Annotated in this window: 60 protein-coding genes (2 of these 60 running past the window's edge); 49 read left to right on the top strand and 11 right to left on the bottom strand. The window is 52.4% G+C overall.

What is annotated here, in order from left to right:
- The 9 genes from L1F29_RS21610 to L1F29_RS21570 form a co-directional block, all read left to right on the top strand.
- Window positions 1-424, top strand: partial view of an NUDIX hydrolase gene (locus L1F29_RS21610; RefSeq protein WP_258384113.1) — the 3' portion only. Its footprint begins 59 nt before the window's first position; 424 of the gene's 483 nt are visible here — the last part of the coding sequence; the start codon falls outside the window, past its left edge; the stop codon is at window positions 422-424.
- 131 nt (window positions 425-555) lie between these two features.
- The gene (locus L1F29_RS21605) at window positions 556-1,050 is read left to right on the top strand and encodes an NUDIX hydrolase (protein ID WP_258384112.1); all 495 of its coding nucleotides are present in this window, start codon (window positions 556-558) and stop codon (window positions 1,048-1,050) included.
- 272 nt (window positions 1,051-1,322) lie between these two features.
- Entirely contained in the window at window positions 1,323-1,925 is a 603-nt protein-coding gene (locus L1F29_RS21600) for an HAD-IA family hydrolase (protein WP_258384111.1), read from the top strand.
- A gap of 505 nt (window positions 1,926-2,430) precedes the next feature.
- Window positions 2,431-3,327 (top strand): IolE/MocC family protein, encoded by an 897-nt coding sequence (locus tag L1F29_RS21595; protein ID WP_258384110.1) that lies wholly within the window; start codon window positions 2,431-2,433, stop codon window positions 3,325-3,327.
- A 117-nt stretch (window positions 3,328-3,444) separates the two neighbouring features.
- Window positions 3,445-4,083, top strand: coding sequence for a hypothetical protein (locus tag L1F29_RS21590; protein WP_258384109.1), 639 nt, complete (start codon window positions 3,445-3,447; stop codon window positions 4,081-4,083).
- The gene (locus L1F29_RS21585) at window positions 4,073-4,606 is read left to right on the top strand and encodes a DinB family protein (RefSeq protein ID WP_258384108.1); all 534 of its coding nucleotides are present in this window, start codon (window positions 4,073-4,075) and stop codon (window positions 4,604-4,606) included. Before L1F29_RS21590 ends, L1F29_RS21585 begins: the two co-directional genes overlap by 11 nt.
- 22 nt (window positions 4,607-4,628) lie before the next feature.
- A complete protein-coding gene (locus L1F29_RS21580) occupies window positions 4,629-5,336 on the top strand; it encodes an HAD family hydrolase (RefSeq protein WP_258384107.1) in 708 nt (235 codons plus the stop codon).
- A 179-nt stretch (window positions 5,337-5,515) separates the two neighbouring features.
- On the top strand, window positions 5,516-5,848 hold the full coding sequence (locus tag L1F29_RS21575; protein WP_258384106.1) for a zinc ribbon domain-containing protein: 333 nt from the start codon (window positions 5,516-5,518) through the stop codon (window positions 5,846-5,848).
- Between the two features lie 72 nt (window positions 5,849-5,920).
- The gene (locus L1F29_RS21570; RefSeq protein WP_258384105.1) at window positions 5,921-6,319 is read left to right on the top strand and encodes a GNAT family N-acetyltransferase; all 399 of its coding nucleotides are present in this window, start codon (window positions 5,921-5,923) and stop codon (window positions 6,317-6,319) included.
- A gap of 104 nt (window positions 6,320-6,423) precedes the next feature.
- Here the strand turns inward: L1F29_RS21570 and L1F29_RS21565 are convergent, their stop codons facing one another.
- A complete protein-coding gene (locus L1F29_RS21565) occupies window positions 6,424-7,467 on the bottom strand; it encodes an SIS domain-containing protein (protein ID WP_258384104.1) in 1,044 nt (347 codons plus the stop codon).
- Window positions 7,468-7,669: 202 nt separating this feature from the next.
- Between L1F29_RS21565 and fba the strand changes: the two genes are divergently transcribed.
- Both fba and L1F29_RS21555 read left to right on the top strand, forming a co-directional pair.
- On the top strand, window positions 7,670-8,539 hold the full coding sequence (fba, locus tag L1F29_RS21560; RefSeq protein WP_258384103.1) for a class II fructose-1,6-bisphosphate aldolase: 870 nt from the start codon (window positions 7,670-7,672) through the stop codon (window positions 8,537-8,539).
- A gap of 272 nt (window positions 8,540-8,811) precedes the next feature.
- A complete protein-coding gene (locus L1F29_RS21555; RefSeq protein ID WP_258384102.1) occupies window positions 8,812-9,753 on the top strand; it encodes a carbohydrate kinase family protein in 942 nt (313 codons plus the stop codon).
- A 116-nt stretch (window positions 9,754-9,869) separates the two neighbouring features.
- Here the strand turns inward: L1F29_RS21555 and L1F29_RS21550 are convergent, their stop codons facing one another.
- Window positions 9,870-10,664: an IclR family transcriptional regulator gene (locus L1F29_RS21550; RefSeq protein ID WP_258384101.1), complete on the bottom strand. Its 795-nt coding sequence runs from the start codon at window positions 10,662-10,664 to the stop codon at window positions 9,870-9,872.
- Between the two features lie 400 nt (window positions 10,665-11,064).
- Here L1F29_RS21550 and L1F29_RS21545 point away from each other — a divergent pair, with 400 nt between their 5' ends.
- The 5 genes from L1F29_RS21545 to L1F29_RS21525 all read left to right on the top strand — a co-directional run bounded on the left by L1F29_RS21545 (window position 11,065) and on the right by L1F29_RS21525 (window position 17,801).
- Window positions 11,065-11,655 carry a glycerol-3-phosphate responsive antiterminator gene (locus L1F29_RS21545; RefSeq protein WP_258384100.1) on the top strand — a complete coding sequence of 197 codons (591 nt, stop codon included), beginning with the start codon at window positions 11,065-11,067 and terminating at the stop codon, window positions 11,653-11,655.
- A gap of 206 nt (window positions 11,656-11,861) precedes the next feature.
- Entirely contained in the window at window positions 11,862-12,647 is a 786-nt protein-coding gene (locus L1F29_RS21540) for an HAD-IIA family hydrolase (protein ID WP_258384099.1), read from the top strand.
- A complete protein-coding gene (locus tag L1F29_RS21535; RefSeq protein ID WP_258384098.1) occupies window positions 12,647-13,519 on the top strand; it encodes a metallophosphoesterase family protein in 873 nt (290 codons plus the stop codon). The genes L1F29_RS21540 and L1F29_RS21535 overlap by 1 nt, the downstream gene beginning before the upstream one ends.
- A gap of 125 nt (window positions 13,520-13,644) precedes the next feature.
- A complete protein-coding gene (locus L1F29_RS21530) occupies window positions 13,645-15,309 on the top strand; it encodes a beta-L-arabinofuranosidase domain-containing protein (RefSeq protein WP_258389766.1) in 1,665 nt (554 codons plus the stop codon).
- 509 nt (window positions 15,310-15,818) lie between these two features.
- On the top strand, window positions 15,819-17,801 hold the full coding sequence (locus tag L1F29_RS21525) for a heavy metal translocating P-type ATPase (RefSeq protein WP_258384097.1): 1,983 nt from the start codon (window positions 15,819-15,821) through the stop codon (window positions 17,799-17,801).
- Window positions 17,802-17,839: 38 nt separating this feature from the next.
- Here the strand turns inward: L1F29_RS21525 and L1F29_RS21520 are convergent, their stop codons facing one another.
- On the bottom strand, window positions 17,840-18,013 hold the full coding sequence (locus tag L1F29_RS21520; RefSeq protein ID WP_258384096.1) for a hypothetical protein: 174 nt from the start codon (window positions 18,011-18,013) through the stop codon (window positions 17,840-17,842).
- Between the two features lie 332 nt (window positions 18,014-18,345).
- Here L1F29_RS21520 and L1F29_RS21515 point away from each other — a divergent pair, with 332 nt between their 5' ends.
- From L1F29_RS21515 to L1F29_RS21475, 9 genes are all read left to right on the top strand, one after another.
- A complete protein-coding gene (locus L1F29_RS21515) occupies window positions 18,346-18,807 on the top strand; it encodes a DUF2663 family protein (RefSeq protein WP_258384095.1) in 462 nt (153 codons plus the stop codon).
- Window positions 18,808-19,114: 307 nt separating this feature from the next.
- Window positions 19,115-21,184, top strand: a complete 2,070-nt coding sequence (locus L1F29_RS21510; RefSeq protein ID WP_258384094.1) for a bifunctional aldolase/short-chain dehydrogenase — start codon at window positions 19,115-19,117, stop codon at window positions 21,182-21,184.
- 18 nt (window positions 21,185-21,202) lie between these two features.
- Window positions 21,203-21,577 (top strand): sensory rhodopsin transducer, encoded by a 375-nt coding sequence (locus L1F29_RS21505; protein ID WP_258384093.1) that lies wholly within the window; start codon window positions 21,203-21,205, stop codon window positions 21,575-21,577.
- 16 nt (window positions 21,578-21,593) lie between these two features.
- A complete protein-coding gene (gene rhaA / locus L1F29_RS21500; RefSeq protein ID WP_258384092.1) occupies window positions 21,594-22,874 on the top strand; it encodes an L-rhamnose isomerase in 1,281 nt (426 codons plus the stop codon).
- A 50-nt stretch (window positions 22,875-22,924) separates the two neighbouring features.
- Complete coding sequence (locus L1F29_RS21495; protein WP_258384091.1) at window positions 22,925-24,394, top strand: rhamnulokinase; 1,470 nt, start codon at window positions 22,925-22,927, stop codon at window positions 24,392-24,394.
- 39 nt (window positions 24,395-24,433) lie between these two features.
- Window positions 24,434-25,195 (top strand): DeoR/GlpR family DNA-binding transcription regulator, encoded by a 762-nt coding sequence (locus L1F29_RS21490; protein ID WP_258384090.1) that lies wholly within the window; start codon window positions 24,434-24,436, stop codon window positions 25,193-25,195.
- A 154-nt stretch (window positions 25,196-25,349) separates the two neighbouring features.
- Window positions 25,350-26,072 carry a (Fe-S)-binding protein gene (locus L1F29_RS21485; protein ID WP_258384089.1) on the top strand — a complete coding sequence of 241 codons (723 nt, stop codon included), beginning with the start codon at window positions 25,350-25,352 and terminating at the stop codon, window positions 26,070-26,072.
- Window positions 26,073-26,074: 2 nt separating this feature from the next.
- A complete protein-coding gene (locus L1F29_RS21480) occupies window positions 26,075-27,586 on the top strand; it encodes a LutB/LldF family L-lactate oxidation iron-sulfur protein (protein ID WP_258384088.1) in 1,512 nt (503 codons plus the stop codon).
- A complete protein-coding gene (locus L1F29_RS21475; RefSeq protein ID WP_258384087.1) occupies window positions 27,579-28,310 on the top strand; it encodes a LutC/YkgG family protein in 732 nt (243 codons plus the stop codon). The genes L1F29_RS21480 and L1F29_RS21475 overlap by 8 nt, the downstream gene beginning before the upstream one ends.
- A gap of 94 nt (window positions 28,311-28,404) precedes the next feature.
- On the opposite strand, the gene dgoD is transcribed toward L1F29_RS21475, so the two are convergent.
- Together dgoD and L1F29_RS21465 are read right to left on the bottom strand one after the other, a co-directional pair.
- Complete coding sequence (gene dgoD, locus L1F29_RS21470) at window positions 28,405-29,553, bottom strand: galactonate dehydratase (RefSeq protein ID WP_258384086.1); 1,149 nt, start codon at window positions 29,551-29,553, stop codon at window positions 28,405-28,407.
- A gap of 18 nt (window positions 29,554-29,571) precedes the next feature.
- Entirely contained in the window at window positions 29,572-30,249 is a 678-nt protein-coding gene (locus L1F29_RS21465) for a FadR/GntR family transcriptional regulator (protein ID WP_258384085.1), read from the bottom strand.
- 322 nt (window positions 30,250-30,571) lie between these two features.
- Between L1F29_RS21465 and L1F29_RS21460 the strand changes: the two genes are divergently transcribed.
- From L1F29_RS21460 to L1F29_RS21435, 6 genes are all read left to right on the top strand, one after another.
- Window positions 30,572-31,117: a nucleotidyltransferase family protein gene (locus tag L1F29_RS21460; RefSeq protein ID WP_258384084.1), complete on the top strand. Its 546-nt coding sequence runs from the start codon at window positions 30,572-30,574 to the stop codon at window positions 31,115-31,117.
- 39 nt (window positions 31,118-31,156) lie between these two features.
- Entirely contained in the window at window positions 31,157-31,792 is a 636-nt protein-coding gene (locus tag L1F29_RS21455; RefSeq protein ID WP_258384083.1) for a pyridoxamine 5'-phosphate oxidase family protein, read from the top strand.
- 225 nt (window positions 31,793-32,017) lie between these two features.
- A complete protein-coding gene (locus tag L1F29_RS21450) occupies window positions 32,018-32,755 on the top strand; it encodes an IMP cyclohydrolase (RefSeq protein WP_258384082.1) in 738 nt (245 codons plus the stop codon).
- Window positions 32,756-32,781: 26 nt separating this feature from the next.
- Entirely contained in the window at window positions 32,782-34,734 is a 1,953-nt protein-coding gene (locus tag L1F29_RS21445; protein ID WP_258384081.1) for a dihydroorotate dehydrogenase, read from the top strand.
- Window positions 34,735-34,909: 175 nt separating this feature from the next.
- Window positions 34,910-35,623, top strand: a complete 714-nt coding sequence (locus L1F29_RS21440; RefSeq protein WP_258384080.1) for a gamma-glutamyl-gamma-aminobutyrate hydrolase family protein — start codon at window positions 34,910-34,912, stop codon at window positions 35,621-35,623.
- Window positions 35,624-35,678: 55 nt separating this feature from the next.
- Window positions 35,679-36,191 carry an NUDIX domain-containing protein gene (locus tag L1F29_RS21435; protein ID WP_258384079.1) on the top strand — a complete coding sequence of 171 codons (513 nt, stop codon included), beginning with the start codon at window positions 35,679-35,681 and terminating at the stop codon, window positions 36,189-36,191.
- 16 nt (window positions 36,192-36,207) lie between these two features.
- Here the strand turns inward: L1F29_RS21435 and L1F29_RS21430 are convergent, their stop codons facing one another.
- Window positions 36,208-37,962, bottom strand: a complete 1,755-nt coding sequence (locus tag L1F29_RS21430; protein WP_258384078.1) for a methyl-accepting chemotaxis protein — start codon at window positions 37,960-37,962, stop codon at window positions 36,208-36,210.
- A 269-nt stretch (window positions 37,963-38,231) separates the two neighbouring features.
- On the opposite strand from L1F29_RS21430, the gene L1F29_RS21425 reads away from it, so the two are divergent.
- From L1F29_RS21425 to L1F29_RS21375, 11 genes are all read left to right on the top strand, one after another.
- Complete coding sequence (locus L1F29_RS21425) at window positions 38,232-38,729, top strand: GNAT family N-acetyltransferase (RefSeq protein ID WP_258384077.1); 498 nt, start codon at window positions 38,232-38,234, stop codon at window positions 38,727-38,729.
- 75 nt (window positions 38,730-38,804) lie between these two features.
- Complete coding sequence (locus L1F29_RS21420) at window positions 38,805-39,563, top strand: GNAT family N-acetyltransferase (protein ID WP_258384076.1); 759 nt, start codon at window positions 38,805-38,807, stop codon at window positions 39,561-39,563.
- A 60-nt stretch (window positions 39,564-39,623) separates the two neighbouring features.
- Window positions 39,624-40,013, top strand: a complete 390-nt coding sequence (locus L1F29_RS21415; RefSeq protein ID WP_258384075.1) for a VanZ family protein — start codon at window positions 39,624-39,626, stop codon at window positions 40,011-40,013.
- Window positions 40,014-40,047: 34 nt separating this feature from the next.
- Window positions 40,048-40,755: an HAD family hydrolase gene (locus L1F29_RS21410; protein WP_258384074.1), complete on the top strand. Its 708-nt coding sequence runs from the start codon at window positions 40,048-40,050 to the stop codon at window positions 40,753-40,755.
- 26 nt (window positions 40,756-40,781) lie between these two features.
- Entirely contained in the window at window positions 40,782-41,612 is an 831-nt protein-coding gene (locus L1F29_RS21405; RefSeq protein WP_258384073.1) for an HAD-IIB family hydrolase, read from the top strand.
- A gap of 111 nt (window positions 41,613-41,723) precedes the next feature.
- Entirely contained in the window at window positions 41,724-42,494 is a 771-nt protein-coding gene (hisA, locus tag L1F29_RS21400) for a phosphoribosylformimino-5-aminoimidazole carboxamide ribotide isomerase (protein WP_258384072.1), read from the top strand.
- 379 nt (window positions 42,495-42,873) lie between these two features.
- The gene (locus tag L1F29_RS21395) at window positions 42,874-43,356 is read left to right on the top strand and encodes a hypothetical protein (RefSeq protein WP_258384071.1); all 483 of its coding nucleotides are present in this window, start codon (window positions 42,874-42,876) and stop codon (window positions 43,354-43,356) included.
- A 291-nt stretch (window positions 43,357-43,647) separates the two neighbouring features.
- Entirely contained in the window at window positions 43,648-44,451 is an 804-nt protein-coding gene (locus L1F29_RS21390; RefSeq protein ID WP_258384070.1) for a GNAT family protein, read from the top strand.
- A gap of 67 nt (window positions 44,452-44,518) precedes the next feature.
- Entirely contained in the window at window positions 44,519-44,761 is a 243-nt protein-coding gene (locus tag L1F29_RS21385) for a DUF2164 domain-containing protein (protein ID WP_258384069.1), read from the top strand.
- Window positions 44,762-44,838: 77 nt separating this feature from the next.
- A complete protein-coding gene (locus tag L1F29_RS21380) occupies window positions 44,839-45,552 on the top strand; it encodes a class I SAM-dependent methyltransferase (RefSeq protein WP_258384068.1) in 714 nt (237 codons plus the stop codon).
- 30 nt (window positions 45,553-45,582) lie between these two features.
- Window positions 45,583-45,876 carry an antibiotic biosynthesis monooxygenase family protein gene (locus tag L1F29_RS21375; protein WP_258384067.1) on the top strand — a complete coding sequence of 98 codons (294 nt, stop codon included), beginning with the start codon at window positions 45,583-45,585 and terminating at the stop codon, window positions 45,874-45,876.
- Window positions 45,877-46,077: 201 nt separating this feature from the next.
- On the opposite strand, the gene L1F29_RS21370 is transcribed toward L1F29_RS21375, so the two are convergent.
- Together L1F29_RS21370 and L1F29_RS21365 are read right to left on the bottom strand one after the other, a co-directional pair.
- The gene (locus L1F29_RS21370) at window positions 46,078-47,004 is read right to left on the bottom strand and encodes an AraC family transcriptional regulator (protein WP_258384066.1); all 927 of its coding nucleotides are present in this window, start codon (window positions 47,002-47,004) and stop codon (window positions 46,078-46,080) included.
- A 92-nt stretch (window positions 47,005-47,096) separates the two neighbouring features.
- The gene (locus tag L1F29_RS21365; protein WP_258384065.1) at window positions 47,097-48,077 is read right to left on the bottom strand and encodes a phytanoyl-CoA dioxygenase family protein; all 981 of its coding nucleotides are present in this window, start codon (window positions 48,075-48,077) and stop codon (window positions 47,097-47,099) included.
- A gap of 342 nt (window positions 48,078-48,419) precedes the next feature.
- On the opposite strand from L1F29_RS21365, the gene L1F29_RS21360 reads away from it, so the two are divergent.
- Genes L1F29_RS21360 through L1F29_RS21340 form a run of 5 tightly spaced genes read left to right on the top strand, consistent with a single transcriptional unit; the run spans window position 48,420 to window position 51,853 of the window.
- Window positions 48,420-48,875, top strand: a complete 456-nt coding sequence (locus L1F29_RS21360) for a GyrI-like domain-containing protein (RefSeq protein WP_258384064.1) — start codon at window positions 48,420-48,422, stop codon at window positions 48,873-48,875.
- 13 nt (window positions 48,876-48,888) lie between these two features.
- Window positions 48,889-49,836 carry a DMT family transporter gene (locus L1F29_RS21355; protein ID WP_258384063.1) on the top strand — a complete coding sequence of 316 codons (948 nt, stop codon included), beginning with the start codon at window positions 48,889-48,891 and terminating at the stop codon, window positions 49,834-49,836.
- Window positions 49,823-50,296 carry a hypothetical protein gene (locus L1F29_RS21350; protein WP_258384062.1) on the top strand — a complete coding sequence of 158 codons (474 nt, stop codon included), beginning with the start codon at window positions 49,823-49,825 and terminating at the stop codon, window positions 50,294-50,296. The genes L1F29_RS21355 and L1F29_RS21350 overlap by 14 nt, the downstream gene beginning before the upstream one ends.
- On the top strand, window positions 50,293-51,096 hold the full coding sequence (locus tag L1F29_RS21345; protein WP_258384061.1) for a PhzF family phenazine biosynthesis protein: 804 nt from the start codon (window positions 50,293-50,295) through the stop codon (window positions 51,094-51,096). The genes L1F29_RS21350 and L1F29_RS21345 overlap by 4 nt, the downstream gene beginning before the upstream one ends.
- Before the next feature lie 28 nt (window positions 51,097-51,124).
- On the top strand, window positions 51,125-51,853 hold the full coding sequence (locus L1F29_RS21340) for a metallophosphoesterase family protein (protein ID WP_258384060.1): 729 nt from the start codon (window positions 51,125-51,127) through the stop codon (window positions 51,851-51,853).
- A gap of 68 nt (window positions 51,854-51,921) precedes the next feature.
- Here the strand turns inward: L1F29_RS21340 and L1F29_RS21335 are convergent, their stop codons facing one another.
- The 3 genes from L1F29_RS21335 to L1F29_RS21325 all read right to left on the bottom strand — a co-directional run bounded on the left by L1F29_RS21335 (window position 51,922) and on the right by L1F29_RS21325 (window position 54,586).
- Window positions 51,922-53,172: a stalk domain-containing protein gene (locus L1F29_RS21335; RefSeq protein ID WP_258384059.1), complete on the bottom strand. Its 1,251-nt coding sequence runs from the start codon at window positions 53,170-53,172 to the stop codon at window positions 51,922-51,924.
- 137 nt (window positions 53,173-53,309) lie between these two features.
- Entirely contained in the window at window positions 53,310-54,188 is an 879-nt protein-coding gene (locus tag L1F29_RS21330) for an AraC family transcriptional regulator (RefSeq protein WP_258384058.1), read from the bottom strand.
- Window positions 54,189-54,298: 110 nt separating this feature from the next.
- Window positions 54,299-54,586: a hypothetical protein gene (locus tag L1F29_RS21325; protein WP_258384057.1), complete on the bottom strand. Its 288-nt coding sequence runs from the start codon at window positions 54,584-54,586 to the stop codon at window positions 54,299-54,301.
- 148 nt (window positions 54,587-54,734) lie between these two features.
- Between L1F29_RS21325 and L1F29_RS21320 the strand changes: the two genes are divergently transcribed.
- Entirely contained in the window at window positions 54,735-55,217 is a 483-nt protein-coding gene (locus L1F29_RS21320; protein WP_258384056.1) for a hypothetical protein, read from the top strand.
- Window positions 55,218-55,263: 46 nt separating this feature from the next.
- Window positions 55,264-57,203 carry the 5' portion of a hypothetical protein gene (locus L1F29_RS21315; protein WP_258384055.1) on the top strand. Its footprint extends 733 nt past the window's final position, so 1,940 of the gene's 2,673 nt are visible here — the first part of the coding sequence; its start codon is at window positions 55,264-55,266; its stop codon lies off the right edge, out of view.

Below are 57,203 nucleotides of genomic sequence, written 5' to 3'. Positions count from 1 at the left end.
GGTCGTTCAAACTCGGAACAAGCCGGGCGGGCTTGAGCGGATTGAACTCCCCGGAGGGCGGATCGAACCGTATGAATCGTTCTTGCATGCGTTAATCAGGGAAGTCAAGGAAGAAACGGGTCTTGATGTCGTAGAAATCGAAGGCCAGGATGCGAGGATCGATACGGTCGGCATGAATCCGGAATTTGAAGTGGAATGTGTCCAGCCGTTCGGAGCTTATCAGACGACCAAGGGCCCATTCGATTCTGTAGGGTTATATTTTCGCTGCAAGGCAGAGGGCGAGCTATTGGAAATCGGCGACGATACGAAAAATATTCGTTGGGTTTCAGTAGAAGAAGTACAACGGTTAATGAATGAGGATCCCCTGCAATTTTCCGATGTGGACCGGGCGGGAATTCTATTCTATCTCAACAATAGAGGGTGAACCCTCTGCCGCGGAGTATAGTTGATGGAGGGAGAATGATACATATGAAAATATCGGTCATTCTAGGTCATCCGAACAAGGGAAGCTTGAATAAGCATTTTCCCATATTGAGCGAAGGGGGATAATCATTCATGATGATCTCTTATGCGAGTCAGTCGGGATTATTTCAATTCAGGGCGGCCAGTATCGTACTGTACCATAATAAGATTCTTCTGCAGCGTGCATCCGCGAATGAACGTTGGTTCATACCAGGAGGGCGAGTCGAATTCGGCGAAACCGCCGAGCAAACTATCGACCGCGAAATGCTCGAAGAATTCGGGGTGCCGATTCTCGAGAAGAAGCTTGTTTGGATAATAGAGAATTTAATTGAATTTCAGAATAAGAAGGTCCATGAAATCGCGATGTACTTTGCCGTCAGGCTGCAAGAGGATCATCCGATCCTGCAGCATGAGGGTGAATTTCTGGGTTTCGAAGAGGAATATGTCAATCGATGGGTAGATCTGAGCGATTTGGATGAACTGGAGATTGTGCCGGAATTTGTGGTGCCCGAGCTTAAGGCGTTGGATCTCGCTCAGGGAGTCAAGCATATCGTTAATCGAGGCGTTAGGAACTATTCGATCTCTTAGTTTTCACCACTGCATCTGTGGTGAGAACACCACGAATGGAGGGATATATAATTGGAAGCTATTGTTATGTTCGGATTAAGTTTATTGGTCGGGGCACTCATTATAAAAATTGGTATCGATAATTCGAAGAGCACACAATATTCGAGAGAGATTTTACAAGAATTACGGGACATAAAAGAAATGATGCAAAGTAACTCAAGGATTTGAATGTGCTTCATGGTCGGATCTATCGAAGCATTCATTAAAGCAGGGTAGCTGAAAAGAGGGAATCGATGAAACCGCAGCTTATATTGGATATTGCAGGCGTTCTTGTATCGAATCTCTCATCGGACTATTGGGGGGAGCTAGCCCATGCTGCCGGCATCCGAGTGGAGAACTTCAAACAGAGATTCAATGAGGAAATAAAGGCGGATCTCTGGACCGGGCGAATCGATGAGGGCGAGTTCTGGGCGTGGGTTAAGAAGCATTGGCCTGCTGTAGACATTCATCAAGCGCAGCTGTCATTAAGCAAACATCTCGTGCGCTTGCCTGCATATGAATATTTACCCCAGTGGAGTGAGGCTGCCGAGATTCATCTATTGAGCAATCATCGACATGAATGGTTGGCCCCACATCTTGAAGGAATTGAGCGCTATTTAACGAGCATGACGATTTCCAGTGTAGCGGGCTGCCGCAAGCCTGATCCCGTCATCTATGAGCGGGTTCAAGCCAAGTTGAATCCGCATGCTCCTGCGCTGTTTGTCGACGACCAGGAGCGAAATTTGGAGCCGGCGCGCAGCATAGGCTGGCGTACGTTGGCTGCCGACGAATCCGGGGAGTGGATTGCTCAAGTCGAAGCGTATTTGCAAGGCACTCTCTCGATTCCAACTGAATAATAGCAATAAGCATTTTTGCGAAACCGCCCCTTGGAGCCATTCAATCTGTTCGTGACAGGTGGATGGATCTACTGGGGTTCTTTATTATTGAAGCAACAATGAATCCAGTTGGAGGAGAAGAACTTCTTTGCCGGTAAGCTGGCATAAATATTGAATAGCTTACGATCATCGCGAACGATACGGGTTATACGGAATATGTGATCGATATGTCGACTGTTCCCGGGTGGACCGGTTCCCTCTATCAGCTGCGCGTCGACCCGGCCACGCTAAGATGCGTTCAGTAGTAGCTCTATTTAAAACAAGGCGCTGTGGAGTGTGGAAAGCATGATTTTGTACACAGCCTACCAGGCGGTATGGTAAAATATCCTAAAAAAGCGATCAGATGTGATGGAGATGGAATTGTTCATTTCATAGGTGAAGCCGGATGGTACAAGGTAGTCACATAATGCGCGGGTTAACGTTGACAGCATGATCGACAGCCCGATAAGGGAGCAGGAAGATGGGGATGAACCGTTTTTTAATCGGTCAGTACGGGATGTTCGATGACAAGAAGTATAAACGGGATTTCAAGCGTGCGTTCTATGGTATCGAAGCGTGTCTGTTCGAGCGGGAAGAGGATTTCAACAAGCTAATCAGGGAGTCGGAGGCGCATTCGTTTCAAATCGGCATTCATTTTCCGCTTCGGGCAGGGCGGGCTCCGCTGAGGGATGCGCTCTTCTTATCCCAGGATGAGGCTGTCAGAGAAGCCGCCTTCGAATTAGTCCATCAAGAATTGGCTTATTTGGCCGCAGCCAAGCCTGCCTATATCTTATTTCACTATCCCAAGCCTGTCCTGTTGGATCATCGGGTAGATTGGAGCGCCTGGCGGTTCGCCGATCCGGCTGAGTATGTGTATGACACGGATTACACATATGCGGAATTTACCGAGAAGAGCGACCGTCTCTTTCAATGGCTATCCGACCGAAGCCAAGAGTATGATTTTGTACCCGTATTGGAGTTCGACGCTCTTCACGAATACGTGTATCGAACGAACCTCCTGGAAGAGCTTCTGGCCAAATACCCCCGTATCAAACTGTGTTTGGATACAGGGCGATTGTTTCTGCAGGACAAGTGCGACCCTTTCTTCGACGCTCGGCACGTAATCAGGAAATTTGCGCGTTATGCGGAGGTCATTCACTTATGGAATCTCCAGTTTACGGACAGAATCGAGCACTATCATTACCCGGTCTTGCCCGAACAGTCTCCCGAGGAGGGCTGGGCTCCGATTGAAGCGTACTTGACGATCATACGAGAAGAAAACAATCACGTGAAGATTCAATTCGAGCATCGGTCCGATCTCATTCGTGATGATGATCTGGAGCGATGCTACGCCTGGGTAGATCAATTATTGAGCCGTTCATGAGCAGACGTTTGCATTTGGTAAATTTAGAAGCTAAACTTCCGTAACGGATTCGTCGTCTATGAAGTAGAATGCTATTTATTGGTTCATTTTATTACATGGGTACAAAGGAGCTTGACGATGGGATCACGCATCATGCATTATGCGATCACCGCTATTCTGGCCGATCGGCTGAAGATCGCCGACAGTCTGTTTCTACTGGGCGGCATTGCCCCAGATGTACATAAGCATATGAATGAAGCAAAGGAAAAATCGCATTTTCTCAAATGCGATTCGGAAGGGATCGGCTACGCGGATTACGGGAGCTTTTATGACAAATACCTTCGGGAGAGCGGCAGCGGCTCCGCGTCTGTGTTTCATCTGGGCTATTTTTTTCATTTGATCTCGGATGATATATGGTTAAAGGACATTTATTACAAGAAGATCAAGTGGCTGCCGCAGCCGGAGAAGAAAGAAGCTCAAGCCCAGTGTTACCGTGATTTTCGGCGTCTCAACGGCAAACTGATCGATCATTATCGACTGCAGCTGCGGACGTTGGACGTGCAGCCTGTTGCGATCGATGAGATCCACTATACGTTTCTTCCCGGTCTGATTCAGGATTTAACGGATGATTTCGACAGGATGGACATTCATAAGCATGAAGATCTTGAACTTCTTCAGTGGGAAGAGGTTATCGATTGTATCGAGCATTCAGCTGCGGCTTCGCTAACGGAGGCAGCTAATCGAATCCGTTTGGAGGGCATCCATAATGACAGATAAAGACAGGATTTATTTAATAGCCGATATAACGGGATATCCCCCGCAGATTAGCCGGCTGCTCTCCATGATGAATTACGCTCGCCATACTACCCTTCAAGCCGTTCACGGGTTGAAGGCCGAACAATTGGACGCCTTGATTGACGAGGACAGCAATTCGATAGGAGCCTTATTGCTGCATATGGCTGCCGTTGAGACGGCGTATCAAGCGCAGACCTTCGAAGACCGAGAATTGACTGAAGACGAGATGGCGGAGTGGGGACCTGCCCTGCAATTGGGTGAAGAAGGCCGGCGAGCAATCCGCGGTCATGATCTGGATTATTACCTGCAGCGGTTAAGTGATGTCCGCAACCGAACCTTGGATTTATTCAGAACGGTACCGGACGAATGGCTTGAACAGGAAGAAGACTTCTGGTATAACAAGCCGGCCAACTATTATTTCATGTGGTACCATGTGTTTGAGGATGAGATTAATCATAGAGGGCAAATACGCTTCATACGCAAAAGGATTCATTCGGCGGAGTAAGTCTCGAGCAGAAGGTTTAGTTGTGTTGAAACTTGAAGCCAAATTAGAAGGGGCCGATCAGATGAAGATTCGAGCCGTTCTCTTTGATTTATTTGAAACCTTGATAACCGAATTTGCATCTGGAAAGCGAAAGTCCAACCGCAGCTATGATTACCAGGCTCTGCTCGGATTGTCGAATGAAGATTATAAGAAGGAGTGGCGGGCAAGGCAGGAGCAGCGAATGTCCGGATTTTTCCCGGATTACAGAGCCGTCCTTAAAGACATATTGCTCGCGCGTTCGTTACCTTATCATGATTCCGTTGTGAATACGTTGTATGAAGAGCGGGTCCGCGAGAAGCAGCTCCCGTTTCAGTCGGTAGAGCCCGATATTAAGCGGTTACTGGACAGTTTGAAGAACCGGAAGCTGAAGCTTGCTCTAGTTAGCAATTGCACCGAAGAAGAAGTGAAATACTGGCAGGATAGCGGGCTTGCCGCGTATTTCGATACGGTTATTTTCTCCTATGAAGCCGGTTGTGCCAAACCGGATCAACGCATCTATGAGCTGGCTTGTTCCAGACTTGCCGTGCGGGCGGATGAATGCTTCTTTGTTGGCGATGGCGGCTCGAATGAGCTCGAAGGAGCCGAACGCGCAGGGTTGAATCCGCTTCATGCAACCTGGTTTAATACCTTCATCGAATCCAAGTACAAGAAGCTGACGCATCCGAATGAATTGCTTCAGGAGTTGGATTGAAGCGCGGCGGAACAGCAAGGGAAGAAAGAACATTCTGCCGTCGAAGGCGGGCTAGGTGCAAATCATCGCTTCATTATAAAGATGGGATGTGAATTGCCGTGATCGAATGTCCGTGGTGTCAACATAACATCGAAATTGAGAATGGGCGATGCCCGAAATGCCGCAGGAAGCTATATGAAGTGTCTGACGATGATTTTCCAAATGCGGATTCGGCGCAAGAGGAGCAGGGCTTTGAGACGATTACGGCGGATGACGGCGGGAACAGCTCTCTCGGCGTGGAGGAACTTCTGGCTGAGAACTTCAAATGCTCCAAATGCGGCGGTGAAGAGTGCAGCGTCCAAGAAGTCGCGATGACGGGTACGGGCTTGAGCAAGCTGCTTGATATTCAGCATCATCACTATTTGTATGTATCCTGCGAGAACTGCGGATTTGTTGAAATATACAATCCTGACGTGCTTCGGCGTATGAAGTCGGGAACCATGGGAACGGTCTTGGACACGTTCTTCGGATAGCGGAATGGAACCCGGACAGACGAGACATAATGGCTGAAATAAAACTCGCGCTAAAAAGAGAGGGTGTAAGCGATGATTACCTATAGCGAGGATAAGCAGCTTCGCGCGATCGATGTTGCACAAGTGTTCCGAAGCTCCGGCATTAAGCGGCCCTATGAGGATCTGGAGCGGATTCAGCGGATGATCGATCATTCGGACATCATGATTAGCGCATGGGCGGGGAACAACAGGCTGATTGGTCTTGCAAGGGCGGTTACGGATTATTCGTACTGCTGTTATCTGTCAGATTTGGCGGTCGATAAGGAATATAAGAATCAAGGGATCGGCCGGGAGCTTGTCCGAAGGCTGCAGGCCGTATCGGGTGACGAATGCTCGCTCGTGCTGCTCTCCGCACCCGGTGCCGTAGACTATTACCCGCGTCTCGGATTCGAGCATACCGATAAAGCTTTTGTCATGGCAAGGAAGAGATAAGATAAGATTCATGAAGTACCACGCACGCTTCAGATTATAAAAGAGGCTCCGCCTAGGTTGACTTAGGCGGAGCCTCTTTTGCTATTTGTTTCATGCAAGCGCGATTACAGCTTCACCCAAGCGGTCAGGCCGTCCGGCTGATCAGGATTGATGCCTTGACGCTCAGCGCTGCTTAATGCCGCGATTTGCGGAATGAAGATGAACGGAATGCCTTGTGCGGCGATATCCAGCTCCGTATCGGAAATGATCGCGAGGTCGACGAGATCCGCCGGTACGACACTTGCGTGATCGCCGAATGCGATAATTTTGGCACCGCGATTCTTGATATCCTGCATCAGCTTGTGTTGATGCTCCGAGCCGTCCTTCGTTAACGCTGCGATGACGAGCGTATCAGGGCCGACGGTGACCATCGGTCCGTGGCGAACATCAAGCAGATGGTGCGATTGCGCCTGTACTTTAGCGATCTCGGTCAGGGCAATGGCGCCTTCGGATGCCAGGCCTTGGAGTTCTCCGTCCGCAAGGACAACGGCATTCGTCCATTCGAAATCAGCCGTCTCGCGGATGGCGTTCTCCACGCGTGCCATATAAGACTCGCCTTGGCTGATGGCGGTGCCGATGCTCTCGATCAGGCTCTCGTCGTTGCCGAGGAAAGCGGCAATCATGAGATTCGCGACATATAGATTCGTAATGTTGCGGGTTTGGCAGACGCTGTGATCGAATGCCCAAGGAAGCTCAAGCGCAAAGTCCGCTTTCTGCGACAGCGGCGAGTTCGTCACGCTGGAAATCGCAAGAACGGGAACGGGCTTCACCGCTTGGATGAGCTTTACCGCTTCAACGACTTCGCTTGTGCTTCCGGAACGCGATGGGGCAACAAGCAGCGTTTTCTCAAGCAGAGCTTCATAGCGCTTCGTATTCAGCATGAGATCTCCGCCGGCAAGTGCCATAGAAGGCAGACCTGCACGCAAGCGGTTGGAGAATGCAGCCGATTTGCTAAGGCAGTAGCTGGAGCCGCAGCCTACATATGTGATGGAAGTAATGCCGTGTTTTGCGATGAAGCTTACGATATCCTCACGATTGGACTTCATGTAATCATAGGTCTGCTTAAGCGCGGTGTACTGCTGCTTGACTTCGTTATAAGTTAAACTCATGAGAAAAGGGCCCTCCTTGAATTGTGGTTTTCCGTGTATAAGAATGGCATGAACCTAGTGACAGTTTAATTCATATTCCTGATTATTTCAATCAAATGAAAAATAAATTCAAAAAAAGATTGAAAAAATCAGAATTGAAATTTATGATTATGCTATAGATTACGCAAGCAAGTCTGTGAGACCCACGAGGAGGAACTCAATTATGCCACTTATTTCGTCGACTCAAATGCTTCAAACCGCAAGAAAGAACAACTATGCGGTAGCTGCATTCAATGTGCATACGCTGGAAATGCTTCAGGCTGTCGTTGAAGCCGCTCAAGAGACGCAATCGCCGTTGATCATTCAATCCACCGTCGGTACGGTTAAACATCTGGGGCCCGATTATATCGCGGCGGCTGCAACGGTTGCGGCCAACCGGACAGGCCTGCCGATTGCGCTGCATTTGGACCATTGTACGGACTTTCCGCTGCTTGTTCAATGTATCCGTGCTGGCTATACATCCGTAATGATCGATGCTTCCATGCATACGTTCGAAGAGAATGTCGCCCGTACATCGAAAGTAATGGAAATTGCGGCAGCGGCCGGCGTTAACGTCGAAGCTGAGCTTGGCAAGGTAGGCGGCGTCGAGGATGACATCGTTGTCGATGAACGCGATGCGCTGCTTGCAGATCCGGATGAATGCGTGCAATTCGTTGAACGTACGGGCGTGAATACGCTGGCGCCGGCAATCGGCACGGCACATGGCATTTATAAAGGCGATCCGAATATCGACTTTGCTCGTATCGGCGAAATCGCCTCCCGTATCGAGACACCGCTCGTGCTTCATGGCGGATCCGGTATTCCAGCGGATCAAGTGAAGCGCGCCGTCTCCCTGGGGATGGCGAAGATGAACATTGCGACGGAGCTTCGCATCGCATTCTCGGATGCAATTAAAGCTATATTTGCTCAGTATCCGGACGAGAATGATCCGCGCAAATATATGGTCCCGGCCAAGGAAGCCGTGAAACGGCTTGCTATTGAAAAGATGGAGCTTTGCGGATGCATCGGCAAAGCCGGCGAAGTGAAATCATAAATAGAAGCGTTAATAATACGAAAGACACTTGAATAAGCTGCGCTGGCCGAAGGCCAGCGCTAACGCTTCTTCAGAAGCATTCATCCTGCAATGACTTGTTAAATCATTTTTTTGGATTCATAAAAATGAAACCTTTCCTGGTTTGAGCAAGCAATCTTCCTCTAACTCAAGGAAAGGTTTTTTCTGTGCAGCTGCCGAATAAGATTTGTGGCACTTCGTCTCTGAAACGAGCGGCCGCTCGGAGATCGGGCAATGATATGGGAGGGCTAGAAGTGAAGACGATTTATGTGCTCGGTGAATTGAATGTCGATATGATCGTTACCGGATCGGACGTCATGCCGGAGTGGAACCGGGAGAAGCTTGTGGATTCATTCGATCTCGTGCTTGGTTCCTCATCCGCCATTACTGCTTGCGCGCTGGTAGGGCTGGGAATGGATGTCCGTTTTGTCAGTGTGGTGGGCGAAGATGACTTCGGACGCTTCTGCATCGAACAGCTGCAGGGCAAAGGTGTGAATACGGAGCATGTCAAACGGGACGCGAGCAGGAAAACGGGCGTAACGATCTCGTTATCCACGCAGAAGGACCGGGGATTGCTCACATATATGGGGAGCATAGCGGCGCTAACTCCGTCCGATATTCCGGCGGCGGTGTATGGGGAGGCGGCACATGTCCACTTCGGCTCCTACTTTCTGCAGGATGGCATGCGGCCGCATTGGCAGCAGCTGTTTCAACAGGCAAGACAGAAGGGCATCACGACCTCCTTCGATACGGGCTGGGATGTGCACCAGATCTGGTATCGGGATCAGATTCACCAATTGCTTCGCGAGACGGACCTCTTTATTCCGAGCGAAGATGAGCTGCTGCATATTTACGGCGTGTCCAAGCTGGATGAGATATGGGGGCTTCTGCCTGACGATCGTCACATGGTCGCGGTGAAACGCGGGTCGGCAGGCGCTGTACTTATGACGCGAGACGGACAGCGCGAATCGGTCAATGCCTATCGGATTACGCCGGTCGATACGACAGGGGCGGGCGATTCGTTTAACGCGGGCTTGATTGCGGGGTATTTGAACGGGAAACGCGGCAAGGAGCTCTTACTGTTTGCAAGTGCTTGCGGAGCGCTCGCAACCCAGGCTGTCGGCGGCGTCGGGCGGGTATCGTCGCTGCAGGATGTCGAGTCTTTTCAACGCACTCATTCATTAAGGGACGAATAACAATGATTCGAAGGGGCTGTTCTTAAACGTCATTGAACATGACGGAAGAGCAGCCCCTTCTTATTGTTAAGCCCGAATCGTTTGTTCCGATTCGCTATGTTCTCATGATGGCGTAACTACGCCTGATTCGACTCGTGAGGCTGGTAGAACAGGCTTAGGCTCAGCTCCTTGGCGCCCTGGGTTACCCATGCCTTAGCCTTCTCCCAGATTTCCGGCGTGAAGCGGGCCGCCGGTATGGAGATACTCATTGCGGCTGCAGCATCGCCCTTCGCATTGCATATTGGAGCTGCGACACACTGGACGCCTTGTATCGCTTCGCCATAGCTGTATGCTAGTCCTTCCTGGCGTATTTCTTCCATCTGCTTCAGCAATTGTTCGCGCTCTTGAATGGTTCCATCCGTTAATTTCCCCAGCTGATTGCTCGGGAACAGCCCGTAAATTTCCTGATCCGTCAGCTTGCTCAGCATGGCCTTGCCCATTGCGGTCGAGTGGATCGGCAGCTTCATTCCCATGTGGGAGACGAAGCGGACGGGATGGCTGCTCTGCTTCTCCGATACATATAGAATCATATCCTTCTCTCGAATCGACAGGAAAGCCGCTTCATTGATATCTTGGACGATTTTTTGCGCGAAGTTTTGGAATTGGGAGATGAGATCGGTATTCTGGGAATACTTGGTAGCGATTTCGAGCACCTTGTAGCCAAGCTTGAACATCTTCTCGCTGACGTCCGTCTCCAGATAACCGCGGGCAAGCATGTTCTGCAAAATCTTGTATGTGCTGCTTGTCGGCATATCCAGCTTTCTTGCGATTTCCACCAAATTTATGGAATGCTGCTCCACGGCCAGCAGCTCTAATATATCAAGGACGCGGTCGGCAGACTTAACGACAGAAGTTTGCTTAGGGGTTGTCAATCATTTACCTCCTCGTAAAAAGCATTTCTTTATTGAAAATAGCGATTTTTATTAATGTACTATGTTTATATTCAATTGTCCACTGATGACTGTGGCGCGGATCTCCTGGTTCACAAGTCGCTTCTGCAGGTGCGTTCGAATGCCGGTCACGATATTATGTCTGGGATCAGTAACCTGCCAGCAGCCTTTTATCAAATGCATGACTTATCTGAACGGAACAGCATCCCGGAATAACGGGGTGCTTATTTGTTCGCAGCGGATTAGAGTTTTCCGAGTCCCTACATACATTTTCATGTATAATAGCATGGGAATGGACCGGTCATCGCCTGTTCATCGGATGTATTCTTCATGACTATAGCGTTCTTGTCATGCCAAGTCATTCAAGAGGGGAGCTGCGGAAATGCCATTATTGCATCGAATTGGACAAAAACCGATCATAGCCGCCGTTAGAAGCAGGGGCGATACCGAAGCAGCACTTAACAGCGGCGTCGATAATTTGTTCTTCATGGGCGGCAGCGTGTCGGACGTCATTCAATCGGCAAGGGAATGTGCGGAAGCGGGGAAGGGCGCCTTCCTCCATATCGACTTGATCCGCGGCTTATCCAGTACGGACAAAGAGACGCTTCAGTTCGTGAAGGAGTACATAGGGGCGGACGGCATCATCACGCCTAAGAGTCATCTCATCAAGGAGGCCGCGAAGAACGGGCTGTACGCAATCCTGCATTTATTCGTCCTGGATTCGTTGGCGCTTGAGAACGGATTGAAACTGGCTCGTACGACGGAGCCAGACGCCATCGAAATCATGCCCGGCCTGATGAGCAAGGTCATCACCCGGTTCACGGAAGAGCTGCCTGAAATACCGGTCATTGCAAGCGGACTGATTCAGACCAGACAGGAAGCTGCCGAGAGTATACAAGCCGGCGCCACCTCGCTATCAGTCAGTGAGCAAGCGCTATGGCCGCTCACTTTTCGCGATCTAGAGGATTTGTAATTGACTTGCTTAAGATTAACCGATATATTCGTAGTGTCGACTTATACCATAACGAGCAGCGGATAAGAGAAAGCTCCGAAGCGATAAGAGGCGTGTTCACGCGCGCCCATAATCGCCCGGTCTTTCTCTTTTTTTGTTGCCTTGCGTAAGGAAGAGAGAGGAGGAGCATTGTTATTTGGCAGGCTTCGGACGTATATTTCTTTGATTTGGACGGGACGCTCTATTATCGCGACCGGCCCGCTCCGGGTGCACAGGAGCTGTTGAATTACCTTCGCGGGAACGGGAAGAAGGTCGGGTTCATTACGAACAATTCCCGGAATACGGCGGGCGAAATCGCTCGAAAATTATTTGGAATCGGCATTTTCGCTCAACCGGACGAGATCGTAACGGCAACGGATGCGGTTGGATCATACCTTATGGGGCAGTATGGTCCGCTGAAGGTGAAGGCGGCCGGCTCGCAAAGCATGCAGCAGGCGATTGCGGAGAAGGGGCATCGCATCATCCCGCTGCCTTCGGCTGAACAGGCCGATGTCATTGTACTAGGAAGGGATACAGACTTCTCATTCGATAAGCTGCAGCAGATCGTGAATGACGTGGAGCGCGGCGTAAAGCTGGTTGCGACAAATCCGGATTTGTATCATCCCGGGCCCGGAGGCAGCAAAATACCGGAAACGGGAGCTCTGGCGCGGGCGATAGAAGCGATTACCGGTCAGCCGGTACCGTCGATCGGCAAACCTGGTCCATACCTATTCGAGTGCGCCATGAATAAATATGGCGCAGAGGCCCGGCATTGCACGATGGTCGGCGATAATCTGGAAACGGATATCGCAGGCGGCGTACGTGCAGGCATGAGAACGATCTGGCTCCGGTCGGGAGGCATGAATCAAACGTTAACGGGGGGCGATGCTTCCGTGCCGATTCCGGACGTCATTATCGAACGTATCGAGCAATGGTCATATTTCAATAAGAACGATGAGTGGAGGTCCGATTAATGAAGGATATGACGATCGAGACAAGTGCATTGGAAGAAACGGTAATCGGCATTCCGGGACTTCGGCGCGAGATGAAGCTTCTGCATGTGACAGATTCCCATTATTCGGAAGCGGACGACAGGGATGAAGAACGTATCGTCGCCGATGCGGAGCGCTGCCGTCAGGTATATGGGGGACGGGCGATGGAACACTTCCAGCAGGCCATTCGCCACAGCAACGAGTGGCAAGCTGAATGCACCATATTTACAGGCGATATCGTTCAGTTCCCATCTGTCCGGAATATTGAGATACTCGAAGAGCAGTTCGGCCGACTGGATTCGCCGTACTTGTATACGCTCGGGAATCATGACTGGCTGTTTACCCACCATCATCCGCATGATGAGCTGAGGCTGTCGGTATACCCGATGTTCAACAAAGTCACGGCCGGGAACCCCTCTTACGGGGTGATGAATCTTGATGGCGTGAAGCTAATCGTTCTGGACGACAGCAATTATCAAATCAACGGGGAGCAGCTGCAATTCGTCAGGCGGCAGCTGGCTGAAGGCATCCCGACGCTGCTCTTCTTCCACATTCCGATGTATTTGCCTACCCTTGCGGACAAGACGCTTGAGATATGGCGCGATCCGATTATGCTGAATGCGCCCGGATGGGCTGCGGATGCGAGAGAGCGCTGGGGGCTTCGCGAAGCTGAAGAGTCTACGCAACAGTTCCATCGGATGATTACGGAAGTTGAATATCCGAACATCGCCGGCATTTTTTGCGGGCACCTTCATTTTCCGCACCGCGATGCTTTCGCAGAGGGCCGTTACCAGTACGTGACGAAGGCGGGCTTTGACGGGGGTTTCAGACAAATAACGTTACAGCCCTTATGAGTAGGAACGGGGTAGAATGAAGCGAAAAGGAGAGTTCGATTTTCATATGGTAGGAATTTCTAGATTCGATGTCGAACAATGAAAGCAACGACAAGATGAAAGGGAGGCGATTCCTGTTGAAGACAATGGCATGGCAAGATCTGAAGATAGAGGGCACAGCCTATAAACGGGCGATGTTGAGCTTCGACCGGATGGAATCGGAGCCGTACGAGCCGGATGCGGTGTTTAAGGAAGCCTCGTATGATTGGCCTGGCGATTGGGAGGGGCGGTCGATTCTCGCACTGGTACTGCTGGCTCAAGCGACGCATAGGGAGCCGGTACATTTGGCTGAGATCATGAGGCGTTTGCCGTCCAGGTTGAATGAGAAGGGCTTCTTCGGACCCGTGTATGCGGCTGGAACCATAGACGAGCAACAGCTGTCCGGAAACAGCTGGTTTCTACGTTCGATGGCTGAGCATTATTTATGGAAGAAAGACGCCTTCTCCTTATCCGTGGTCGAAAATATGACGGAATATTTGCTTCTCCCGGCTAGGGGCTACTATGCGGATTACCCGGTCTTGCCGGAGCAGCGGGTATTCGAAGGGGAAGCGATCGGAGAGCTGCAGAAGGAGAAGGTCGGAGCATGGCGCTTATCTACCGATATCGGATGCGCGTTCATCATGCTGGATGGCGCTACTCAGGCTTATCAAATATTGAAGCGGCCGGAACTGGGGGAGCTCATTGACGAGATGATCGCCAAATTCATGACAATCGATTTATCAGGCTTGTCGTTCCAAACCCATGCGACGCTGTCCGCGACACGGGGGCTGCTGCGTCATTATGAAACAACCGGGAATGGAGCCTTGCTGCGCAAAGCCGAGGATATCTTCAAGCTCTATATAAAGGAAGGCATGACAGAGACGTACGCCAATTACAACTGGTTCGGCCGGCCGGAATGGACGGAAAGCTGCGCGGTGGTCGATTCATTCATGGTTGCCGTAACCTTATGGAAACATACGGGCAAGCCGGAGCTGCTTGATATGGCCCATCATATTTATTATAACGGCATGGGTTACGGGCAGCGCCCGAACGGCGGATTCGGCTGTGACGTCTGCACGGGCGCCCATGGCGAATTGTCGATTGCGCCCAAGTCGGAAGGCATGTTCGAAGCGTTCTGGTGCTGTACGATGCGCGGCGGCGAAGGTTTATCCAGATCGGTCGAATATTGCTACGAATATGAAGAGGGACGGATTGTCGTCCCATTCTATTCGGATAGTGTTGGCCGGTTTGCGATGGATGGCGGCGCATTGTCGATCAGCCAGCGCACCGCTTATCCTTATGATGGTTACGTCTCGCTGGAAATAACGGAATCCTCGCGGACGGAGTCCTTTGTCGTCGAGCTATATGTACCGGGATGGGCGGACGCTTCCGCGATGAAGCTGAAGGTGAACGGCGAAGCGAGAGATGCGGTCATTCGGGAAGGCTTCGCGGCTGTCACGCTGGAGCCCGTCATCGGAGCGACAGTCGAGCTGACCTTCCCGATTGAGCTGAGGGTCAATCGGGTGGAGGGAGACTATAGCATGAAGGAGGCCCATTCCTACCGGCATGGAGTTTTGCTGCTCGGTGTAGACGGTGCGGACCCGGAACAAGAACATGTCGGCGTCTCAGCGGCAATCGAGCCGCTTGGCTATGGCGTATATCGGATCGCTGACGGTTCGGAGCGAATCTTGAGTCCGATCAATGACATCATCGACAAGCCGATGGCCGAAGCCATAGCGAATCGCAAGCAAGTGCTGTTTCGCGTCCAATAAGCCCGCATCACGGCTCATGCACAAGGAAGCCTGACATACGTGCGGCTGCCTTCAGTGTGATACTGTTCGTTTGCCGTTAGTTGCGCGTGGGCTGCGAGGGCGGTATATTGATGTAGGTCAAGTCCAGCTTCAGCTGTAAGAGCGAAAAACGGCGTTACAGCCTGTCGAGAGGCTGGACGGGTGAGCTGAAAGACCGAAAAAGGGACTTACAGCCGCCGAAGACTTTATAAGCAGCCGGTCGCAATCATTAATAACCCGAAGTGTAACGCATTTATACGGCTCGACATAAAATAAACTGCGCCAGTCAGCCTATCCCAACCTTATACCAGCTATTTACTTTTCACTCGTTCTAGATTATAATTATTATTATAAAGTTTCCCTGATGAAACATAATTGAATCTAGACAAGATGAGTATGGTTCTCATTTGACGTGCTGTCCCTAATTAGGGGCAGCATGTTCCATTTTTAGGGGTTCAATAATGGGACTCATTCTCAAATAGAGAGGAGTGATGGCAATGATTTCAGCCATGCAAACGACAGAAGCAAAGGTCGGCGACAAGGAGATCCCGGAGACAGGAGGATCGCTGCCGGGCAAGCTGAAGGATACATTCAGCCGATACGGCGAAGGAATCGCGGCATTAATGAGCGGTATTATCATAGCTGCCGCTTGGAGCATTAACGATATTTCTTATACCTGGTCGGTTATTCTATATTCGTGCGCCTTTCTCATCGGCGGGTTCGCCAAGGCGAAGGAAGGCTTGCAAACCTTGATCTACGAGCGGGATCTTGATGTCAATCTGCTTATGCTGGTCGCAGCGATTGGAGCGGCCAGCATCGGTTATTGGACCGAAGGCGCAGTGCTGATTTTTATTTTCTCGTTGAGCGGCGCTCTGGAGACCTACACAATGGATCGCAGCAGACGCGATATCTCCGCCTTAATGGAGATGAAGCCTGAGACCGCCGTGGTTTACCAAGACGGGATCGAGACGGTCGTATCCATCAATGAGCTGAAGGTCGGCGACAGAGTTATCGTTAAGCCCGGCGAGAGCATTCCTGCCGATGGCGTCGTCGTGGAAGGCTATTCAGCCGTTAACCAGGCTTCGATCACCGGGGAGTCGATTCCGGTGGATAAGGATGCCGGCAGCGAGGTGTTTGCAGGTACGTTGAATGGTCAGGGCGCATTGTTTATCGAAGTGAGCCGCCCGGGGGAATCGACCCTGTTCGCCAAGATCATTCGCCTCGTCCAAGAAGCTCAAAGCGAGAAGCCGGTATCGCAATTGTTCATGGAACGATTCGAGCGCATATACGCAAGAGCCATTATTTTCATTAGTATGCTCTTAATCGTTCTTCCGCCGGTAGTTATGGGCTGGTCGTGGGAAGAAACGTTCTATAAAGCGATGGTCTTTCTCGTTGTTGCATCTCCCTGCGCCTTGGTCGCCTCGATCATGCCCGCCATGCTGTCGGCGATATCGAGCAGCGCCAGGAAGGGTCTTCTCTTCAAAGGCGGCGCGCATCTTGAGAATCTCGCCCGTACGAAGGTGATCGCTTTTGATAAGACGGGAACGTTGACGACGGGACAGCCGGCGGTAACGGATTCGATTCCGCTGCAAGGCTATAGCGAGCATGAGATGCTGCAGATCGCGGCTTCGCTTGAAAGCTTGTCGGAGCATCCGCTTGCGCAAGCCATCGTTGATAAAGCGAAGGAGCTCGGCGTAAGGCTTGATCGTCCGAAGGAATTTACAGCCCGCACGGGATGGGGGCTAGAGGCGCAGCTGGCAGGGGAAACATGGAAAATCGGCAAGCCGTCATTCTTGGAGGCATGTCACCATACCGATGAGCTGACTCAAATCATCCATCGACTTGAGGAAGAAGGAAAAACGGTGACTGTTCTGCATCATTCGAAGGGAGCCGTCGGAATCATTGCACTCCGGGACAGCATACGCGCCGATGCCAAGCAAGCCATTGCATCCTTGAAGAAGCAGGGAGTTCTAGTTGCCATGCTGACCGGCGATCAGAGGAAGACTGCCGAGACGATTGCCCGTGAAGCGGGTATCGACATGGTGTACGCCGAGCTGCTGCCGGAGGACAAAGTGAATATCGTTAAGGAATTGAAAGGCAAGTACGGCCATGTCGCCATGGTCGGAGACGGTGTAAATGACGCTCCGGCGCTGGCGACCGCAACAGTCGGAATCGCAATGGGCGCAGCAGGAAGCGACGCGGCGCTTGAAACGGCCAACCTCGTCCTGCTGAAGGATGACATCGGCAGAATCGCCGATGCGATCGCGCTTGGCAAACGTACGGCTAAGATCGTCAAACAGAACATTATATTCGCCATCAGCGTGATTACGCTGCTCATCGCCGCTAACTTTATCGAAGGCATCGCGCTCCCGCTCGGCGTCATCGGACATGAAGGAAGCACGATCCTCGTTATCCTGAATGGACTGCGGCTGCTGCGTCAGCCGAACAAAACCAGAACCAATACCGCGATATAGAAAAAAAGAGCTGCCTGCACGAATGTACCTTCGTGCGGTCAGCTCTCTTGCGTTTGAGCGGGGGATTGAACGCTGGATACCAGGACAGGTCGCCCTGCGGTTCTTCTTCTGCGTATTTCCTGATTCTTGCGGTCGTGATCCATTGCCATGAACAAGCATAGCGAACCCAGGGCAACGAGAATCATGGTGGTCGCGGGCAGCAAATAACTCAATTGCACCGACTCCTTCATACGGTTGAAATGATAATCATTATCATCATTTTAGCCGATTCTCAAAAATAATCAACCTTTTTTTTGAAGGACGGCACAAAGAAATTTGCAGGAGTATCGACTGCTTATTACCTGATGTTCTTGCCTAGCCTCTTGTCCGTGATAGGACTTAGCCAGACAAAGAGCAGTATGCTCGAAGGGGATGTACGGTGAAGAATGCGTTCAAGGTTCCATTTTAAAACGATATATTATAGAAACGAAATGACCGGCAGCTGAGGAGCGGTGTACTGTTCCGGCATTACTTCGGCATATACATGCATTGAGGTGATGGGACAATGATTAGCGTGCGCGAAGTGATGGATCGAATCGAGATGCTGCCGATAGCGGAAGATACGAAGCTGCTGGTCAAGGAAATCGTCGACCGGAAGCAGAAGGTTGATCATATCCGATGGATGAACCGGATCTTGGCCGTCGTCAATTTAGGCATAGCCGGTGTCGTCATGTATTGGATGTACAGACTCAGTCTGATTTCGAGCCAAGATATCTTTATTTCGTTTCAGTATCTGGGCAAGAGCAGGGCATCCCTCCTATTCATCGTCGTAGCGCTGTCCGTCTTCATCTATTCCGGCATGTTAACGAAAGAGTATAAGAAACAGAAACAAAAGTACGACGAGCTCCGCAAAGAAACCATCGATAGGCTGAGAGCCAAATGGGACATCACGGAGGAGTCCAAGCTGCGCGATGAAATATCCAGACTGCTCGATAAACGGGATATCAATATTCGATTTCTCAGCTGATCGTGGGGAAATCCGACCTCATAGTAGCCGCAGAACCTTTCGCTTGCGCTTGCGTGCGCGGCGAAAGGTTTTTTGGGTATTGCCGGTATGCGCTTCGGGAGGACGCTGTGATTTCACTCACTAGATCGGAGCCCGATAACAGTTTAAACCAATTGAAACAAAAAACAATTCACAGATAGGTGTACCAGATCATCCTAATTCGACGATGAATCATTTCCGTTTTCGCTTGAAAAAAACTATTTTCAAAAATAAACAAATATGATAGGATGAAAACAAACATAAATAAACAACAACCGGAGGTAAATGAATGGTACAATCATTGTGGGACAAATCGAAGGCATCCGAGCTTCAAGGCGGACTTGACGAACTCGTTTACCGGTCGAATATTATCGGTTCCGATCGTCGGGTATGCAACTGGGGCGGCGGCAACACGTCCAGCAAGACGGTCGTGAAGGATTTCCGCGGCCGCGACATTGAAGTGATGTACGTGAAGGGCAGCGGATCGGACTTGGCAACGATGAAAGCCGGCAATTTTACCGGACTTCGCATGGACGACATCCGCCCATTGTTTGACCGCAGCGAAATGTCCGATGAGGAAATGGTGGCTTACTTGGCGAACTGCATGATCGATGCCAAGCACCCGCGCGCTTCCATCGAGACGCTTCTGCATGCATTCCTGCCGTTCAAGCACGTCGACCATACGCATCCGGATTCTATTATTAGCCTATGCTGTGCGGATAACGGCAAAGAAATCGCCCGCGAAATTTTCGGCGACCGTTTCGTATGGGTACCCTATGTGCGCCCGGGCTTCACGCTGTCGAAGATGATCGCGGAAGGCGTTCTGGGGAATCCGAAGGCCGAACTGGTACTGATGGAGAAACACGGTTTGGTCACTTGGGGCGAAACGTCGGAAGCGGCTTACGCACAGACGATTAAGATCATCAGCGAGGCTGAAGCGTTCATCGAAGCGCGCGTGAAGGAAGACAAGCTCTTCGGCGGCTTGAAGCACGCGGCACTGGCGGCAGAAGTCCGCAGAAGCATCGCATCGCAAGTTATGCCGGTTATACGCGGAGCGGTCAGCGATGCGAAGCAGATGATGCTCTCGTTCGACGATCAGGACGATGTGCTTCAGTTCGTAGGCGGCCAAGATTCTCCTTCTCTGTCTCAGGTTGGCGCGGCTTGCCCGGATCACCTGGTTCATACGAAGGTCGTTCCGCTGTTTATCGACTGGACGCCGAACGCGGATGACGTGGATGGACTGAAAGCGAAGCTCAAGGAAGGCATCGCGGCTTACAAAGAGCAGTACAAAGCATACTTCGAACGGAACCACAACGATGGGGACGTCATGTTCGAAGCTGCGCCGCGCGTTATTCTGATCCCCGGCGTCGGCATGATCAATACCGGCAAGAGCTGGGCAATGTCCCAAGTAAGCGGAGCGCTCTACCACCGCGCAATTGCGGTTATGCGCGGCGCAACGGCGCTTGGCAATTTCGTTTCGCTGAGCGAGAACGAATCGTACAACGTGGAATACTGGCCGCTTGAGCTGTACAAATTGTCGCTCGCGCCGGCAGAAGCCGAGTTCTCCCGCAAAGTCGCGTTCATCACGGGCGGCGCGGGCGGCATCGGCAGCGAAACGGCTCGCCGTCTCGTATCCGAAGGCGCTCATGTCGTATTGGCCGATCTGAATTTGGAAGGCGCTCAGAAGGTAGCCGGCGAAATCAATGAAAAGTATGGCGAGAATCGGGCCATCGCCGTTAAAATGGACGTAACGAGCGAAGAGCAAATCGCAGCAGCTTATGCGGATACTGCGCTTACGTATGGCGGCGTAGATATTATCGTCAACAATGCCGGATTGGCAACCTCCAGCCCGTTCGACGAGACCTCGCTGAAGGAATGGAATTTGAATATCAACGTGCTTGGCACAGGCTACTTCCTTGTTGCCCGCGAAGCGTTCAAGCTTATGAAAGAGCAAGGCATTGGCGGCAACATGGTGTTCATCGGCTCCAAAAACTCCATCTTTGCCGGCAAGAACGTGACGGCATACAGCGCCGTCAAAGCGCTCGAAGCGCATCTGGCACGCTGCATCGCCACGGAAGGCGGAGAGTTCGGCATTCGCGTCAACACGATTCTGCCGGATGCGATCCTGCAGGGCTCCGCGATCTGGAATTCGAACTGGCGCAATGAGCGGGCAGCCGCTTACGGCATTGAGCCGGATCAGCTGGAAGACCATTACCGCAAACGCACGACGCTGCTTGTCAATATCTATCCACGGGATATCGCCGAAGGCATTGCCTTCTTCGCATCCTCGAAATCCAGCAAGACAACCGGCTGTATGCTGACGATTGACGGCGGCGTACCGGCGGCATTTACTCGATAAGAAGGGTGGCACTTATCCATGTCTAAAGCAAGAGGCGAGAAAGTCTGGTATATTCCTGACGGTTTCATTCCCCCAACGAGCGCGGCTGGCGCTTATGAGAGCCATGAATCGGTATGCGTGCTGAACACGTCCACCGAGGAAGCGCTATTGAAATTCACGATCTTCTTCGAGGATCGGGATCCGATTGAGAACATTCTCGTCGTCTGCCCCGGTCGCCGGACCAGACATATCCGCACGAGTTCGCTAAGTCACGAAGGGACGTCGATTCCGGTCGGCGTTCCCTACGCGATCGAAGTGATCAGCGACATTCCGGTTATCGTGCAGTACAGCCGGCTTGACGCGACGCAGGCTGAGAACGCTTTAATGACAACATTGGGCTATGCCATCAAATAAGGAGGGAACAACAACTATGCAAACGTCGATTGAAAAAAGCTACGAAGAGGCGAAGAGCCTTTACCAGAAACACGGAATTGATGTCGATCAAGTGCTGGAAGCGCTGGAGAAAATCAAAGTATCGGTTCACTGCTGGCAGGGCGACGATGTTCGCGGCTTCCTGTTCCAAGATCAAGAATTGACCGGCGGCATCTCGGTAACAGGCAACTATCCCGGCGCAGCCCGTACGCCGAAGCAGCTGCAAGCGGATATGGAGAAAGCGTTCTCGCTGATTCCAGGCAAACATAAAGTCAATCTTCATGCTATTTATGCGGATACGAATGAGAAAGTGGACTTGGACCAGCTGGAACCGAAGCATTTTCAAAGCTGGGTGGATTGGGCGAAGGAGCAAGGTCTCGGTCTTGACTTCAACCCAACCTGCTTCTCGCATGAGAAATCGAGCGACGGCTTCACGCTGAGCCATCCAGACCCGGAAATTCGCCAGTTCTGGATCGACCACTGCATCGCATCGAGAAAAATCGGCGCTTACTTCGGTGAACAGCTGGGACAAACATGCGTAACGAACGTGTGGGTTCCAGACGGCTATAAAGACGTTCCTGCAGACCGGATGGCACCTAGACAGCGCCTGAAGGATTCTTTGGATCAAGTATTCGCGGAAGAGATTGACCCTAAATACAATCTTGACGCAGTTGAAAGCAAGCTGTTCGGCCTTGGTTCCGAAGCATACGTAGTCGGCTCCCATGAGTTCTACATGGGCTATGGCATTACGAACAATAAGCTGATCTGCCTCGATGCCGGCCACTTCCATCCGACCGAAGTCATCTCGAATAAATTGTCTTCGCTGGCTCTGTTCACGGACGGCATCCTGCTGCACGTCAGCCGCCCTATGCGTTGGGATAGCGATCACGTTGTCGTTATGGATGACGAGCTGATGGAAATCGGCAGAGAGCTTGTTCGCAACAACCTGCTGGAAACGACGCATATCGGCCTCGATTTCTTCGACGCCAGCATCAACCGCGTAGCGGCATGGGTGATCGGTACGCGCAATACGATCAAGGCGCTGCTGCGTGCTATGCTGGAGCCGGTAGAAGCGTTGAAGCAAGCCGAGCTTGAAGGCGATTATACGACACGCCTTGCCCTGACGGAAGAATTCAAGTCCTATCCATTCGGCGCAGTATGGGATTACTATTGCGCGAAGCAAGGCGTCCCGGTCCGCGAAGAGTGGCTGGCCGAAGTGAAGACATATGAGAAAGAAGTTCTGCTGAAACGCGAAAACGAGGCTGCTGTCGTAAAATAGCAGCTGTACTCCTTCCGGAATGACTACTTAATTAAGGGCGGTGCCGACAGGTGAGTATTCTCGCATTTGATTTAGGAGCGAGCAGCGGCAGAGCGTTACTCGGCCGTCTCACGGACCGCAAGATCGAAGTGGAGGAGCTTCACCGCTTCCCTAATGACCCGGTGCAGGTGGGCGACCGCCTGCATTGGGACATTCTTCGTCTGGTTCACGAGATCAAGCAAGGGCTGCTCAAGGCGAAGCATCAAGACATTGCGCTGAAGAGCATCGGAATCGATTCGTGGGCGGTCGATTTCGGCTTCATCGATAAGAATGGCGAGCTGGTGGGCAATCCGTATCATTACCGCGACCGTCAAACGGACGGAGCGATGGAAGCGCTGTTCGCCGAGCTGCCGGCCAAGGAAATATTCGGACGTACAGGCATTCAGTTCCTGCAGTTCAATACGATCTTTCAGCTATACGCGCTGAAGAAGGCGAATTCGCCGTGGCTGCAGCAAGCGGATCGCTTTCTCATGATTCCGGACCTGCTTCGTTATTTCTTAACGGGTGACATGTATAATGAATTCTCCAACGCCACGACGACGCAGCTGTACAATCCCATTAAAGGAAATTGGGATGGAGAGCTGCTGGATAAGCTTGGTATCCCGCAATCGTGGTTCGGCCCAATCCTTCAGCCGGGCGCGAGCGCAGGCAAGTTAAGACACTCAGTCTGTTCCGAGCTTGGCATCGACTCGATTCCGGTCTATGCCGTGGCGGAGCATGATACGGGTTCAGCGGTCGCCGCCGTTCCCGCATTGGATCGTTCCTTCGCTTATTTAAGCTGCGGAACGTGGTCACTGATGGGAACCGAAGTCGATCAGCCCGTCATTAACGACCTGGCCGGCGAACTCAATTTCACGAACGAAGGCGGCGTAGACGGCACGTTCCGGCTGCTTAAGAATATTATGGGCCTGTGGGTGCTGCAGGAGAGCAGACGGGAATGGGAACGGACAGGGAAGTCTTATACGTTCCCGGAGCTTGTCGCTTCAGCCGAGAAAGCGGCTCCATTCGCGGCATTCATCGATCCGGACGACCCGATGTTCCTGCATCCGGGCGACATGCCGGCCCAAATCCGCAGCTACTGCCTGCAGACAGGCCAGCAGCCGCCGGAGGATGTCGGTGCGATTGTCAGGTGCATTCTGGAGAGTCTTGCGTTAAAATACCGTTATGTGCTTGAATTGACAGAGCGTCTGTCCGGCAAGCAATTCAACGGGCTTCATATGGTAGGCGGCGGTATCCATAATACGCTGCTGTGCGCATGGTCGGCTAATGCCATCGGCAAGCCGGTATGGGCAGGACCAGCCGAAGGCAGCGCGATCGGCAACCTGGTCGTGCAGTGGATCGCGCAGGGCGAGCTCGCCGACATCTGGGAAGCGCGTCAAGTCATCCGCGAATCGTTCCCGGTGACGGTGTACGAACCCGAGAACCGTTCCGAATGGGAGCAGGCTTACGGCCGGTTTTTGCAGATAACAAGGCTGGCTTAAGGTATGTCGTTAACATTTTGTTTTGAAAAGAGGTAAGTTATGCTTGTTGCGGAGCGTTATGAGAAAATTGTTCAGCTGGTGAATGAAAGAGGAAGCATCCGGGTATCCGAATTGAGCGAGCTGTGCCATGTCACGGAGGAAACGATCCGCCGCGATCTGGACCGCCTCGAAGCGGGCGGGCGTTTGCGCCGCTCCCATGGGGGAGCCGTCAGCGTGAAGGATCAGCAGCAGTCCGAGATCCCTTACTTCGAAAGGGAGATCATTCACGCGGAAGAGAAGAAGCGGATCGCCGAAGAGGCCATCAGCCGCATTCAGCCGCATGACCGGATTCTGCTTGATGCAAGCTCGACCGCATGGTATATGGCTTCCATCGTACCCGATATTCCGCTCACCGTGCTGACCAATTCGATCAAAGTCGCAATCGAGCTGAGCAATAAAGATAAGATTGAAGTCATTTCCACAGGCGGATTAATGGCGCAGCGGTCGTTGTCCTATGTCGGACCGCTCGCCGAACGCTCACTCGATGCGTACCACGTCAATAAAGTGTTCCTATCCTGCAAGGGCGTCCACCTGGAGCGGGGGATCAGCGAATCGAACGAGCTTCAAGCGCGGATCAAGGAGAAGATGATCGGCATTGCCGATCAAGTCATTATCCTGGCCGATGCGAGCAAGTTCGGGGTTAATGCGTTTACGCACGTCGCGGATTTGTCCAGCGTGAATGAGATCATTACCGATGCGCGCATCCCGCAGGAAACGGTCACGATCTTGAAGGAACGCCATATCGAAGTGACGACGGTTTGATCCAAATGAATGATGCAAGGGCAGCCCCGTCGCTTCAATGGCGGGGTCTCTTTTTATACCCATGTCCAAATCTGAATGTTGGTTGCAATTTGTTGTTGCTAAGATGTCTGATAACCTGATAAAATGATGCCAAACAAACAGCGAGGTGTTACCCTTGAAAGTTTCCCTATTCATTACTTGTATGAGCGATGCCATTTACCCGCGGGTGGGTGAGGCGATGGTGCGTCTGCTTGCCCGTTACGGGGTTCAGCTGGACTTCCCGAAGGTGCAGACATGCTGCGGCCAGCCTGCTTTTAACAGCGGTTACTGGGAAGAAGCGCGCGCAACGGCAGCGACGATTCTGGATGCTTTCGAAGACAGCGACTTTGTTATCTCGCCTTCCGGCTCTTGTACCGGCATGATACATCATTACCCGAAACTATTCGAGAAGGATCCGGTTCAGCTCGAGCGAGCGAAGGAACTGCAGGACAAGTCGTACGAGTTCACTCAATTTCTTGTTAATGTATTGGGTGTGACGGATGTGGGGGCCAGCTTCCCGCATAAGGTGACGTACCATCCTTCATGCCACGGAAGCCGTCTGCTTGGCGTTAAGGAAGAACCGATAACGCTGATGAAGCACGTGAAGGGCCTTGAGTTGGTACCGCTTCCTTTTGCCGAAGACTGCTGCGGGTTCGGCGGCACATTCGCCGTGAAGATGGCGGACATCTCAGGCGCCATGGTGACCGAGAAGGCCGATCACGTACTCGAATCGGAAGCGGAAGTGCTGGTCGGTCTGGATATGGCTTGCCTGATGAATATCGGCGGCAATTTGCGTTACCGGAATGAACCGGTACGAGTCATGCACTTGGCGGAACTGCTTTACGAAGGAGTGAAATAAGCATGAGTACGACGGGAACGGCAGGTACGGTTAAAGAGCGTGCGGATTTGGCGCTTAACGACGATTTCTTGCGCAAAGCGGTCCGGTTCACGACCGAAAGGCTTCGCAACGGGAAGAAGAAGGCATCCGAGGATCACGGCAATTGGGATGAATGGCGGGAGCGCGGCCGGCAGATCCGGCTGCATACGATCGCTCATCTTGATTATTATTTGAATCTATTTACGGAGAATGCCCGTGCGAACGGCGTTCATATCCACTTTGCGGATACGGCAGCGGACGCGGTTAAGATTGCGCTGGCGATAGCCGAACGCAAACAGGCGAAGACGATCGTGAAGTCGAAGTCCATGGTAACCGAAGAGCTGCATCTTAACCATCATCTCGAGAAGATCGGCGTAGAAGCGATTGAAACCGATTTGGGCGAATATATCATTCAGCTCGCGGGAGAGACGCCATCCCATATCATCATCCCTGCCATCCATAAGAACCGCTATCAGATTGCGGATCTCCTATCTGCGGATGCGGGCGAGACGCTTGCGCCGGACACCACTGTACTGGCTGGATTTGTACGCAAGAAGCTGCGCGAGAAATTTCTGGAGGCCGATATCGGGATGACGGGCTGCAATTTTGCGATTGCGGAGACCGGCTCCATGGTCCTGTTCGAGAACGAAGGCAATGCGCGTATGGTAACGACGGTACCGAAGACACAGATAACGCTGATGGGCATGGAACGGATTATTCCTTCCTGGACGGATCTGGAGGTCATGGCTACGCTGCTTCCGCGTTCCGCCACCGGACAGAAGCTGACGGTCTACATGTCCGGCATTTCGGGTCCCCGCCGCTCCGAAGACGCTGACGGTCCGGAAGAAATGCACATCATTATTGTCGATAACGGACGTTCCTTACAGCTCGGCGATCCTGAATTCCAGGAGCTGCTTAACTGTATCCGCTGCGGCGCTTGTCTGAACGCTTGCCCGGTTTACCGCCACATCGGCGGTCACGCTTATGGCGGCACGTACAGCGGTCCGATCGGCGCCGTTCTGACGCCGTCGCTGCAGAAGAACGTGGCCGAATGGGACGATATCGCAAACGCGTCCAGCTTATGCGGAGCCTGCTATGAGGCTTGTCCTGTGAAAATTCCGCTGCATGATATGCTGGTTTACTTGCGCAGGCGGAAGGTCGAGGCAGGTCATGGCAACAAGATCGAGAGCATCGGAATGAAAGGCTTCGCCTCGGTGATGGGTGGTTCGAAGCGGTTCCGCACCGTCATTAATCTGGGCAAGCTGGGCCAGAAGCTGGTCGTCCGCAGCGGGGAAATCCGGACGAAGATCGGGCCGCTGAAGGGCTGGAACAGCTATCGCGTCACACCGAGCATACCGAAGGAAACGTTCCGCGATCGATGGGGAACCATCGAGGAAGAGATTCGCCATGGCCTGAAGGAGATGGATCCGGCGGTCCGCAAGCGTATGGAAGCGGCCGTGAAGAATAGGGATAAAGGGGGACACGGCCATGGCTGAGCCGCAAACACATCAACAATGGCTGGATGAGCTGGAAGCGGAGTCCCGCTCGAAACAGGAGAAGTTCATGAACGGCATTGCCGCCAAGCTGGGACGGCCGAGAGTAACGGATGCGCCGAAGCACCCCTTCCGCGGGGCGCCTGACTTCTGGAACAAATTCGAATGGTCGCAGGACGAGCGCATACAACAGTTTACGGAGAACTTCAAGGCTGCTGGAGGACATGTTGCCCGGCTAACGGACATGGAGGCGGCGAAGCAGTTCATCGTAGACAAAGCCAATGCGATGAGCGCGAAATATATCGTGCGGCAGAATCAGGCGGAGCTAGAGGCGCTCGGGCTTGAAGGAGCGCTTCCCGATGCGTCCATATCCGCCTGGAACAGCGATCCGGGCCAGTCGTGGAAAGCACGCGCCGCGGAAGCGGATTTCGGCGTCGTCATCGCAGATTATGCGGCAGCTTACACGGGATCGGTAACGGTATTGTCCTCCAAGGATAAAGGCCGTTCCGTCAGCTTGCTGCCAACCGTGCTGATGGTCATTATTCCGCTGGAGCGTCTGAAGACGCGGCTGGGCGAGATACTTCCCGACTTCGACCGTGCCGGAAGGGCTAACTTGCCGGCAGGCATTCACTTTATTTCCGGTCCAAGCCGTTCGGCCGATATCGAGAACGATCTGACGATCGGCGTACACGGTCCGGGTATCGTCTACGCGCTCATCGTCGGTTAAAGTGGAGTAGCAGTATTTGCGATAGCACAAAGACAACAAACGCGCGGCGATCGGTTCACGATTGCCGCGCGTTTTGTGTGCCATTACCGGAAACTTACCACTCCGCTACGCTGCCGTCCTCGTGACGCCAGAGCGGATTCTGCCACCGATGGCCGATCTGTGCCATCTTGCGCACCTGCTCCTCGTTGATTTCGATGCCGAGGCCCGGCCCCGGAGGAATGGTGACGAAACCATCTTTATATTCGAAGACGGTATGATCGCTAATGTAGTCAAGCAGGTCATTGCCTTGATTATAATGAATGCCGAGACTCTGTTCCTGGATAAAGGCGTTGTGGCAGGTCGCATCCACCTGCAGGCAAGCGGCCAGCGCGATCGGGCCGAGCGGGCAATGAGGCGCCATCGCGACATCATAGGCCTCCGCCATGGAAGCGATCTTCTTGCATTCCGTAATGCCACCGGCATGCGACAGGTCCGGCTGGATAATGTCCACGTAGCCGTCAGCCAGCAGCGATTTGAAATCCCAACGCGAGAACATCCGCTCGCCGGTTGCGATCGGGATATTCGTCGCATGGGCGATTTCGCGCAAGGACTCGTTGTTCTCGCTCAATACGGGCTCCTCGATGAACAGAGGCCGGAACGGCTCCAGCTCCTTCGCAAGCACTTTGGCCATCGGTTTATGAACGCGTCCATGGAAGTCGATCCCGATCCCCATATAAGGACCAGCAGCCTCGCGGACTGCGGCGACCCGCTCCAGCACCTGATCGATCTTCTCATGCGTATCGACGTACTGCAGCTCCTCCGTACCGTTCATCTTAACCGCAGTGAAGCCCGCTTCCTTGGCACGCAGCGCGGAAGCGCCGACATCGCTTGGCCGGTCGCCGCCGATCCAGGAATACACCTTCATCTTCTCGCGGCAGGCGCCTCCCATCAATTGATAGACCGGGGCGTTGAAAAACTTGCCCTTAATGTCCCACAACGCTTGGTCGATCCCGGCGATGGCGCTCATTAGAATAGCGCCGCCCCGGTAGAAGCCGCCCCTGTACATGACCTGCCAATGGTCTTCAATGCGCAGCGGATCCTTGCCGATCAAATAACCGCTCAGCTCTTCCACGGCAGCCTGGACGGTGTGGGCTTTTCCTTCCACGATGGGCTCTCCCCATCCGACGATGCCCTCGTCGGTTTCGACTTTCAGGAACAGCCAGCGGGGCGGCACGACGAAGGTTTCCATACGGGTAATACGCATAGCTCGTTATTCTCCTCTCTATTGGGCGATTGCCTTCTTCACGGCTGTAATCATATCGCTGATGTGGGTTTTCATGAGCGAGCGGGCTTGATCCGGTTCGCGTTCCTCAATCGCAATCGCAATCAGCTTATGGTAGCTGGCTGCCTTCGCCTTGCTGTGAGGAAGCTTGTTCGTCTCGCGGCGTCCTTGGGCCGACAGATCGGAGATCGCGGACAGCATCTGCGACAGAAGCGGGTTGTTGGCACCCTCGGCTATCGTTACATGAAACTTAAGGTCGGTGGCATAGTGATCGATGCCTTCCCGAATTTCCTCCTCCATCCGTAATGCCAGCATGCGGATCTCCTTCACCTGGGAGGGCGTGGCCCGTTCTGCGCAGAAGGCAGCCAATTCCGGTTCGAGTACGATGCGGGCTTCCAGCAGCTCCAGCAGCGTGCTCTCTTCCAGTTCGCGCAGCTTGCCCGCGGGATCGTCCAGCAGGCCGGGGTCATTCTGGATATAGATGCCGCGTCCATGCTCCACGCTCACGATGCGCTGGTTCTCGAGCACCCGGAGCGCCTCGCGAACCGCGGTCATGCTGAGACCGAACTCGGCTGCCAGCTGCTTCGTTGTCGGAAGGCGCACGCCAGGCTTCCATTCGCCGCTCGAAATCTTCAGCTTCACACGCTCGATAATCGCCTCGTGGGCCAGCTTCTTCATAGCAGGCTTCTCTTCCCTTCGCTCCATAAAATCTCTACTCAACGGTAAAGATCATATCTATTTTCATTAATGATATGATCTATTAGAAGATGTTGTCAACGGCGTATTTCAACCGGCTATTAGGATTCAGGAAATTCGGGAACAGCTGCGACCGCAACAACATTCGGTCTGCGATGCGGGCTGTGATCCAATCCTTTATTTTTTCGATTAATATAGAACGTTCTGTTACGAATATTTTCAAAAAATGGGTGCTGTGTTATAGTGAATCCACTTGAATGGCGGTTATCCTGACGGAGAAGAAATCATGAGGTGAACACGAAGCATGGAACGGTTATTGAGAAGCTATATTATGGAACATCCGGCTATGTTGGACGATTTAAGACACGTCCGGGAACTGGAGCTTCCCGATGGTTACGTGGCGGCAGGCTACATACGCAATTATGTATGGGACAGACTGCATCATGATGACATCCGCTCCGCTCACAACGATGTTGATGTGGTCTACTACGATCCGAATATTCTTGGCGAGGAGCGGGATCGGATCCTGGAACAGTCGCTTATCGCTGCAACCGGCAATGGGAAGTGGTCGGTGAAGAATCAAGCGCGCATGCATATGCGCAATAAGGAAACCGCGTACACTTCTGTAGAAGATGCATTAAGCCGTTGGCCGGAGACGGCTACCGCAATCGGCATCAGGCTCGAATGGAACGATGAGCTGAGCATATGCTGTCCTTACGGGCTTGATGACTTATTCAATATGATCGTGAGACGAAGTCCCTTATTTGCGGACAGAGCCTACTATTTGAAGCGTATTGCGGATAAACGATGGAAGCAATTATGGCCAAGCCTAACCATTATTGAGGACTGATATACGGTTAAGGCATGAGATACGAGGGGGAGAAGGAAGATGAATCTGCACCGTTTCAAGGAGACGATCACGACAGAAGACGAGCTTCGCCAGCTGCTTGGTTATCCGAACCCGATTGTCCAGCAGAAGACGATAACGAATATCGATGCGCATTGCCGCGCATTTATCGCGCGATCGCCGATGGTCTATCTGGCGACGTCGGACGGACAGGGATCATGCGACGTATCGCCAAGAGGAGACGCGCCGGGATTTGTGCTCGTTGTGGATGAGAAGCATCTTCTCATCCCTGAGCGTCCGGGTAACCGCAAGATGGATTCCTTTCTCAATCTGCTGGAAAATCCGCAAGCCGGCCTATTATTCATCATCCCCGGTCTGGAAGAGACGCTTCGGATCAACGGGCGGGCAAGTATTATTACAGACCCGGAGTGGATGGAGAAGATGAGCTCGCATGGGAAAATCCCAAAGCTGGCCATTGCTGTCGAAGCGGATGCTTGCTATTTTCATTGCGGCAAAGCGTTCCGTCGGTCGGAATTATGGAAGCCCGAAACATGGCCAGACCTTTCTTCCATGACCCCGGTCGCGAAGATGCTTGCTGATCATGTCGGTTCCGCCGACATCACCGCCGAGACGGTAGCTCAAGGGCTGCAGGATAGCTACGCGAATAGACTGTATTAGCAGGTGGAGCCGGCCTAAGTGTGTAGAGTGACAGGTTGGGCAAATGAAGGAAAACAAGCATTCAAAACAGGTTCTTAAGATGATAAACTATCTGTAAAACAACGTGCGAGCCGATCATCTTGTTTAAGTAAGAGAGGGACGTATCGGGTAGTGAAGTTCAAGATTCGAATAAGCTGAAGACCGCGAGAAGCGCGGTCCTATCTAAAGCGTATAAGGAGCATACGAATGCTTGCATCTGCTCGATTCGCCAATCATGCAGCACATCTAGGCAGCATCCCTTGTCCCGGTCGCGGAATCATAATCGGACTCACGCCATCGCAATGTCACTATGTGCAAGTGTACTGGATTATGGGGCGCAGCGAGAATAGCCGCAATCGAATATTCAAGCAGGAGGGGACCTCTGTCGTTAACGAGGCATACGATCCGGCAAAGATGACCGACCCTTCGTTAATCATCTACCGCCCGATTATGGAAGAGGGACCCTACCATATCGTGACCAACGGCGATCAGACCGATACGATCGTGAAAGGCTTGAAGACCGGCGTTTCGTTCGAGACGTCTCTGCTTGCCCGCGAATACGAGCCGGATCCGCCTCATTATACGCCCCGTATATCGGGGGTGATCGATATGAATCATCGGAATTATACGCTATCGATATTAAAGACTGCCAATCAACAACCAGGTTTATGTATACGGAATTTCTATAAGTATGACCGATTTACGCCGGGAACGGGACATTGCATTCATACTTACGCACGAGAGGAAGATGGTGTGCTGCTAACCTATGCCGGAGAACCGTACGAGCTTCCGCTTCCCGAGACGATTGAGGAATCGCTGTCCTATTATTGGTCACTGCTCGATGAGCATAACCGCGTATCATTGCTGGTCAAGCACATCGATGCCCGGACCGGAGCAGCGAAGCTCGGAATTATCAATAAACATGAGACGGGCGTAGAGAAATAAGAATTGCTATAAAGGGGGGGACTTTTATGCCTGATTGGTCGTACCAGACCTTATTCCGTCCTCTGTTGTTTCGTCTGCCTGCACGGCTGGCCAGAACGTTAACCCTGCACGCAATGGGCGGTCTTAGCCGAATTCCCGGCGGGTCGCTCGTCATCCGGACACTCGGCCACATGGAAGTGTCCCCGCTGCTCGAACAGAAGCGGCTTGGCCTCGATTTGAAATATCCGATTGGACTTGGCGGCGGCGTCGATCCGCATGGAACGGCCCAGCGTGCGCTCGCCCAATTCGGATTCGGCTTCACGGAAATCGGCCCGATCACAATGGAGCCAATCCGGTCTGACCAACCGGTTGAATTGGACATAACAGAGGAAGCGATTCGATATCCTTCCGCACCGGTCAATGACGGTCTTGCCGCTATTGTAGAACGGCTGAAGGATGAACGCGAGAATCCGCTGCCTGCATTCTGCCGGCTTCGTCCTATGCCGGGGTCAGCGCCGGAAGAAGCGTTGGATCAGGTGCGAAGGATGCTGGAGGCGCTGAAGCCATTCGCAGCCGGTTTCTACTTGGACTTACCCAGCGGAAGCTGGCCGTCTGACGTCATGGATGCTTATACGCTGGATGTGCTGCGGTTAACGAAGGAGCTAGCGCCGGATAAACCCGCATTGGTATATTTGCAGCCCGATATGGACGATCGCGAAATGATGTCGCTGCTCGGGAAGCTGAACGAGGCCGGACTTCATTTCGAAGGCGCTGTCATTGGCGATACGGTGACTGCGGGCGATAGACGGCTAACCGGCCGGGCTATAAAAGCGTCCGTAATGCGGAAGCTGCAGCGGATTCGATCCGAATACGCGATGGAATCAATCGCTTTAATCGCTGCGGGCGGCGTGCATGAGCCGCAGGATGCGCTTGATCTGACCGAAGCCGGTGCCGATCTCGTGCAGCTTCATAGCGGGCTTGTATTCTCAGGACCCGGTTTGCCCAAGCGCGTGAATGAAGCGATTCTCTACCGGATCGTGTCCGGCCTGCCGGCACCGCCGCTTCCTGCGTTCTGGCAAGGGTGGGGCTGGATGTGCCTGCTCGGTATCGGCATGATAATCGGCGGCATAATCGCGTGGATCATTGCCGCGACGTCCGTCGTACTTCCCTATGACACGGCTTTTCTATGCGCGGATGCGGAGACGATCGCAAGCATCAACGAGCGGCTGCTGCCGTTCATGTCGCATGACCGCATCACACTCGCAGGTACGATGCTCTCCATAGGCGTGCTCTATTATCAGCTCGGAAGGTATGGGCTGCGAGAACGGCTGCATTGGGCGCGAACGGCTCTGATGGCATCCGGGATCGTAGGCTTCAGCAGTTTCTTTCTCTACTTGGGGTACGGTTATTTCGATCCTCTTCACGCAACTGCGGCGGCAATCTTGCTACCGATGTTCATATTGGCCATGAGGGACAGGCAGGAGGAGCCCTATCGCCGCAAGACGAATATCATGAACAGCCGGCAATGGAGGTTGGCGCAGCGGGGACAGTTCATGATGGTCGTTCTGGGCGTGTCGCTCGTCATTGGCGGATTTACGATATCGACGGTAGGCATCACGAAGGTGTTCGTGCCGGAGGATTTGGAATATCTCATGACGACTGCCGCCGTACTCGAATCCGCTAACCCCAATCTGCTGCCTTTAATCGCACATGACCGCGCCGGATTCGGCGGTGCCTTGCTGTCGAATGCGATAGCGCTGGTAGCAACGGCGTTATGGGGCATCCAGCAGGGAGCCCGGTGGTTGTGGTGGACGTTTCTGGGAGCGGGCACGCCGGCGTTTGTCGCGGCATTCAGCGTTCATATGTATATTGGGTATATGGATTTCTGGCATCTGTCACCGGCGATATTCGCTTTACTGCTGTACATGCTTGGTCTTATTCTACTCTATCCCTACCTAATGCGGCCTGTTTCGGATTCGAAGCATGCTAGAGTCTCTTAATACGCTAGAGCCGCTAGCCGTGCCGATTTATCGTGACGGGTCAAAATCAATATAAGCAGAAGGTCAAGAAGCATAATGAAGATTCCGCCTGGGAGCGGACTATAGTACATTCGTTTTGCTGCAGCCATCGGTTTATGGACCATAGAAATGTAACCATAGCTAAGGGGGCGTCAGGATGGACGCAGAACAAGCGGCAGTTCGTCAGAGAAAGCCTGTTATCGGCGTAACAAGCTCGCAGGAGGATGGCGCGGTTAATAGTACGGAATGCACGTTGCGTGCCGGAGGCTTGCCGCTTATCGTTCCGTTAGGCGGAGAGATGCATGACATCGTTCAATATGCGGAGCTCATCGACGGGCTGCTGCTGACCGGGGGAGCCGATGTGGATCCTTTCTATTACGGGGAAGAACCGCATCGCGGATTGGGACGCATAACACCGGAGCGGGACCGGCTGGAAATCAGGCTGACCCAGGAATGCTTGCGGCTGAAGAAGCCGATCTTTGCGATATGCCGCGGGATTCAAGTGCTCAATATCGCGGCAGGCGGTTCACTATATCAGGATATCGAACGGCAATGCGAGGGGATTCAGCATCGGCAGCAAGCGCCGGCAACCTACCTGGCGCATACGGTAGACGTTAAGGCCGGGTCATTGCTTCACCGTATTGCCGGGGAAGAGCAATTCCGGGTGAATACGTTTCACCATCAAGCCGTAAACAAGCCGGCTGCCGGCTTTACGGTCGCCGCAACCGCCAAAGATGGAATTATCGAAGCGATCGAGAGCGACTCGCATCCTTTCGTCCTCGGCGTGCAATGGCATCCGGAGACGTCTGCTGCCGTAGATGAGATATCGCGAAAGCTATTTGAGGCATTCATTCAAGCATGTAAAAAATAATTCATTTGCTGGACATATTCACGGATTCATGCAGATGCTGGGGGGGCACAGGGGCGTGACGATTCGAACGAGACAGATGGCGGTAGCGTTTCTGTTCCATGACGGCAAGGTGCTGTTGATGAAGAAGCGGGCGTCAAAATGGCAGCGCCAGACCATTCCGTTCTACAGCGGAATTGGCGGGCATATCGAAACCGATGAGCTGAACGATCCGCTCGATGCCTGCTATCGGGAAATCGAAGAAGAGACGGGGCTAAGGCGCGAGGATTTGAGCGACTTGAAGCTGAAGTATATTCTGCTCAGGCTGAAGGGCGACGAGATGCGTCAGCAATATGTCTATGCCGGTCGAACGAAGCATACGAACGTGGTCGAATCCGATGAGGGGGAGCTGGGCTGGCACACGCCCGAAGAGGCCCGCGGATTGCGCTCTTCCGCTATTCACCATGCCGTATTTGACCACTATATGGAAAACCCGGACCGTGAGCACATCTGCACGGGCACGATGTCCGTCGATAGTGACGGACGGCCGTTCGTGCACTGGAATGCGCTCATCGATCCGGGGGTGTTCTAGTTAGGCGGGCGTCAGGCTATACGCGGAATCGCTCGATGGTCTTATTCAAAGCGGCCGCCAATTGACGAAGCTGCTCGGAAGAACTGGCGACTTCCTCCATGGCGGCAAGCTGCTCTTCAGAAGAAGCGGCCACATTCTCCGCATTATTGGACGAGACGGAAGCAATCCGCTCCAGTTCTTCAAGCGACGCTGCGATCTGCTCGCTCCCTGCCGACATCTGCTGCGATGCGGCCGATACTTCCTGAACCTGCTCGGATACTTGGCGTATCGCGGTGACGATATCACGGAAGGTATCGCCCGCTTGATTGGCAACGGATGTGCCGGTGCGGGCTTCCTCCATCGATTGCTCCAGGGAGGCGACGGCCTGCGAAGTGCGGGAGCCGATTCCTTGGAGAATGGATTCGATCTGCTCCGAGGACTCTTTGGAACGCTCAGCCAGCTTGCGAATTTCATGCGCGACAACGGCAAAGCCCTTGCCGTGCTCTCCAGCGCGGGCCGCTTCAATCGAAGCGTTGAGAGCCAGGAGATTCGTCTGGTTGGCTACATCGGCAATGAGCGTCATAATTTCTCCAATGCGGCCGCTCAGCTCTTTCAATTCATGAATGGTTCCCACGGATTTCGATAAATTGCTCTCGATGGTTTGCATCTGGCTGACTGTGCTTGCCATAACCGTCTCACCGGAGGCAGCGCTTGATGTCGTTTCCGCAGCCAAGTCCGAAACGACCGATGAGGATTCCGCAATGCGCTGAATGCCTGCCGCCATTTCGGTCATCGCACGCTGGCATTCTTTGGAGCTCTGCAGCTGCGTATCCGATCCGGCCGCTACTTGTTGAATGGCTTCGGTTATTTCCGAAGTCGCCTCTGCCGTCTGCTTGGCGCTGTCCTGAAGGTAAGCCGCCGACTCGGATACCTCCGTGGACGTCGATCGAATGTTGCGGGCAAGATCACGAAGCGAGGCAATCATGGCGTTGAAGGATTCAGCGGCTTGACCGATTTCGTTGCCGCTTGTCACGGGAACCGCGACCGTTAAGTCGCCTTGTGCCGCAAGCTTGGACAATTCGGCGAGCTTGCGCAGCGGCCGTACGATGATACGGATCAGCACGATGACAATCAGGACGGAGACGAGCGTAAATATAATGCCCCCTCCAATATTGGTCCATAGCATGACCGAGAGGTCCTTCTGAACGAGTCCGTAGTCGAAATCGATGCCGAACAGGGCGATGACCTTGCCGTCTTTATCTTTGACCGGTGTCAGATAGGAAATCCAATCTCCCATTGAATCCGTGAACGTATCGGTAATCGCCCATCCATCTCGCATGGCGGCTTCATAGCCTGCCAGGAAGATCGGGCTAAGCTCGTAATCGATACCCGGAAGCAGGCCTGAGTCGGTGAGACTCTGATTCTCCTGAATGTTGGTAAGGAATACTTTGCCGTCTCGTTCGATCTTGTCCGGCATAAACACATACGAGTTCGCCACCAGCTTGCTCTCCGACATGGCATCCAGCTGCTTCTTCAAGGTCAAGAAGGCAGCGGCATCAGTTCCCTGCTTGTCCGCAATCATGTCATGCGCGGTTTTCAATGAGGAGCTGTTGGCTCTGATTTGGGCCGCAAAGCTCATTCCATACTGCTCAAACTCATTCAAATAAGCCTGCCGCTGCTGGTAGTATCCTAACCACGTGCTTGAACCCAAAATAACGGTGAACAGGACGGATAACATCACGGAGCTCGTGAATAGCAGGCTTTTCGATTTGAAGTATTTCATAATGACCATATAGTTCCACCTCTCGCTGTAATAAGATATTTATCGTCTAGCCTGGCGCAATGTAATAGAGGGAGAATGCAATTTTTTTTGTAATGTTAGGTGTCCGAAAGAGAGGGTATAATAGCTGCAGACAAGTATATCAAGAAACGATTAGAAATCTTTCTAATGAATGTTAGAATTAGTTAAGCAGATTCAACTGAGGGCAAATCGTTTCGCTTGCTTCAGCTGCCATGTTTCATCCATTCGTTCAAACGATATCGAAGATATAGAGGTGCATCATGAATAACAAATCGATGGTTGATTATAACGAATCCTATCTGGAACAAGCGAGGGGCACATACAATTATTACGTAGAGAATACAACGGTATCGTTCGATCTTGAACCGGTGACGGCGGAGCAGATGCATCAGCTGATCAAGCCGATGAATGAGCGTTACCGCACACTGATAATACAGTCAGATGGCCAGTATGCGGGTTACATCTTGTTTACGCAGCATAAAAAGAAAGCCGCTTTTCAAGTGACGGCGGAAGTTACGATTTATTTGGATCCGGCGTTCGGCCGACGGGGGATCGGCAGCTATGCCATACCTTATGTCGAGCAGTTGGCGCGAGAACAAAACATTCATTCGTTCGTAGCTACGATTTGCAGTGAGAACGAGGGAAGCATCCGGTTGTTCGGCAAGCTTGGCTATATGCAATGCGCCCACTATAGGGAGGTTGCTTATAAATTCGGCCGCTGGCTTGATTTATTGTCTTTTCAAAAAAGATTCGATTAACCGGTTTGTTTTAAAATACACAATGATGTATATTTATACAAAACTCTTCTTAATTTAGGAAAGAGGATGCTATAAATGTACAAAGAGATCGAGGAAGCTGCGTTGAACGCATGGCCCGCCTTGCGTACCATCCTGCGCGACGGGTGGCTGCTGCGCGTGTCCGATGGGTATACCAAACGTTCTAACTCTGTCAGTCCAATCTATGAGGCTTGCCGGTGCATCGAAGTCGAAGGACGAATTCGCGATGCGGAACGCTTCTATGCGAACGCCGGACTGAATGCCGTATTCAAGCTAACCCCTTTCGTTCACCCTCCATCGCTGGACGAACTGCTGTCGCAATCCGGTTATAAGCTCGTTGATCCTTCATGCGTAAAGCTGCTCACGCTTGACGAAGAGCCTTACGCAGCATATAGCAATGGCAATGTTCGCATTGAAGAATCATTTACGGAAGGCTGGCTGGCAAACGCTGCGGCTCTCCTTGGACTATCGCCCAGCCAAACGTCGGTAACGCGAGAGCTGCTTGGCTCATCGCCGTTGACTCAAGGCTTTGCGGCAGTATATGTGGATGGAAATCCGGTTGCATGCGGAATTGGAGTCGTCGAGGGAAAATATATGGGCCTGTTCGATATCGTGACGGCGCCGGAATACCGTAACCAAGGTTACGGACAGCAATTAATCCGTCAACTGCTCGATTGGGGCAAATCCCGCGGAGCCTCGGCCTGCTATTTACTCGTCGTCGAGAATAATAAGCCGGCTGTTCGTTTGTATGACAAGCTCGGCTTTGAAACGATATACAGGTACTGGTACCGCGTCAAGCCGCTGGCGCAAATATGAGACCAAGAAGAGGAGAGGAACCTTGTCAAGCTCTTAAGAGTGTTTACGGCCGTCCTTATCATGGCTTATACCGGCTTGCTGCTCTATTGGATGTTTATCGGCTTTGGCAGAAGCTATGTATCCGATGGCGGTTATCGATATAATTACGTTCCTTTCCAAACGATCAAATTATATTTCCATCACGCCAGCCACTTTAGGCTTAAAATGTGGTTTATCAATATTGTCGGCAATGTGGCGGTATTCATACCGCTTGGCATCGCGATCCCGTATTTGCTGCAGTATGGCTTCTTTCGGTTCATGTTCCGGTTTATATTGGCTCTCTTCGTCGTGGAGACGCTTCAGATGGTGCTCAAACGCGGAAGCTTCGATGTCGACGATATTATCTTGAATTCTACAGGAGCGATCATCGGCTATTTGATCTATCGGTCGATCAGGGCGATACGGTTTTAATACGGCTTATTTATGCGGGGGAGTGAAGTGTTGAATGTATAAAGCTATTTTGTTCGACCTGGACAACACACTTCTCGACTATACGTCCAGCGAGCTGGATGCCATGCGCCGCGCGATCGATCATCATCGGCTGCCGGAGCTCTCCGGATTCGAATGGGAAACGTTCCGGGCTGTATTTGCTCCTATTAACTGGACCTACTGGAGCGAACGCGTCGAGCGGCAAATTCACATTAGTCAGGTGCTTCAGTACTCATTCCGGGACACGTTAATCCAGATGGGCTTCGATCCTTCCCTCTCCGATCCGCTGGCCAGTACATATTGGAAGCTGTTCTGCAGCACATGCCACGTGATGGAGGGGGCGCAAAATGTTCTCGTATCTCTGCACGGTCACTATCCGCTCGGCATTATCTCCAATGGCATCGGCGAAGCTCAGCGCGCCAGGCTGAAAACAGGCGGCATGGACCATTATTTTGACCATCTCTTCATCTCGGATGAGGTGGGCTTGTGGAAGCCGGACCGCGCCATATTCGATTCGGCCGTCCGGGCATTCGGCGTGGACCACTCGGAGGTCCTATTCGTGGGAGATTCACTGCAGGATGATTACAGAGGGGCGGCTAGCTCCGGAATTGATTTCTGCTATTATAATTCTGAAGGTTTAACGGCAGGAGAGGCATATACGCCGAAGTTCGCGATACAATCTCTATCCGAATTGGCTTTGCTGTTGAATAGGAGTTCATTCTAAATAATGGTCTGCGGGAGGGAAGCGCGTTGTCGGTCTTGTACATCTCGGATTTGGATGGGACGCTGCTCAATGACGAGCAGCAAGTCAGTCCGGAAAGCGTGAAGATTCTGAATGCATTGATTGGACGTGGCCTCCTGTTTACGGTAGCTACGGCGCGATCGGCCGAATCCGCTTCATGGCTGCTTCGCGATCTTACACTGCGTCTTCCCGTTGCCTATATGAATGGCGTATTCATTCATGATCCCGTAACGAAGCGAAACATCCGTTCTAATTTCTTATCTGGAGCACTAACGGCGGAAGTACTGGCCGCTTATGAACGGAGCGATCTGCTGCCGCTTCTGTACACATTGGACAGATATGACGTCCCGCATGTGTATTACAAGGGAATCCGGAATGAAAGCGAAGAGAATTATATTACGAACCGCACCAAGCTGGGGGATTCGAGGTTTCGGATGGTTGACGGCTTCCCCGATTTCACCGTGGAGTCGGTTATGACGGTGAATGCGATTGACACGCAAGAGCGCCTTCAGCCTGTCTATGAAGCATTCCGTTGCCGCAGCGAGGTGATCTGCCACTTCGGGCCGGATATATATACGCCGGGCTATTACTGGCTCGAGATCGCCAACAGCCAGGCGAACAAGCGCGAGGCCGCGCTGTTTCTGAAACAGTATGCCAAAGCTGACAAGCTTATATGTTTCGGGGACAGCCTTAATGATCTGCCGATGTTCGAGGCGGCGGACGAGAAGTACGCGGTGTCCAATGCGCATGAGAGGGTCATTCAAGCGGCTACGGGAACGATCCTGACCAATGCGGAGCATGGAGTCGCTCATTATCTGGCAGCTTTGCGAAGTATATGAATGGAACGTCAAGAAAGGTGTTTATACCAATCATTCATTGAACTACGTAGATGATCGCATTTTCTGATACAATAGGTTCAGATGATTTAATGACGAGGGTGAGGATTACCAATGAAATTCAGACCGTGCATCGACCTTCATAATGGCAAGGTAAAACAAATTGTCGGCGAATCGCTGACGGCGGCTGCTTCGCAAGGCGGCGTTATCGAGAACTTTGTCTCCGCTTACGATTCCGCTTACTATGCAGATTTGTTCAAGCGCGATGAGCTTACCGGGGGCCATGTCATCATGCTCGGTCCCGGCAATGAAGAAGCTGCGTTAAGCGCGCTTCGTGAATATCCGGGGGGGCTGCAGATCGGCGGCGGAATTACGGCTGATAATGCGGCGTTATATTTGGAGAACGGGGCGTCACATGTAATCGTGACTTCGTATATTTTCAGGGATGGCGAGCTTAACCTTGATCATCTGCGGCGGATCGTATCGGAGGTCGGCCCGGAAAGGCTCGTGATCGATCTTAGCTGCAAGCAGCGGGATGGCAAGTGGTATGTGGTGACGAACCAGTGGAAGTCGTTCAGCAGCTTCGAAGTCAACGAGGCGAATTTACGCGAGCTGGAACAGTATTGCAATGAATTTCTCGTCCACGCCGTCGATGTGGAAGGGAAACGGACAGGCATACTGGAAAGCCTGGTCAGCCTGCTTGGCCGTGCAGTAACGATCCCGACGACCTATGCGGGGGGCGCTCGCTCTCTGGAAGATTTGAAGCTGTTTCATGAGCTGGCTTCAGGCAGGCTGGACATTACAATCGGAAGCGCTCTGGATATATTCGGCGGTGCGCTTTCCTATGACGAGGTCGTGGCCTACTGCAAGAAGTTCGAATCATAATGATATCCGGCTGTAGAGAAGATTGAACGAATGCCTGCCGGATCGCATTTGGAATAAGGTAATCATGGAAGAGAGAGCGGAGGTGAATCCGTCTCTCTTTTTTCGTTCATTTCATATCGTTCTTACTCATCAATTAGATACAAATTAATAACAATAACCTTACAGTCGATTTACATAATAATGAAATCATGTTAAATTATAAGTTAGATGAAGCGAGTTTGATCTATCATTCTGGGGGTGTCTATTTTCGAAACGTTACACTTGGAAGAAAGGGTGAATTTATGCGTGTTATTATTGGATCCAATATAGTCCATTCAACGACTTCATACAAAATAGCTAAGTTTGGCATCAGGATTTTATACGGAGGGGATAAATCATCATGTTGAAACATATGGTGAGAAGCGAAAAAGAACTTGCCGCAGATGATCCGCAGCAGGTGCCGACCTATTCCGTTACTTATCCGAACGCTTCGAGCAAATACGTCGTGATCGCTTGCCTGCTGAATATTGGACTGCTCGCAATTATGAATGCAACGAATGTCGAAAGTATTCGTATCGCAGCCTCGATTGCGTTCGTTCTGGTACAGGTCTTTTTATTTATCCGGATGTACATAGAAATTCGCCAGAAGCATACGCTGCTCCTGCGGGAGAAGGAATTATTTATCGGGAAGCAGCTGTTGACTCCTGAGCAGCTGACCGAAGTGACGTTCACGACGAATTATATTGATCTGCATACCAATCGGCGCAATTGGTCGGAACGGGTGGTCAGGTTTCGATTTGCCGGCAGCAGCGAGAAGGACCGCGCGGCTGAACGGCTGCGTGCATGGCTGACGCGCCATGAAGTGAAGACGCGCAAAGATTAATAGCGGATTTCATAACGGAGCTTCGCAATTCTCGCCGGACAGCGGGAGGCGCGAAGCTTCTTTTTCTCTATATTGCAAGCGGGTTTCAATGGTATAATATGTGCATTCGTCCGGCTGTCGGCTATATCTAAAATATGAAATCAATATCAGTCGAACGAAAGAAGAAGAACGAGCGGAGCATGAAGAATGATTCTGGAGAAGCGCCAGCGGTCGGAAGAACATTCTACCTGCGCAGCGGGTTGTATTCCAATCATTAGTTTAACTTATATAGCATAGCAAGGGGGCGGATAAGTGGCCATTCTATCCAAACAGCTCGCAGAGCAAATCGAGCAGTCCGAAATCGAATTTATGACAGACCGCATGGCCGCCATACGTGAGCGGCAAGGGAATCCGGAGCGCGTCGAGGTCCGCTCCTTCGGGAGCGCGAAAGCCTTCATCAGCAAAGGGATGCCATGGCCTCAGTTCAATGCCGTCAAGGGCTTCGGTCCTGACGAGCTTCCTCTGCTGCCGGATATACTAGCCTATTACGAGGAAGCAGGGTGCCGGCCGCAATTCGAGATCACCCCGATCCACGCAGCGCCAGAGCTGCTTAGAGCGCTGAGCGAACAGGGCTTCGTGCCCGGCGGTTTCCATGCTTCGTTCTATACGGTGCCGGAACAATCGGTCATGCCGCTGCCGTCCAACATCCGGATCAGGCGGCTGGAACGGGATGAAATGACCGATTATGCGCGCATCCACTGCCTTGGGTTCGGGATGGATGAGAGCGGAATCGCCCCAATCGCCATTAATAATGGCGTGCTGCATGGAAGGCCGGGCTGGCAATTCTATGTCGGGCTGGTCGATGGTGAACCGGCTGCGGCGGGTGTTCTATATATCCGGCAGGGCACGGCATCCCTGACATTCGCCGCGACGCTGCCTAAGTATCGTTCACGGGGGCTTCATTATGCGCTATTGAGACGCCGAATCCATGAATCGGCCTTGAGTGATTGCAGGCTCATCGTAAGCCAAGCGGCCTATCTGTCTCCCAGTCACCGCAATATGGAGCGGGCAGGGATGAAGCTGGCCTATACGCGTATAAACATGATCCGTAAGTAATGGTTGGACAAGAATGCTGTCTTGTGCAAGACGATGGACAAGCCGTTATTGTTAGGAGGTGGAACAGATGATACCGATTAAACTTCCGCGGGAAGATAAGGACCGCATTATTGAAGCGTTCATCGCTTTCTACGAGCAAGAGCGCTCGGAGGAGCTGGGGCATATCGGAGCCGAGCAGATCATTGATTTTCTGCTTAAAGAAACGGCGCCATATGTTTACAACAAAGCGATTGCGGATGCAAGACAGGTAATTGTGCAAAAGACGGCCTCGATCGAGGAAGAGCTGTATGCGATGGAACGCAGGGTATAGTCGTACTTTCTTTTTAAATAAGGAGGGGAATCACGCTGGATAGCAAACAACGATTTTCGTCGCGTGTCGATAATTATGTGAAATACCGTCCGGGATATCCGCAGGCGCTGCTGGATTATCTCGATGATAAGCTGGGGATAAGCACCGGCAGCGTACTCGCCGATGTCGGTTCAGGCACAGGGATTTTCACCCGGCTGCTGCTTGAAAGCGGACACCGAGTCTATGCGGTTGAACCGAACAAAGAGATGCGCGAAGCAGCGGAGTCGCAGCTTGGCGGCTACGACGGATTCGTATCGATTGACGGTTCGGCGGAACAAACGCAGCTGGCGGATGCGACCGTAGATGCGGTACTCTCCGCGCAGGCGTTCCATTGGTTCGATCCCGGGCCGACGAGCATGGAATTTCGCCGTATCTTGAAGCCGGGCGGAACGGTATCGCTCATCTGGAATAAACGTGATGTTGAACGCAATGCATTCGCCGCGGAGTACGATCAATTGCTGAAGCGGATCGCCCCCGATTACGAGAACGTCAAGCATATGCGTCTGGGTGATGCGGATTACCGCGCTTTCTTTAGCCAAGGACTGTACACCAAAGCCGTATTCGAGAATGACCAGTATATCACGTACGAAGAGCTGCTTGGACGGGCCAGCTCCTCCTCCTATACGCCGCTTCCCGGCTCGGAGTCCTATCAGCTCTTTGTTCAAGAGCTGGAAGCACTGTTTGCCGCTCATCAGAAGGACGGTCTGGTTCCCTTCCATTATGCAACGGAGTTATACTATGGCCGCATGTAGGCTGCTGTTTACGGAAGGAGCTGCCGATTCATGATAATGGAGCTGGCCATATTGCATGTGAAGCCGGAGCTGGACGACACCTTTGTCGGGCAATTCAAGGAAGCCTCTCGAATCATTGCTTCCATGAAAGGCTATGTCCGCCATGAGCTGCAGCGCTGTCTTGAGCGCGAGCATCAATACGTCCTGCTGGTATGGTGGGAGACGCTGGAGGATCATGTGCGGGGGTTTAGACAATCGCCGGAGTATGAACAATGGAAGCGGCTGCTTCATCATTATTATGAACCGTTCCCAGTCGTGGAGCATTATGAGAAAGTAACGCTATGAGCGCTTCACCAGCATCAACATTCTAACTCCGTCCTATGTGTCTGTCAGTTGTTCATTCTATATAAAAATTATTTGCGCAAAAGGGCTGCCTCTTAAGTCATCCATGATGACAAAAAGGGCAGCCCTTCAATAATTCTTCGTAGGAATGTTCCGTGATCAGAAGAGCGCGAAGCAGGCCGAATGTTCTTCCATTCGCTGCTGCTACCGATTATCTCCGTTCATTGATCTACCGTTGATCCACGTATTGAATGGATACAGCTCCTTCGGCTCGGTGAAGGCAGCCAGATTGATGGAGCGGGCGCTGCTGTAGGCTTCGCGAAACCGGGAGGGCGTCATTCCCTTGATGCGATGAAAGCAGCGGGAGAAGTAGTGCTCGTCTTGAAAACCGCAAGCGAATGCAACCTGCTTCACGGTCCAATTCTCGTATAATAAATGCAAGCACGACCGTTCGATCCGGCGATGCACGATGAGCATCTGCGGGGTCAAACCGATATATCTTCTTACCTGTCTCGTGAAGTGGGCATGGGTCCAACCCGAGGCATGGGATAATTCCGCGACAGTAATAGGTCGATGCAGCTGATTCTCCATAAATGTGATTGCCGTCTGAAGCGGAAGGGGAATTGCAGTGCCGCTTGCCTGCGAACCACTGGCCCATTCTTCGTAGGCGTCCGACAATTCTTCCAATATGACACCGAGCAGCTTATTGCCCCGTTCAATCCAACGCTTGGGCTTTGTAGAGCCCAGCTTCAGTATTTGCTTCAACAAGCTTTCCGCAATCGGATTCAAAACGGGCAGGAAGGAGGCTTCGCGCAAAAACTGCGAATGGTCGTGATCCGGAATGTCAATCCATTCGAAATGGATATATTGATGACGGGTAGGCACCGTGAGGTCAAAATCATAGGTATGCTCTTCATCCGGACGAGTCAGGATGTACCCGGACTCCGACAGCTTAATCGTCTGTTTGTTCGTCCTGTAGACCGTCCCGGTGCCCTGCGGAAAATAGACCAGCTCATATTCGGCGAGTCTGCGAGGAGGAAGACTCGCCCCTGCTCTAGCCGAGACATCTCCACAAAATAGTATCGAAGGAAACGGTTGTTGCCTAAAGCAGGACTCCCGGTTCGTAGACATATCTGCTCACGTTCCTATCCTATGCCGTTTTGCTTCAACTATAGCGTATCGGCCCCTTCTATGGCAACGCTTTCTCGAGAATCGTGTGCAGATCACATCTCCATCATTTGTCCGTCCGGCATGGCCATCATCCGCTTGCCCGCGGCTGGCTTGCCGGGATCGATAACGGGAAGATCGACCTTCGTGCCGAATGCCGGAGCGGCGTATGGCAGGTGTGTCTGCCCCCGGGCCAATATGTGCAAATAATTGCCCGAATCTCCCTCGTAGGACTCGCCGTGATTCCATGGTACCCATGACCTCGCGTTACAATAATGGCATACATAAGCGCGGCGGAAGCGGTCCTTCGTCTTGTTCGGGTATGAACGGTGGAGCAAATGCGAATGGAAGAACAGAACGTCTCCCGCTTTCATAGGCACCGGAATGATCTCGGGATACCGGGCGGCAACCTTGGAAAGTGAATTTGCTTCATCATCCAGGCTGCTCGCATTCCGCGCCGGCGGGAGCGAGTCGAAAGCTTCTGTAGCATGGACGGATTGAAACGGCTCGGCATCGGGATAGACCGGTTCATTAGAGCTGCCGGGGGCGACCCATAAGCAGCCGTTCTCGATATCGACATCCTCCAGCGCGATCCACGCGCCGATTAACGTTTCGGGGTAGGTCGTAATGTAGTAGGCGTCCTGGTGCCAGCCCTGACCGCCCATACCGGGCGGGTTGAAGAACAGCATAGACTGGAGAGCCAGCACGTCCGGACCTATCAAGGCTTCAAGCACATCCAATAATCTGGGATGAAGAAGACCCCATTCGGCGACAGGCTGGTTGCGGTGAAGCATATGAATACGGGTAACGCGGGCAGACTTCTCCGCTGCCGACATCTCGGGATCATAAGGATCATGTCCGCCAACTGGTATTTGGCCGTTATACAAACCGTCGGCCCAGTCACGGAGCGTCTCTACATCCGTTTGATTCAGCAAGGATGGAACGACGAGATATCCTTCGCGTTGATAGTGCGCGTACTGGTCGGCATGAACTCGATAGCGGTCAGGACGTGTAACGACTTGCGGCATATAGGGCATTCCATGAACCTCCTTAGCAATGTAACAACTTCCCTCATTATCTACGCTGTCGGACATGAAATACAATGGAGCGAACGATCAGATGGTGGACTGATTTGCTATCTTAATCGCAATGTCCGCCGATGCGGAACAAGTGCCCAAGGAACTGGTCGGTTACCTGACACCTGGCATGCAGGTCGATTCGGATCGAGCATGCGGAAATAAAAGTTTTCGCACCGCCACGTGAAAATGTTGCCACATCTTCCGCCATACATGATAAACTGGACACAGATGTGCAGCGATAACCGTCTCCTCTTAAGCGAGAGGGCTCGCTTCGCCAATCGTATAGGGAGGTTTGGCACGATGAACAATTGTGCGGTAGTTACGAAACCCGCCATGAAGATGGTTGGGATCAGTTACTGCGGTCCTTACTCGACGTTCCCAGATGAAGCCATTCGATTGCAAAGCGAATTCCTTGCCCGCAAGCATGAATTGAACGGTGATGTGCTTTCTACAGCACTTCACAGCCCCTACTTCGGTAATGAAGTTTTCGCCACCTACTGGGCATGCTTCGAAATTGCCCATATCGATCAGATACCGGAAGGCATGGTACAATTCACGATTCCGCAGCGCCAGTACGCCATGGTGCGATGTACCAATAAGCGCATCGGCGAAGGGTATGAGCGGTTGTTCGCGTGGATGAACGAGAATCAGCTGGTGAAGCGTGACAATGCGGTCTCGCTGGAAATTTTTTATATTGATGAGCACTTGGAGGAAGAACCGGTCGATCTGCTCATACCGATTATAGAGAAGGAGTAGAACGACGACAATTATGACGGCTGCACGATTTTTTACACATCCGCTCGGCATACTGGCAGCCTCAATCGGCGCTACATTGTTATGGGGGAGCTCGTATCCTTTTCTTAAACTGAGCTACCAATCGCTTCAAATCGGAACTTCCGATACTTACGAGCAGCTGCTGTTTGCCGGATACCGGTTTACGCTGGCCGGGCTGCTTATTATGGTGTACATGCTTATTCGAAGGGAGCCTCTGGCATATCGGCCGGGGAGCGGAATGCTGCTCATCCGGATTGCCCTGCTGCAAACCGTACTCCAGTATACATTCTTCTATGCAGGTATGTCCCTCAGCGAGGGCATCGTAGGATCTGTCATCGCAGGTACGATATCCTTCTTCCAGATTAGTCTGGCTCACATCCTGTATCCTGACGACAGGATGGATCGAACGAAGCTGCTGGGTCTGCTTGTCGGCTTTGCGGGACTGCTCGTATTGGGGCTCTCCAATCAAGGCACCGGCAGGAGCTGGATATTTTCGTACGGGGAGCTGCTATTGATCGCTTCGGCTTTCTTCAGCGCATGTGCGAATCTGATATCGCGCAAAGGAGCGGGCACTTACAGCGTATCCTACTTGAACGGCTGGCAGATGCTGCTTGGGGGAATCACGCTAATGGCGGTTTCGGCGTGGCGGGTCGGACTGGCTCCGTTCGTGTTCGATTGGCGGTCATCGCTCATGCTGCTTCATCTGGCAGTCGTGTCGGCGGTTGGCTTTATGCTCTGGAACAATGTGATGAAGTATAACAACGTCGGGAGCGTGTCGATGTACCTGTTTCTTATTCCCGTATTCGGAGTTACACAATCGGCGCTCCTGTTGTCGGAGAAGCTCCATGCGGCAGTTTTTGTATCGCTGCTGATGGTCTGCTCAGGCATCGTTATCGTCAATAGAAGGAAGAAAGCGGGAATGATGACAGTTGCACAGAAATAATAGGCAGATCGCTCCTCTGTCTCTCCGTATTATAGTCTGGGGAGCGGCAGCGGGCATCTTCGCCGGGACCGTTCTCGGACTATTTCTCAAATGGGTACAGAACGCCACCGGCGAGCAGGTCTACACGCTGCTGCTTAATATCGATTTCATCCCTTATATGCCGATGCGGCTGACGGAATCCGTGGAGTTCTTACTTCATCTGGTTGTGTCCGCTGCGCTCGGCATTGTTTATCTATCGGTCGCAGCATATCGGGGGAAATACGCGTTATGGGGAGTCATAATCGGGGTGTTGGCATCCCTTGCTTGGATCCCTCTGACGCTCGTCTCCGATCGGGTCCCATCGATCTCGAATGGTCAGGCATTCAGCTTATGGCTGCTTGGTCATGTAATCTACGGGATCGCTCTGGCTCTGATGGCCAGCCTATTCAAACCATTGTTCAGAAGGAGGGGAGAGTCGTGACAGCAGCAATTTCCATTGTCGATGCCTTCACGGCAGAGCCGTTCAGAGGAAATCCGGCGGCGGTCTGTCTGCTCCCGCAGGAGCGCGAAACGTCTTGGATGCAGCTCGCAGCCTCGGAGATGAATCTGTCTGAAACGGCCTTCTTAGTGAAGAAGGCCGATGGCATATATGGGCTTCGCTGGTTTACGCCGCTCCAGGAGGTTGATCTATGCGGTCATGCTACGCTTGCTGCCGCTCATTACTTATGGGAACAGGGACATTGCGTGCCGGAGCAGCAGCTGCTGTTTCATACGCGAAGCGGTCTATTATCCGCCGTGCGGACGGCAGAAGGCATTACGCTTGATTTTCCGTCCGAGCCGGTAACGCCTGCCGTAGCTCCTGAAGAGCTCATTCAGTCGCTTGGATTAATTCCTCGCTATGTCGGGCGGAATCGGATGGACTATCTCGTCGAAGTGGACGGCGAGGACACGGTCCGAACGCTCAGGCCGGATATGCCGCTGCTTGCGCGAGTGGAAACTAGAGGCGTCATCGTAACCGCCAGGGCCGACGGGGGAACAAGCGGCAGCTATGATTTTGTTTCCCGTGCGTTCTTTCCGTCCATCGGGATTAATGAGGATCCGGTTACAGGCTCGGCACACTGCGCATTGGCGCCTTATTGGCACCGCCGGCTGCGCAAGGAAGAGCTGTCCGCTTATCAAGCGTCCGCTCGCGGAGGAGAGCTGCTTCTCCGGATCGAAGGTGAACGAATTCAGATCAGCGGAACGGCGGTCACGGTCATGAACGGACAATTTATTCGTTGAAGAGCAACAGGAATGGGGGAGGGTTCACTTGCCGAAGAGGAAACGCACCTTAATTGTAAGCGATATTCATGGATGTCTGAATCCTTTCCAGGCGCTGCTCCGCAGCATGGAATATGATGCGCGTACCGATCAGTTGATCGTATTGGGGGATTATGTGGATAGAGGGCCGAACAGCAAAGAAGTCATCGAATTGCTGATGGCAATGGTTAAAGACGAAGGGACCATCGCTCTTCGCGGCAATCACGACCAACGATTGGTCGACCTGATCCGAACCCGGGATCGGTCGATAAAGAAGAGGTTTCTGGAGCATGGAGGAGGTCCGACGGCTAGAAGCTACCTCGGATTGGACGAGAGCGCAGCGGTTGACCAGCAGTTGACCGACGAAGCAATTGATCGGATTGCAAGGCAGTATGAGTCGCATATCTCCTTCTTGGAAGGGCTGCCATACTATTACGAGGACGAGCGGCATATTTATGTACACGCCGGTTTGAATCCCGCTTATAAGATCTGGACGAGTCAGCCTCAGCATGAATTCATGACGATCAAGCGCCCCTTCCTGGAGCAGCCGACCGTTGTGGAGAAGACGGTTGTATTTGGCCACACCAAGACGGTGGACATGCAAGGGACGGCCGATATCTGGTTCGGAGACGGGAAGATTGGCGTGGACGGCGGCTGTTCATTCGGTTATCAGCTGAACGGCCTGATCTTCGACGCTGATCTGCAAACCTATCAGACCTGTTCCGTACCGGCAGGATAATTCAAGAAGGGGCTGCTAGCAAAGTCATTCGATGACCATGCTTGCAGCCCTTCTTTATGATCTTATAACTATGAGTTCATCGTAATCGTGCGTTCCATCTGCTTCATCGCCGCTTCCCCGATAATTCCGATACGCCAGATTGCGATGCCTTTCAAGCTGTACCGTTTGGCCAGGCCGATCTTGGCATTGACGGATTCCGCCTTCTCGCTGCCGAAGGAGATGCCGAGAACGAGCTTTTCTTTGGGAACCTCTTTCAGCGCCATTCGAATCGCTTGATCGACACGGTCCATCGGTTCAGGGCCTTTCTCTCCTTCATAAGGGTAGGCCATTACGATCAACTCGTCAGCATATTTAGCCAATGCCTTGTAATCATAGCCATGATAGGCGCCGTTCAGCGGATGAACCGCCAGCGACAGCTTCAATCCGGCAGGCTTCGCTTGCTCGCTCAGCATACGGACGAATTCGGTCGTGGTTTTCTTGGCTAGATCGATATCGCCGGACCAGCCAAGCCCCTCGAAATCAAGGGTAATGCCTTGGAATCCATTATCGGCGGCTAGCTTCATCACCGTGTCAATGGCTTGAGTGCGAAGCGCCTCATCGGTCAGCATTTTCGTTAACTGGCCTTTCCCGTCCGTTCCAAACACCATTAAGAACGGGCTGCTGCCATCGGCTGTTACATCATCGACAATCTTCTCCGGCGTTATCTCGCCGGCCGGCTTTGGCCAAAAGAAGGATTCTCCCTGCAGCGTGATCCGGCCCTCGTCATCAATCCGCGTCCATCCGAATGCGACCGAATCGAAAGCGGGTACATACCGGATCTCCTTGAAGGAGGAGGTTGCATAGAATCCGACGGTGTACATATCCTCGCGCGGCGAGCGGATATCGACGGTATGCGTCTTGCCGTCCCATGAAACCTGCGCTCCGAACTGCGAGCTGAAGAAGTTGAGCGGAACGAGCGTATAACCGCCTTTGGAAATAGGGGCAACGTTCAGAAGGGCGGATTGCCCGCCTACGAATGCCTTCTTATCGTTCAGCCTCAGGGTAACCTGCTTGGACTGCCCGCCGACGGCCTTGGTCGCTGTAATAGTCTTAGCCGCGCCATTCCACACGACGTTAATGCGGAGCGCTTCGGAAATCACCCGGAACGGAACCATTGTCGTTCCGTTGATTACGGTCGGTTCGATTGGAAAGGACAGCGGGTAATCATCTAGCATAATTGTCGTCTTGGCAGGGGAAGCTGAGGTCGCGTTAGCAGGTACGCTGCCGAGCAGCAGAAGAAGCGCGGAGCAGGCAATGGCTCCTTTACGGAAAATAGTCACAATTGTCAAACTCTCCCATTCTATCAAGTTGTCTCCTTATTATAGCAATAACAATTGATAGATGAAAGAAAGCAGGGTTAAAGAAAAGCTAAAACCTCTTCGTGACGCGAACTTCGCAGAAGAGATTCTGCGGATAATCAGTCGTCTACACAGCGGGAACGCTTGCGATAGGCGAGCGGCGTCATCCCCTCATGCTTCTTGAATCTTCCGATAAAGTGGTTGACGCTGCTGAACCCGATTTCGGAACCGATTTCAACAATGCTGAGCGCAGTGGTGCGGAGCAAATCTTTGGCAGCCGCGATTTTAAGTTTCATATGATACTCGATGGGACTATGGCCTGTGTAACGCTTGAACTCCCGGGTAAGGTGATATTTGCTGATGAAGAATTCCTCCGCCAATTGATCGAGTGTTATTTTTTCCTTGCAGTGGGTTTGCATTTTTTTGACGATGCGCTCGATGCTTGGCGGGGGCTCCGGATAGCTCCAGTCGAAACAATTGCTCTGCAGCAGCAGATCGGTTAACAGATCGACGATGATTTTGGAGCTGATAATAGGGGACCGGGCATCGTTACTCTGGATGGCTGTAATCAGTTTACGGAGATTTTCGGGGATGAAAGAATCCTGCTGCAAGGATATGACGGGTCCGGTGTGTTTGTTGATTTGTTTGTAATAGCCGCTGGTGCTTCCACCCTCGAAATGCACCCACATCAACTTCCACAAATTCGTTTCGTTGGTTCGATAGGTATGCGGCTGACGGCAGTCGATAAGGAATACGTCACCGGCGCGGAGAGTATAGGAATGCCCGGCATAATCCAAATAGCCGACGCCTGATTCGGTATAGGCGAGCAGGAAAGAGTCTATATTCGCTTGCTCCACGCAGAAGGTAGGCTTGACATGATAATGGCCGACGGAATGGACGTAATAGAATATGGATTTGGCGAGCAAGCTGGCATACGCTTCAATATGTATCGATTGTTCCTCGATGTCCGGGCTTTCTCTAAGGATGCTGATGGTCATCTTATCCCCCCGTTCTCAGGTAAGCAATAATGTACTGTTTTTAGACAATATTGTGGGATGTGTTCCGGAATCAATGCGCTTACAATTTTATTAAAACGTTTTTATTATATTTAAGCACGAAGAATGCGAAAGAACAAGAGGTATCGAACGAGGAGATGATAACCATGGATGCGGAGCTCGTCAGCCAACTGCGGCAAATCGCCGAACGCGAAGGCTTCCAGCTGCTGCCGGGCGTTTAGGCAAGCGAGTTTTTGCAGGATGAAGACGGCCAATGGTATATGACGGCGATTGCGCATGAGACTAATCATTTTCACTTTATTGAATTGTACCGCCTCGAGTGGCCGGAGCAGCCGGGAGGCAAATTCAAGGTCGAACCGATCCGCCCAAGGGATTGACATAGAGCCGCCATATGGAAGGAGGTGATGAAAGAGCGATCGGCCGGAAGGTCATGTCAGCAGAGGCAGGAGGAAGATGGGATATTGTTCGTGAAGACAGCAGAAGGAAAGCGTTCATAGTTCGATTCTAGCTAGTCTGGAGGGATGGAATGTGAAGAGAACGGCATTGGCGTTTGGGCTTATGCTTCTTGCTCTAAGCTTGGTCAGCGTTGTGTTTGCGGCGTCGACTGAAATCATCATCGTGGCGGAGTCAGGGGATCATAAACCGGATCAGCTCACCGATCCGAACGGATCGCTGGGACAGGAGTTCATCGCTCCGCAGACCTTCAATACGTTAGTGTTACCGCTGCCGACCTGGAGCACGACTACTTCCGGGTATACGTTCATCCTGCGCAAGCATGGGCCGAGCGGAGAGATCGTCTATCAGGAAGATATTCGCAATGCTCAGGACAATCGCTCGATTATTGCAGTTGGCGAACAGGGTGTAGGCCGGTATTATGCCGAAATCAGCAAGCCGGTAGGGTCGATCGGATGGTGGACGAGAGAAGATGTGTACAATCGGGGGGCGGCTTACGCGAACGGCAAACCGGTAATGGGGAGCGACCGTGAGACGATCATTCGTTATGTTGAATAAGCATTTCGGCTTTACGTTCCATGCTCGGTGGGAAGCTGCACAATAAATGGAGGTGACGTATTTGCTATCGTCCGTCAAAATGCCATTTCGAAAATGGATCCCGGTTATGCTCATTATCTTGCTGCTTGCCATGCTCTCCGTATTCGGCACCAGCTACGCGAGCTCACCGAACGCCAACAATAATCATGCCTTCGATTACATTCGCATGCTGGCTGGCAATGCCGGAGCAACCTACGAGCTTAAGAGCGGATCGGTTCCGATCGAGAATCCGATTATACCCAAGGACAGCGGAAGTGTCCTTGATCCTCTCGAGCAAGGCGGCACCCTTGGTCAGGATTTCATGGCACTGGAGCCCTTTAACGGCATAACGATCGAAACACCGTCAAGTGAGAGCGGCGCTGTCACGTTCAAGATGACGTTGTATAAAGACGGACCAAGCGGAACCGAGATGTACACCGCACAGGTAACGAACTCGGAGGACGGAATCAATACGATTGCATTCCCCAATCAGGAGCCTGGCCGATATTACGCGGAGATCAGTTTGCCTAGCGGGCCTATTGGATGGTTAAACCAGCCGGTCAGTTACATGATGGGGGCGGCATACAAAGATGGACAATTGCTGCTCGACACCGAGCGTGTGCTGTCGTTGGTCTACCCTGTCCAGGCTTCGGCAGGACAGACGTTTCATGCAGAGCGGACTTTTAATGAGGTTCTGCTGAAGCTGCCGCCTTCCAGCCAGAATGGGAACTTGGCGGTGCAGCTGCATCAGGAGAATCAGGATGGAAGATTGCTGGTGGAGTCCAGGGTGGAATTCGATGATCCCGGATATGGCCGGATCAAGGTAGGGAACATGCCTCAGGGCAATTATTACGTGGAAATCATCAACAATGGAAGCGTAGCGTTCCAACTGGGTCTTGGCTCGGCACCCTATGATGAAGGGATTGCCTATCTGAACGGGATTGCGTCTCCGGAGACGGATTTGGCTATCGGATACGGAGCCGCCCGGGACTGGCAGCAGTGGGATACGCAGAGCGGCACGTGGGTTGCGACGGATCAGCTCGGCCGGACGGTATCCACGAACGCGGCTGTCGGGCCGCCTGACAAAGACAAATTTGTCGGGATGTTCTATTTCCTGTGGATGGGCTATCACAGCAATGACGGCCCCTACGATATCACCAAAATATTGGATAAGGATCCCGATGCGCTGCAGAATGCGAATAGTCCGCTATGGGGGCCGGAAGGCCGGTTCCATTATTGGGGGGAATCGTTATTCGGCTATTATAAGCCGGATGATGAATACGTTCTGCGCAAGCATGCCCAGATGCTGTCGGATGCCGGCGTCGATACGTTAATATTCGATACAACGAACAGCTATACCTATACGGATAACTTCATGGCCTTGCTTCGCGTCTTCACCGAAGTCAGGAATGAAGGGGGCCGGACGCCGCAGGTTGCTTTCCTCGCTCCGTTCGGGGATGCATCTAAGGTAACGGAGTCATTGTGGAATGATTTATATGGACCGGGACTCTATTCGGATCTATGGTTCCGTTGGGACGGCAAGCCATTGATTATGGCGGATCCGAATACGGTTCGTGCCGACTTGCGGGATTTCTTTACGTTCCGGAAGCCGATGCCTTCTTACTTCGACGGTCCGAGCGGGCCGAATCAATGGGGCTGGCTCGAAGTATCTCCTCAGCACGTGTTCTATGATGCGGAAGGCAATCAGGAGCAAATGACAGTCGGCGTTGGACAGAATGCCGTTCCAAACGGCAGCGGAGGCTGGAGGCTCGGCGCGATGAGCGAGCCGGGAGCGATGGGAAGAAGCTTCCATAATGGAGCACAATCCGGGCAGCCCTACCCGTCCGAACAAGGGCTGAACTTTGCGGAGCAATGGGAGAACGCGCTGGCGGCCGATCCCGAATTCGTCTTCGTGACCGGGTGGAACGAATGGATTGCGCAGCGGTTCTCGCATTTTAACGGTGCGCA

This window comes from Paenibacillus spongiae (assembly GCF_024734895.1).
GTDB lineage: Bacteria > Bacillota > Bacilli > Paenibacillales > Paenibacillaceae > Paenibacillus_Z > Paenibacillus_Z spongiae.
Note: the sequence above shows the minus strand (reverse complement) of the source record. Positions and strands in the feature narration are given on the sequence as shown.

Coding starts and splice junctions, on each gene's coding strand:
- L1F29_RS21325 (WP_258384057.1), bottom strand. CDS start 54,586: ATGTCAATCCCTTGGGCGGATCGGTTCGACCTTGAATTTGCCTCCCGG.
- L1F29_RS21410 (WP_258384074.1), top strand. CDS start 40,048: ATGTATAAAGCTATTTTGTTCGACCTGGACAACACACTTCTCGACTAT.
- L1F29_RS21450 (WP_258384082.1), top strand. CDS start 32,018: ATGCTTGCATCTGCTCGATTCGCCAATCATGCAGCACATCTAGGCAGC.
- L1F29_RS21375 (WP_258384067.1), top strand. CDS start 45,583: ATGATAATGGAGCTGGCCATATTGCATGTGAAGCCGGAGCTGGACGAC.
- L1F29_RS21480 (WP_258384088.1), top strand. CDS start 26,075: ATGAGTACGACGGGAACGGCAGGTACGGTTAAAGAGCGTGCGGATTTG.
- L1F29_RS21600 (WP_258384111.1), top strand. CDS start 1,323: ATGAAACCGCAGCTTATATTGGATATTGCAGGCGTTCTTGTATCGAAT.
- fba (WP_258384103.1), top strand. CDS start 7,670: ATGCCACTTATTTCGTCGACTCAAATGCTTCAAACCGCAAGAAAGAAC.
- L1F29_RS21545 (WP_258384100.1), top strand. CDS start 11,065: ATGCCATTATTGCATCGAATTGGACAAAAACCGATCATAGCCGCCGTT.
- L1F29_RS21430 (WP_258384078.1), bottom strand. CDS start 37,962: ATGGTCATTATGAAATACTTCAAATCGAAAAGCCTGCTATTCACGAGC.
- L1F29_RS21455 (WP_258384083.1), top strand. CDS start 31,157: ATGAATCTGCACCGTTTCAAGGAGACGATCACGACAGAAGACGAGCTT.
- L1F29_RS21570 (WP_258384105.1), top strand. CDS start 5,921: ATGATTACCTATAGCGAGGATAAGCAGCTTCGCGCGATCGATGTTGCA.
- L1F29_RS21370 (WP_258384066.1), bottom strand. CDS start 47,004: ATGTCTACGAACCGGGAGTCCTGCTTTAGGCAACAACCGTTTCCTTCG.
- L1F29_RS21525 (WP_258384097.1), top strand. CDS start 15,819: ATGGCAATGATTTCAGCCATGCAAACGACAGAAGCAAAGGTCGGCGAC.
- hisA (WP_258384072.1), top strand. CDS start 41,724: ATGAAATTCAGACCGTGCATCGACCTTCATAATGGCAAGGTAAAACAA.
- L1F29_RS21385 (WP_258384069.1), top strand. CDS start 44,519: ATGATACCGATTAAACTTCCGCGGGAAGATAAGGACCGCATTATTGAA.
- L1F29_RS21515 (WP_258384095.1), top strand. CDS start 18,346: ATGATTAGCGTGCGCGAAGTGATGGATCGAATCGAGATGCTGCCGATA.
- L1F29_RS21510 (WP_258384094.1), top strand. CDS start 19,115: ATGGTACAATCATTGTGGGACAAATCGAAGGCATCCGAGCTTCAAGGC.
- L1F29_RS21565 (WP_258384104.1), bottom strand. CDS start 7,467: ATGAGTTTAACTTATAACGAAGTCAAGCAGCAGTACACCGCGCTTAAG.
- L1F29_RS21505 (WP_258384093.1), top strand. CDS start 21,203: ATGTCTAAAGCAAGAGGCGAGAAAGTCTGGTATATTCCTGACGGTTTC.
- L1F29_RS21490 (WP_258384090.1), top strand. CDS start 24,434: ATGCTTGTTGCGGAGCGTTATGAGAAAATTGTTCAGCTGGTGAATGAA.
- L1F29_RS21590 (WP_258384109.1), top strand. CDS start 3,445: ATGGGATCACGCATCATGCATTATGCGATCACCGCTATTCTGGCCGAT.
- L1F29_RS21535 (WP_258384098.1), top strand. CDS start 12,647: ATGAAGGATATGACGATCGAGACAAGTGCATTGGAAGAAACGGTAATC.
- L1F29_RS21395 (WP_258384071.1), top strand. CDS start 42,874: ATGTTGAAACATATGGTGAGAAGCGAAAAAGAACTTGCCGCAGATGAT.
- L1F29_RS21605 (WP_258384112.1), top strand. CDS start 556: ATGATGATCTCTTATGCGAGTCAGTCGGGATTATTTCAATTCAGGGCG.
- L1F29_RS21365 (WP_258384065.1), bottom strand. CDS start 48,077: ATGCCCTATATGCCGCAAGTCGTTACACGTCCTGACCGCTATCGAGTT.
- L1F29_RS21530 (WP_258389766.1), top strand. CDS start 13,645: ATGGCATGGCAAGATCTGAAGATAGAGGGCACAGCCTATAAACGGGCG.
- L1F29_RS21595 (WP_258384110.1), top strand. CDS start 2,431: ATGAACCGTTTTTTAATCGGTCAGTACGGGATGTTCGATGACAAGAAG.
- dgoD (WP_258384086.1), bottom strand. CDS start 29,553: ATGCGTATTACCCGTATGGAAACCTTCGTCGTGCCGCCCCGCTGGCTG.
- L1F29_RS21425 (WP_258384077.1), top strand. CDS start 38,232: ATGAATAACAAATCGATGGTTGATTATAACGAATCCTATCTGGAACAA.
- L1F29_RS21465 (WP_258384085.1), bottom strand. CDS start 30,249: ATGAAGAAGCTGGCCCACGAGGCGATTATCGAGCGTGTGAAGCTGAAG.
- rhaA (WP_258384092.1), top strand. CDS start 21,594: ATGCAAACGTCGATTGAAAAAAGCTACGAAGAGGCGAAGAGCCTTTAC.
- L1F29_RS21585 (WP_258384108.1), top strand. CDS start 4,073: ATGACAGATAAAGACAGGATTTATTTAATAGCCGATATAACGGGATAT.
- L1F29_RS21475 (WP_258384087.1), top strand. CDS start 27,579: ATGGCTGAGCCGCAAACACATCAACAATGGCTGGATGAGCTGGAAGCG.
- L1F29_RS21460 (WP_258384084.1), top strand. CDS start 30,572: ATGGAACGGTTATTGAGAAGCTATATTATGGAACATCCGGCTATGTTG.
- L1F29_RS21355 (WP_258384063.1), top strand. CDS start 48,889: ATGACGGCTGCACGATTTTTTACACATCCGCTCGGCATACTGGCAGCC.
- L1F29_RS21360 (WP_258384064.1), top strand. CDS start 48,420: ATGAACAATTGTGCGGTAGTTACGAAACCCGCCATGAAGATGGTTGGG.
- L1F29_RS21415 (WP_258384075.1), top strand. CDS start 39,624: ATGGCTTATACCGGCTTGCTGCTCTATTGGATGTTTATCGGCTTTGGC.
- L1F29_RS21445 (WP_258384081.1), top strand. CDS start 32,782: ATGCCTGATTGGTCGTACCAGACCTTATTCCGTCCTCTGTTGTTTCGT.
- L1F29_RS21420 (WP_258384076.1), top strand. CDS start 38,805: ATGTACAAAGAGATCGAGGAAGCTGCGTTGAACGCATGGCCCGCCTTG.
- L1F29_RS21330 (WP_258384058.1), bottom strand. CDS start 54,188: ATGACCATCAGCATCCTTAGAGAAAGCCCGGACATCGAGGAACAATCG.
- L1F29_RS21440 (WP_258384080.1), top strand. CDS start 34,910: ATGGACGCAGAACAAGCGGCAGTTCGTCAGAGAAAGCCTGTTATCGGC.